Here is a 57,671-nt window from a genome sequence, read left to right as displayed (position 1 = left end):
TCACTTTCTCCTCATGTTTGAGCGGGTTCTCCTTCAGTTGGATCACTTTTCCTCATGTTTGAGCGGGTTCTCCTTCAGTTGGATCACTTTCGCCTCATGTTTGAGCGGGTTCTCCTTCTGATGGATCACTTTCTCCTCATGTTTGAGCGGGTTCTCCTTCTGATGGATCACTTTCTCCTCATATTTGAGCGGGCTCTCCACCAACTCCCATCACATCGAAAAAAATCACCAATAAATACTGTAATAATAAACAGTTTCATCAACCGTCATGCCCATTTTTTCATAGAGCTTCTGTGCTTGGACATTATCTCTGGCGGTTTCAAGCATCATGTAACGAGCACCTTCCTGCTGACAATAGGCATAGCATTGCTCCATCAACGACTGTGCTATACCTTGTTTTCTGGCTTGTTCCGCCACAAATAAATCATTTAAGAGAAACGCTCGTTTCATAGCTACAGATGAAAAGACTGGAAACAATTGTGCAAATCCAACTGGCTTCTCCTCCAAATATGCCAGAAAAATAATAGACTCTCCTCCCATCACTCGCTCCTGTATAAACTGCTCGGCTTGCTGTAAATCAGATGATTGTCCATAAAATTCACGATAGGCATTAAATAATGGGGCTACTTCTCCTATCGTTTCCTGTGTCACCTTACAAATTTTCATGTTATGCTCTCCATTTCCTTTTGATTGTCCTTCTAGTATGATGGTAGTAAATAATCTGACATTTCAAAAGAAACAGTTCCAAACATTTTAACATGTCAAGGTGGTGCCTTATGGACGATTTTATCTTTCTATTAACAGAAAAGGAGGCAAAATATAAGCAAGTGTATCAGCAAATTAAAGTACTTATTACGCAAGGTACACTTCAAACAGATGATTCCCTGCCCTCCATACGAAAACTTGCAGAAACTTTACAGGTCAGTCGTAATACTACATTAACCGCTTATGAACAGCTTGTCGCAGAAGGATACATACGTGGGGAGGGACGAAAAGGCTATTTCGTCAATGCACTAGAGCAGGTTTTTCTAAAGGAGCAGGAACAGCCCCCTATGACACAGCCAAAAAAGAAGGTTGCATCCTATCTTGTAGATTTTCGCGCAGGGGCTGTCGATCAGCAACATTTTCCCATGAAAACATGGCGCCAAATTGCCAATCAAGTATTACAGGAATCAACCTGTTACGAATATGGAGAACTGTTTGGAGAATCAGTGCTAAAGGAGCAGCTTGTGCCGTATTTACTACAAGCAAGAGGGGTTTATACAACGAGCGACAATATCATTATCGGTAGTAGCACACAGCAAATGCTCTTGTATCTTGGCTTTTTACTAAAAGATTCTTTTCCAAGCATTCTTTTGGAAGACCCTGGCTATGACGGTGCACGTGAAGCCTTCCAGTTACATCACTTCGAAATAGAGTCACTACCTGTAATGGAAACAGGAGCTCAACTTGATATACTCCAAAGCTGTCAATCACGCTTAATGTATGTCACCCCGTCACATCATTTCCCATACGGAGTGTCCATGTCTATTCAGCAGCGACAGACCTTAATACAATGGGCTCAACAAGTCGATGGTTATATTCTAGAGGATGATTATGATGGAGAGTTTCGCTATACGCAACAGCCATTTCCTGCCCTGGCCTCCATCGACTCATCAAGGGTAATCTATCTCGGCACCTTCTCAAAATCGTTTTTACCAGGTGTGCGTTTAAGCTATATGGTGCTACCAAATGCACTTGTTCAGCCATATAAAGAGCGTTTTGCTCACTTTGAACAAAATGCTTCGTCCCTCCATCAACGCACAATGGCCCAATTTATGGCGCAGGGAGAATGGACACGCCATATTAAACGAATGCGTTTGACCTATAAACAAAAAATGCAGCACCTTGTACAGGAGCTACAACGACATTTTGGGCAGCAAATATCCGTGTTAGGCGAGCAATCAGGCCTCTATGTATTAGTGAAAATAAAGTCTCCACTTTCCGAGCAGCAGCTAATCCAACGAGCGGCGACTTACGGTGTGAAGGTTTATCCGACAAGCCCCTTTTTTATCCATCAAACAAATAAGGAACCAATGCTGCAATTAGGCTTTAGTAAATTAGCGTTGGAAGAAATCAAGCTGGGGATTGAGCTGTTAAAAGAGGCGTGGCAGCCATAACCGTCAACGTTATGGCTTTAACCCCCATACCTCTTAAAAATAATCAATAAATGTTGGGATACCCACTGGTAAAACCGCCTCAAGCAATGCAATTTCCTCTGCACGTCCCTGTAATCGTTCAATTTTTTCTAAATAGGTTGGACGTTTGTAGCCTAACAGCATGGTAGCCAGTGTTTGCACTGTTAAATGCACAGCATTCGCGTTCAACGTCTCACTTACCTTCTGCACAGCAAGGTTTCCATCTTTCATTTTGATGATGTAGGTACCATTATTCCATGCCACAGTGCGATCACTGACAGCTAGCTGAAGCTCGAAATCCTGACCGATAAATGGATAGCGCAGTAAAAATTCTTTGACATCGACGATTCTTGCCATGAAATAAGGCGATACCTTTTGAATGATCTCGCTGTCCTCTAATAGAAAGGCTACCGCTTCATTTCCGGTTGTTTTCCCGTAGACATTGTAGACCATCGAGCTGTGAGCCGAGACGAAATTCCATAAACCTTTACGAGCCTCTTCCTGCAAATAGACGATTTCATCAATGTAATAATTTTCCTCCATAATACGATAGAACATGTAGCCCTGCGCCACATCTTCTTCATCATAGTAGACCGCTGCCTGAAGGTTCACATCACTATCTATAAATTTCTCCTCCCAGAAATCCTCCTGAAATTTCTCGTTCCAGGCAATACTATTGCGCACCATTACGCCATGCGTTTTCTGTGCATAGCGTGCGTAGATATCCACCACATCCTCATGCTTCGGATCAACTCGGCGAATTTTCCCATTAAGACCAGCATAATGAGGAAGCTGTGTATCCTTCACTTGAAATTCCACAATATCACTCATAATTTCCCATCCCTTTTTGCGGTAATAAGGAATAGAATATGGAAATAAATAGGATATATACTGTCCTTCATTTCGCATACTTTGCAGACTTTCAATTATCAAGCTCTCCATTAAGCCATGTCCTGAATATTCAGGGTATGTCCCAACTGCTGTGATGCCACCCATTTCATAAATCTTACCATGCACATTCACCTCAAAAGGCAAACTTAATATTTGCGATACAAGCTGTGAACCATCAAACCACCCGATGGCATGCCCTTCATTAAATTGCCTACTCTTCGCATTCACAAAGCGACGATCCTTGTGAATGGACATTGACATTTGAAAGACATAATTCAGTAAATCAATGGACTGTGCCATTTCATCTAATCGGATTTCTCGCATGATTAAGCCTTTTCGTTGATTCATGATTCTCTCTCCTCATCAAATAACTCTCTTAATATAGACTGTGGCGCATCTAAAAAACGTTTGGTCACGATGTAATGTATGGTATCCTCATAGCGAATGGATTCAATTTCTCCTTGATCAAAACTATAAATCGTTGCATTGGGATAGCCAAGCAAAATGGGTGAGTGTGTAGCAATAATAAATTGTGCCTCATGCTCAAGGTCCTTCATTATTTTCAGCAAGCTCAGCTGCCTCGTTGGAGACAATGCCGCCTCAGGCTCATCCAATAAATAAATGGCTTTACCCTTAAAGCGATTCATAAATAACGCAAGAAAGGATTCACCATGAGATTGATGGTGTAGAGATTTCCCACCAAAAGCAGCATATTTGTTTGGATGGCGCTCTAACAAATCAATATGACTGGCAAATTGATAAAATGTTTCTGATCGAAGAAAAAACCCATTCGATATTTTCGGCAACCACGACAAACGGATATATTCCCCCAATGAAGATTCCGCCTTATGTACTTCATATAAATTTTGACGACCGCCACCAGCCGTATTGAAATCGCAGCGATCAGCAATCGCCTCCAGTAATGTTGATTTCCCCGAACCATTTTCCCCAACAAAGAACGTCACATTCGTCGGGAACTCCAGCTCATGCAAATCCTGCAAGCTTGGAATATTAAAAGGATACTCCTGTTTATTGGGAATCGTATCCTGTAACACCTTACATGATTTTAAATACATTTCATTTCCTCCTTACTCTTATTATAGCGAACATCCCCCAAGCTGAAACGTAATCCACCCACCTGTTTGATTGAAATGTAACTTTTTTATGTAGCCACCCGAGCCAGCCAAACATAAATAGCCTAAAACAGCTGACGAAGTCCCTACCATTTTCACAACTCGCTATGAGATATTTCCCGAGAAATAAATAAAAAACATGTCGAAAGTTGTAATTCTTACCTGTAGTATCATGTCATATTTTTGATTTTTTTATAAAATAACTGGACATTGACCTCCTCTCTAACTGACTGAGTGAATGATTTCCCCGCAACATGCAGTAGTGCTTCCATAGCAATTTTATTTCGCTGTGGCTTGCTAAATGATTGTTTCTAATAAGTGGGGTGCCTCTCTTTAAGATCACCTAGACTTCCTTTCTGAGGGGATATTTTGGATCACTTTCATTACCTAAATTGATCCGATTCAAAAAAAGGCTCAATACCCATTTCTTTTAGCAATAATTCCCAATTACTTCTTTTATCTGCCAAATGTTGTTTAGGTATTAAAATTTCTTCTCTTAATCGCTGAAACAAATTCGGGTTATGCTCTGGAAACCATTCTTCATAACTGATCCCTTGATTTAATTCTATTTTTATTAAAAACAAAACAATCTCTTCAAACATATAAGGAAATTCTTTCTCTATCTGCTCATGATGTGCTAACAGTGCATAAAGATAATCTTTAAAACGATAAAATCGCTTCTGGTCTAATGGATTTGAGCTCCATTTCTTATTTTCCTCCCACTCTTGAATTGGCTGAAATATCTGAAGAGAACCTGTTTCCCAAGTACCCAGCATACAAGTAAATGCAGCTATAGCGTACTTTCTCGTTTCATAATCTGGATCTCCAAAATATTTATAGTATTCCTCCCGATACTTACCAAAATTTCCGCTAGTATGATAACCTCCAATAGCAAAACCCTCCAACCCTCGTTTTGCTTGTTCGATGATATTATTTGTCATTCTTCTTTCTCGCCCCTTTTTCTAAATTTTTTTGTCATGGTAGTCTAATAACAATAACCTATCATAAAATTTCCATAGTTATTTTAACATAAATATCCAACAAAAAAATCAACTCACCTCTTAATCAATCTATCGAGGTAAGTTGATCTAAAATTAAACTTCATCAAAATAAATCAGCCTTCTTCACAATGATCAATTTATTTAACTATATTTTTTAGAAACTACAAACTCAGTAATTGGCATAGTAATCCAAGCAAGTCCTATGACAATAACAAGTGGAATATTCTTAATATCATTTAAAGCGGTTACTCTTTCTGAGATCACTAAAACAATAACCATAAATAACAGTAAAAGATAGTAACTAATTTTTGAACTAACAAGTGTTATATGTTTTTCTAACTCATCTTTTTTTCCTTCATTTACTCCGTTCATTTCTCCCCAAGTAATGGACTGAAATAAAAGACCTATTCCTAAGAATACAAAGAAAATTGTCGCTGCACCAATCATTTCTTTCGTGATCCATTCATATACACCGTAACTACCAATAGAAACAATAATAACTAAAGAACCGATTAAACTTACCTTTTTTGTAATCGTCACTTTTTCTCATTCCTTCCATATGTAAAAATAAATAATTCTTCTATAGGAGCACTTAAAATATAGGACAAAGTAAAAGCCAATTCCAAACTTGGATCATATTTATTATTTTCAATGGCATTAATGGTCTGCCTTGTCACATTGCATAACTCCGCTAATTTACCTTGTGAGAGGTTATTTTTTTCTCGATATACCCTTATTTTATTTTTCATTTCTAACACCACTCCGCTCCTAGCTTGTAAAAGATCTTTTACACCATAATATTAAGGTAGGACAAATAAGGTGTCAAACATATTTTACACCCAATTATTTTATTAGCTCTTATCACATAGTTTTTTGTTATTTACTATGTCGTGAACCAAAATACTTCAGGTTTAAAAAACTGTACACCTAGAGACCCCTTTCAATTTTTAATTATCTTAAGCATCTATTCGTTGTTCTTCATTTTTTGATCACCACCTCCAAAGTTCTAACTATTATCCCTTGCTCATAAATTGAGTAACAATCAAAAGTCAGAAGGAGAATCGCGATGTTTGTGACGCATTACTACGAAAACAAGACGTCCGTTTTAAGTCAATTGCTCGTCAAGCTACCTACTGTGGAAGAAGATATTCGCATTAAAGGGCGTAAGGCAAAGGTGTTGGAGGTACTACAAGTTGATAACAACAATTTTCATGTGAAGATATTGTTCGAAAAAATCCCTAAAAAGCAGCCTCTTAAAGAGCTTGGAAAGAAAAAGAGATAATCGACTAAAACATGGTTTATTCCCTTAAATTTCGGGAATAAAATAAGTAATGAGTGCGAATCATTCACTTTAAATTTCTTCAAGCTAAACCGTTGACTTTTTAATTGATAACAATTATCATTATCAATAGATTATTTCTTTCTCCAAATTGCTTCATTCAGAATCCCCCTCTTTTTTGAATAAGCATGTATCAAACGGATATTCTTACATCAGACTAAGAGTATCCGTTTTTATCTGTACATGAGGAGAACTTTACATACTAAAGGAGCTGTTTTGACATGGATTATCGTATTGAAAAAGATACTATGGGTGAAATTAAAGTACCTGCTAATAAAATTTGGGGCGCGCAAACACAGCGCAGTAAAGAAAATTTCCAAATTGGTACGGAACAAATGCCAATCGAGCTTGTGCAAGCTATGACGATCCTAAAGAAAAGTGCGGCCATTGCGAATAATAAATTAGGCAAACTTTCTGATATTAAAACAAATGCCATCGTGCAGGCTGCAGATGAAATTTTAAATGGTCAATGGGACGATCAATTCCCTCTTGTGGTTTGGCAGACTGGTAGTGGTACACAATCCAATATGAATGTGAACGAAGTCATTGCTCACCGTGCGAATCAACTATTAAAGGATGCTGGTGAAGCGGACCGTATTCATCCTAATGATGATGTCAATAAATCACAAAGCTCTAATGATACATTCCCAACAGCATTGCATATTGCGGCTGTTTTAAAAGTGGAAGATTATTTATTACCAAGACTACGTTTACTAAAAGCAACTTTGGAAGATAAAGCCGCTCAATTTAAGGACATTATTAAAATTGGTCGTACGCATTTACAGGATGCGACACCTCTTACATTAGGTCAAGAGATTGGCGGTTGGGCAGCCATGCTCGCAAAATCAGAGCATATGATTATCCATAATATTGACTATATGAAGGAGCTTGCAATTGGTGGAACAGCGGTCGGTACAGGAATCAATGCTCACCCTGAATTTGGTGATCGTGTGGCTGAGGAAATTAGTGTGCTAACAGGCAAACAATTCACATCGGCTGCAAATAAATTCCATGCCTTAACAAGTCATGATGAAGCTGTTGTAGCACATGGTGCATTAAAGGCTTTAGCGGCTGATTTAATGAAAATTGCCAATGACGTTCGCTGGCTAGCAAGTGGCCCTCGTTCAGGTATTGGGGAAATTACGATCCCAGAAAACGAACCTGGCTCTTCCATTATGCCAGGTAAAGTTAACCCTACCCAAAGTGAAGCAATGACAATGGTTGTCACGCAAGTAGTTGGAAATGACGCAACGATTGCCTTTGCCGCTTCTCAAGGTAACTTTGAATTAAACGTCTTTAAACCAGTCATCATTTACAACTTCTTACAATCAACTCGCCTATTAGCAGACACAATGAAATCATTTAACGACCATTGTGCAGTAGGCATTGAGCCAAACAAAGAAGTACTTGATCATAATTTACAAAATTCATTAATGCTTGTAACAGCATTAAATCCATATATTGGCTATGAAAACGCAGCAAAAATCGCAAAACAGGCCCACAAAGAAGGCACGACCTTAAAGGCAGCAGCCATCGCAAGCGGATTACTTACAGAAGAACAGTTCGATGAATATGTAGACCCAGCAACAATGATTTATCCGAACGTAAAATAGAAGAATGCACGTTGACTATGCAATTGATATATCATCATCTCTGATAATATCCCCTATTTTGAGCAACAAGTGTATTTTACAACATGTTAGTGTGGCTAATAAAATCCAGCTAGCGTATGTATAGGAATGCGTGAGTAAAAAAGATTGAGGCTAATCGCTTCAATCTTTTTTTCTTTATAACCCAGAATCCCTTTGAAGCTTTTTAGTCTTTAGCGTTATTTGCCTTTTCCTATAAACAATCAGACCAATAATAAAAGAAGTAAAAGTACACTACTAGCAATTAAAAAGAATAAAGATAAACCTCTCTTTTCTCCCCAGTTGTTAAATGCTTGTGAGAAACCTATAAAAACCATTAAAAAAGATAGTACTAATTTAGGTTTTCAAACTTCTTTAAACAATAAGATACCTCCCTTTTTATTCACTTAATAATTTGAGGTGTTAAATGTAAATTAGGGCTGATTAAAACTGCAACGTGTGTAAAGTAACGCGTGAGTAAGGCTATTTAATTTATCTAGTTTCTATAAAAGTAAAAATGCTAGAATTTTGTTATAACCTTCTGGCGTATATGTATGATTTTTACGTTATGTCAATGTGAGCTTATTTTGAATAGCAACCTAAACGAACGTTTACACCTCAAAAAAAAAAAAGCATATCATAATTTGGAATATGCCTTCATATTTAAATTCAAACTCTTTTTAAGAAATTTATGATTGGATATGTGACTTTTAATAAATCAATCATACATAAACAAATTAAGACCACCCATCACGGATTGGCTTTTTTAAAAACGCCTCAGTTTACTATGAAAGATTATTTTTATTACTTATAAAGGAAATTTGTTCAGCTGATATAATAAAATCAATTAAATCCATCGTTTCATTTTGTAGCAAAACGTGAAATTCATATTTGTCATTCACTTTATATATTTCCTCATACAGCCACCATGCATCTTCTAACAAATTATCTTGTTTGATAATATTAAAATTTTCAAATATGACCTCATCTATATTTGTATAACTCCCGTTGTTATCAAGGAGTAAATTTAAGGATTTATCATTCTTGATTGATTTTATAATTTTGCAATCATGGAAGCTAAAATCCCCATCAATTTCTATATCCAGTAATGCTGAGTTTTCTTTTATATATCTTTTATAATCTTCAATTACTGTAGTTACAATTCTTTTATTTTCCTCGCAAAGTTGAGTTACAGCATTTATTACATTACGAGTTGCCTTATCTAAAGCAAACACCCTTATATCTGCAATCTGTTTTACTATTGTTTTTGGTAATTGCTTTTTTAAATACATAAGATTATGTATGAAAATATCATGGAATTGTTCTATTCCCTTCTCTTTATTAAAAGGTTCATAGTGATTATCTTCATCTCTGTTTGCTGTTTCATTAAATTTTAATATTAAATTAGCTTCTTCCTGTAAAGTAAGCCAACTATTTAATTCAAAGTCGTAAAGCTGTTGAAAATATTCTTCTGAGAATGTTTCAGCTTGCTTTTCTTCCTCTAAATGCAGATGGAGATTATTTTTTTGACACAGTTCATGCCATTCTTTAGTAAAATATTTCATTTTATTACCCTCGTCTCTCTAAGTAGATAAATTTTCCATTAACCTACCTCGCTAGCTTAATAATCTAATTAAACCCTAACTTGGCGATCCTGTAGTAAAAAACCACATGGTCAATAAAATCAACCAAATTATTACAATGCCAATAACTAAACGCTTCATACACAAGCCCCTCTCAGATCTTACTTCCACTAATCTGCTTTGTAATGTAATAATACCTCTTAACTCTTTCATTTGGATAACTATTTCCATTTATCACTCCAACCAATTAGCATGGATGAAAGCAAAATTAAAAGACATGAATCCCGATAGGATATCGAATCTATGCCAAACAGCTTCCTAATGAAAATAATTGTATCTATCCTATGCAGTCACTTCATCGGAGAGTGGTTTATTCTTCCACCTATGTAATCCATCCTCCATTACAGATGCTTATAACAAATTAAAATTCTCTCAGCTTATCTCGTCCAGCTTTACATTAAACGACAATTCATCGTCAATTAGATTAAACGTATTAGCATTATCCTGTTTAGATAATATAGAGATATAATCATAGTAGTTTGGTAATATTTCAAAATCAGCATTTAAATACTCTCGTATTAATTGATCATCTTGAAACTTTGAAATATCCCCTATTAACAAATCATGTTTTATTAATTCTTTAGTATTGTTAGTAAAATCAGATACTACGTATGATAGAATATTGTTCTCATATTGCAATTTTTCAGAAGCACCTGAATAATTTAATAAAGATATCAGTGTTGCATTATTAAAATTTTGTTGATCAATTAAAGATGAAACCTTCATTAAATAAATAGATTCAAGGTGGTCATGATAAGGATTTTCAATATCTACATTTTTATACATTGATTGTTTTTCAAAGGGTCTAATTCTCCCGGTTTTTAACAGCAAAAAGTGATTATGATTGCTTAGATAGATGTTTTTGGAAGTATCTAATCTTAGTAAATTATCTCCGTTTGGAAGTAAAGGATTTAATTGTTTTATCTCTCCTGTTGAAGTGTCTACTAAAAAAATACATTGATAAAAAGGATGTCCATAGTTCATTTCTCTTTTCGTAATAAAATACAACAAATATTGATGATTAAGGTAAATTAACTTGGAATAATAGCTTTCATCCTTAAGTTCTTCAGAAGAAAAATAATTGTATAAATTTAATGTTACCGCATTTATTTGACTGAATGTTTGAAGATTAATTCTATGAAAATTTATGCTATTTTTATCTTTTAGACTAAAACAAAATTCATTATTCACAGTATCCAAAGCAAACTCGTCATAGCGGGTGTCTAAGCGTTGTTTGTTTTTGATCGTGCCGTTTTTTAAATGAATTACACATTGCGCAATACTATCATTTTCTACTAAAATGGCCTCAAACTCTTCTTTAATTTCATTTGTAGGAATTAGTTGTTTATTATTCAAAAATATTCCTCCTGATATTTTTCTTTATAGTAAATAAATCTATTTTACTTTTACTCCTTACCAGCCTCTGAATAAAGAAGTTTTTCGAGTTCGTCCACCTTGCTCCCGTCTAATTGGTGTGTGAGCCCATATGTTTCACCCTTGCCATCGTTATTGATGATTACGTTGAGATCGTGAAGTAATTCAGTGAAATACGTAAAACACTTAGTTAATTTTCCATAGAACTCAGCTGTATCAAGACCTTGCTGTTTCTCTACCGATATCACATAATCCAGATGTCCCATCAAAATCTGCAGTACATTTAAATTTTCAAAATCCTTTTGAAGGTCTTCCCCTTGAACCCTAAAATAAATCATTTCCTTCGTGAGACGATCTGCCCTTAGATAATATTCGTCTACGTCTGTTGTTTTGTTAATATCTTGGGCATGATAGGCAATCCATGCTTCCAACGTTGGTTCAATTCCATAGTTATTGAAGCCTTCTGGGGTTGAAACATCCTTCCAGATTTTCGAAGGGTTTACTGTTGTTACTTGTTTGATTTTTGTTACTTCTGTTTTTACCTTTTCGCCTTTCGTTTCTTCTTCCTCGATACAACCTGTTAACAATCCACTAATCAATAGTCCTGTCAATACAACTTTTATGAGCTTCATCTCTCTCACTCCTTAGAAGGTTATCCATTACTTATAACAATACCTTACATTAGTTAATTTTATAATATTTTCCATTTAATAAATACGTGAAATATGGCTGATTTTCTATGTATCTCGCAGTAAAAAAAGCCACCCCTCATAATGAGTGCGACTTTTCTAACCACCTAAAATTCACTTTTCAATAGGGAAAAGATAGCGAGATCCACATACTTCCCTTTTTCAAATTCATGTTGCCTCAAAAGGCCCTCTTGAGAAAAGTTTAATTTTTCCAATAGTTTGATAGATGCTATGTTTTCTGGTTCTATTTTTGCTTCGATTTTATTGATTCCCATGGATGTAAAGGCAAAGTGGATGATCATGCTTAAAGCCTCTTGCATCACACCCTTCCCCCAATAGTCAGGGTTTAAATCATAGCCAATTTCTATACGATTATGCTCTTTTTCATAATTCAAATAGCCACATGTGCCAATCACCTTGTTGGTCTGAATTTCCTCGATTACCCATCTTAACCCTTTTTGTTCTTTAAAAATTTTCTCATACCAATTGATTTCATCAATAGCATCTTCAACTGAAGCAAACAATGGTAATGGCAGGTACTTCACTACATTTTCATTAGAATAAAGACTTAAAATATCTTGGGCATCATCCATTATCCCTTTTCGTAAAATAAAACGTTTTGTTTCCAATTGAGGAAAAACCGTAAATTCGAATTGTGTATGCATACTACTCCCCTTTTTCACCATTTATTAGCATTTTACTATTGAATAATAACACAAAAACCTCTCATACTCTCTTTCTATTGCTATTACAAATCCTTCGTTATTATAGTAAATTGATTACAACCAAATAGCACCAACTCCGTCTAATAATTGAAAGGGTGTGGAAGATGCTTGAACATGTGAGAACATCAATAGAAGTTAGCAGTGAATGTAGTAAGGAGGAGAGGCTTGAATGGTTGATGAAGGCATACGGAGATGACATAGCACGTCTTGCCTTTACGTATATAAAGCACAAGCAGCTTTCGGAAGATATTGCGCAAGAAGTGTTTATAAAGTGCTATGAGCATTTAGATAATTTCAGGAATGAATCTTCCTATAAAACATGGTTATATCGAATTACTGTCAATCTATGTAAAGATAAATTAAAAAGCTGGTCTTATAGAAATATTGTTCTGACAGAATTTTTCTCAAAAATTAAGAGTACTAGTAAATCTCCTGAGCTGGAATTAGTCGGACAGGAGGATAAACGATTACTTTCTGAAAAGATTCTTGCTCTACCAATACGGTACAGAGAACTTATTATTTTATATTAATATGAAGAGCTGTCCTATAACCAAATAGCTGATTTGTTAGATTTGCGTTTACAAACCATTAAGTCTCGACTTCATAGGGCTCGCCTTTTGCTCAAAAAATCAATGGAGGGGTGCAAGATAAATGAATGATATGTTTAAAAATATAGGCAAGGCATTGGATGACACGGCATTCAAGGACATTCATTTTAATGAGAAACGTAAAGAAAAAGTAAGGCAGAGGCTTCGAAAAGGTCACAAGAAACAACCCCAATTTCAATCCATTTTCAATCATTTGTTACCTATAGCTGTCATTGGTTTTTTTCTTATAGGGGCTAGCTATTTTATGGTCATGGAGCTGACAGAACAACCAGTTGCTAAGGGAGACCGTTCACACGAACCTACAATGGAAGCTACTCTTTATCATCCCCCGATCCAAGAAGAATTTTATGGGGATATGACGAAAGAGGAAGTCGTGAGTAAATTATTAAATTCGATCGATTATTTTCACTCTGCAGCTGGAAAATTTGAAGAATATAAAATTTCTCAAGACGATTCCACTAGAACATTAGGTGTTACTTATAAAGTAAGTACCAAAAAAGAAATTGGAGGCTATGAAAAAATAATCGCTTTAGATGATAACACGACGGGAATCAAGAACGATACACAGGAGTATTATTATAACAACAGAAAGAGCTGGTTAAAATATACAGCACTTAATGGACAAAAAGTTTCTACAGTTAGTGAAACGAAACAGAAGTCAAAACGAGACATAGTTACTCCTGAGCAAGCTTTTAGTATTGACTTGAAATATCCGCCTATTTCATCTAATAAATTGAGAGAAAGACCTTCATTTGGAAGTTCAAGTATGTCGTTGTTCGCTTATGAGAAAGCAGCTAGTTATTTAAGAAATATGGAACATTGGGAGATTGAAAAACAAAATGAAGCGTTGTTAGGTCATAATACAATCGTATTAGCTGGGAAAATGGATGAAACGGTGACAAATAGTGAAAATTTAAAAGGCACGACAGAAGCGTTTCGTTTTTGGGTGGATAAAGATACTGGCATTCTCGTTAAAAGTGAAACATATGACCAAAATGGTGAGCTGACAAGCTATGTTCATCCAGAAAGGCTTGAAGTGAATGTGCCGATTGATCCACAAGAATTTATTCCAGACTTAGAGGGCTATCAGCTTCCTAGCAAACAGAAAAAAGATTGAGGCTTATTGCTTCAATCTTTTTTCTGTTTGAAGGTTTTAGTTTCTCAACATCATCAAACATTTCTCATCGATTTCTACCTCATCTACTGGCAGTTGGTATAACGAAAGTTCGAATTTTTTCTCATGGTCCTCCCCTTCTTCTCCTATCCAGCAAATATAGATTTCGCAATAATCTCCTTTGGAAAGGAAATTCTTTAGAAAGTCACAAACATGAAGAAAAGTTTTTTTGGCTTTTTCATAGTTATGTGGGGAAGACACTTTATTCTCGTTATGCATTTGCCAAATGGGCTCTCCCTTTGTTTCGATTTCATATACATAGGGTGTTGTAAAATGCTTTGCCTGTACAATTTGGCGATTCTCTTCTACTGAGAAAAAATAAATTATGTCAATTTCATTTTCTGTATAGTCATCCTGTATTTCAACTGGAAAATTGAAGCCTATATAGGTTGCCATACTCATATTTTGCTCCTCCTATTAAAAAAACCCTGTAAATGTACAGGGTGTCAGCAACGTAGCTGTTGATAGTGTAAATAGACACGCTTTTGAGTTCGTGCTTCGACGAAATTTCCTTGCATCACCATTTCTTGGGCCACGCTTTGAAGAAATTGCTTGAAGGAAAAAGGCTTCGAGCGACGGGCTGTTCGCCTCTTTTTGTGAGGCTTGCTACCGTAGTTGGTCTACCGTGATGGCTGTTGCTTTGATGGTTTGGTGTTGCGGCGGTGTTTTTGGTTCAATATAGAGCGTTGTGTAATACGCATCCGCAATGACAATCACGTAAATAATGAATAGTAATCGTTTTGTTCAATGGTTCAAAAAAATCATTTCTCCCTTTTTTATAGCTGATAATGAAAACTTGTCTACTTATCATACGAGCAATTGATCAAAAGGTTTCAAAAATATTTAAAGGGAGACAAATTTCTGTCTCCCTCACGCCTCTAAGCTTCTGCCACCATCATTTTCCCAGCGATCAATGTCCCAGTGATCCTCATCTTTTTCTCTCCTGATACCCATTGCATTCAATGGAACGAATGACATTTTGTCCCTCACCCTTTTCAAGCGTTCTTCTCTAGTTTATGAAGGGAAAGGGGTTTTCGTTCATCGTAAAATAGGCTTAATTTTAAAGCCTAAGGCAATCGCAGCCCCAATACAGCTAAAAAGACAGCCTAGAATTAAATAAATACTAAGTGTTGATTCGCCAATGACAACTGAAGCAAAACCGCCAATTACGGGGAATAACGCAACCATATAGCCACTTTTTGCCCCGCCTATTCGTTCGACTAGTTTTAAGTAAAATAACCATGCGAGGAAGGATGCGATAAGCGTTAAGTACAAGAGAGCCGATAAGTAGGTAAAAGATTTAGGTATCACGACTGTTTGTCCCTGTAGCCAAACAATGGCACACATGACTGCACTGCCCAATGCAAAACCAATGGCATTGGCATAAACGGGGTTTATTTGATGCTTGGCATTTCGGGCAGAGCTTGCATCTCCGATGGCTGTCAGGACAGTCCCTACGAAGGCAATCAAAACTCCTTTTAACTCGATATTATGTAAAGCTGGATAAATCAGCACCCCCACGCCGATGACACCTAAAATGCCGCCAATTAAAACACGACGATGCAATGGCTCCTTGAGAAATATCCGTAGAGCGATGGGTGTTAGTATGACTTTTAATGAAAAAATTAATGTGACAATCGCAGCCGAGCTCCATATCGTCGCATAATACAGTGCTAAATAGCTGAATGCAAAATTACAAACGCCAAAAACGATGATAAACGGTACATCGCGCTGTTGTGGTTTACCCTGTGGTTTCAAGAACCAAGCAAGGATGAAAAATAAAAGGGCTGTCATGACTAAACGATAGGTTAAAGATAATTCTAAACTGACTGGCGTTCCTTGAATTTTGACTGCAATAAAATTAAGACCCCAGACAATTAAACAAAAGATATACATAAAATTTGTCATACTGTTTCAAATTCCTTCTACGTTGCTATTCCTGCCATCTTCCCATAATGATCGTATGATAGAACATACCATCTGCAAGGCATTTATCATTTTTCAGAATGCCTTCCACTAAAAAGCCCATTTTTTTATAGAGCTGTATCGCTTTTTCATTGGTTTCTAACACTTCTAGTGCTATTTTGCGAACACCATTGGCATCTGCCCAATCAATGGATTCTTGCAGCAAGGCTTTTCCGATGCCATAGCCCCAAAACTCTTTACTGACACCAACACCAAATGTTACTTTATGGGCAAGCCTTTTGAGTGGAGAGCCCTCACACCTTGAGAATCCAACGATCCGATCATCGACAACCGCTACTAAACATAGATTTTTGGGGCTTTCGCTATCCTGTTGAATAAGCCGCTCAAAGCCTGCTCGATCAATCAACGCCTCGCCCTGTTCACGATCGAAGTTTTCCGTTTCACCGTCTAATTGCAAGCGTAAATCTGATAAGGCTTGGGCATCTTCGCGTCGGGCACAGCGAATTGTATAGGATAGCTCTTTTATCTGGAGCTCTTTCTGATCAATCAGCATATTCGAATCCTCCAATTGACTGAATCCGCACAAAACGATTATGCCAAATGGATTCGTGATGTTGAATAATTTGTGGTGCTGCCAGTATATTACTATCTAAGGTGCTATGTGCATCTTCTATTAAAACATTATGCTGGTAGCCATGACTAAAAGCACTACGGATTGTTGTATCAAGACAAAACTCTGTTTGAGCACCCGCGAAAATCAATTGGTCGATGTGATGCGCTTGTAAATAAGCTGCAAGCTCCGTTTGATAGAAAGCGTCCCACGTTGTTTTTTGAATCACTTGATCCTCCGCCTGTCTAAGTAATCCATGATAGAGTTCCCAGCCTGGTTGACCTAATGCAAAATCCACATCATCTGCGTCTGTATGCTGAATAAAAATAACGGGTACTTCGTTGCGCCGTGCCCATGTAATGGAGGCATTAATATTTTTGATAATAGCTTCACTGTTCCAAAGATTTTGCTGGCTATCTAGAAAGAAAGCCTCTTGTATATCGATAATGATGAGTGCTTGTTTCATCGTGTCCTCCTTTGTGCATCAGTAGTAACATTTTTAATTGTACAGAAAACAATCTTCCATTAAAAGAAAATTTTGAACAACAAAAAGCACCTTTACAACATCGTAAGGTGCCTCAACTATGTACGGTACCATCTAATACATGTCACTATTAGATGGTGTCATGCGCTTGCATCATTTGATATAGGCTAATGTTTGATAAACTTGGTGAACCGAATGATTAAATGCTTGCTGTTCCTCTTCGTTTAAATGCAATTCAATTACACTTTCAATACCAGCTCCCCCTAAAACAACGGGGACACCGATGCAGGCATTGTTTACTTGATATTCGCCCTGTAAATACGTAATGATGGGCAATACTTTCCGTTGATCCTTCACAATCGCTTCAATCATTTGGACAATGGCGGCGGCTGGGGCATAGTAAGCACTGCCATTGCCAAGTAGGGCGACAATTTCGCCTCCACCTTTTCGCGTTCGCTCCACTAATTGCTCAATCTGTGCTTGTGGCATTAATTTTTCTAGTGGTATTCCTCCGACATACGTATAGCGAACGAGTGGCACCATTTCATCGCCATGCCCACCCAAGACGAAGCTCGATATATCCTCGACAGCGAGCTGAAGAGCCTGTGCGATAAAGGTATTAAAGCGCGCTGTATCTAAAACACCTGATTGTCCCATGACACGATTTTTTGGAAAACCTGTAGTTTTCAGACAAACATAGGTCATGGCATCAACAGGGTTACTTAAGACGATAATATAGCTAGTTGGCGCATAACGTTTGATCTGTTCGCTTACCGTGCGGATGATTGCCGCATTTGTATGAATTAAATCCTGTCGTGTCATGCCAGGCTTTCTTGCAATACCTGCCGTGATAACCACAATATCAGCATGAGCTATTTCCTCATACTTTGAAGTAGCCGTCACCTGTACGTTAAATCTTTCTATGGGTCCAGTTTGGAGAATATCTAGTGCCTTCCCTTTCGCAGCATTTTCGAAATCTGGTAAATCGATAAGCACAATATCCCCGATCTGTTTCTGTGCGACCATTAACGCTACGGTTGCACCTGTATGTCCAGCGCCAATGATGGCGATTTTGGGTCGCCTAAAGCTCATCTGCCTCTCCCTCCTAACGACATAGATTCATTGCTAAAGATCGCCGATTACTTATCTGCCTGCTCATCCTCGACAAGTTTTGTTTGCTGAGGCTTCTGGCGAGCGCTTGTTTTTTTGGCTGCTGTCTCCGTCGCTTTTGTCGCTTGTTTTTCATCAATAATCGCTGTGAATACTTCATTGGCTGCTCGTGGAATTACATGTGCGCTTAGTAGCTTGCTCGTTCGCGTTGTTGCCGCTTTGCCAGCCTCAACCGCAGCCTGTACTGCACCCACATCTCCCTCGACAATAATGGTTACGATACCACCGTCTACTAGCTCCTGTTTCACTAATTGGACATTGGCTGCTTTTAGCATAGCGTCCGCAGCCTCAATGGAGCCAATCAAGCCATACGTTTCGATCATTCCTATCGCTTCTGTCACTGTGTTCACCTCACGATTCATCTGTGCCATCTATAATGCCAACAACAATGGCATCAATTGGACAAATACTGGTCGTAGAAAAACTTCGTACGGCAGCACTTCCCATTGTTAAAATGACATTATCCCCAACACCTGCACCTATACGATCTGCAGCAACAATTTGTTCATCACTCAGTTGACCATCCAGCTTTATTGGCTGGATAATGAGTAATTTCAATCCCTGTAGCCCTTCCTCTTTACGTGTTGCCCAGATATTTCCGACCACTGTTCCTATCCGCATGCACCCTCATCCTTTTTCGTGAAACTGAAGTTCAATTTCTAATTTTTCCACGGCCTCCTTCGCCAGTGCCGTCAACCTTGCCTCTTTGGGGACTATCACTGTCTCACCTTGATAACGGCTTACATCATTTGCCGTTATAATCTTGTGTTTAATTTCAATTGGAGGACGGACGAAGTTATTGTAAGGCTCTCCTGCCATCTTACCTGTTATAATTGAACCTGTTTCGCCCTGTTGGATGAAGCCTGCGTTTGCTTCATCTGTATCTATATGCATTTCTAATTGATAGTGATCAGCCACACGAATTTTCACTTGCTCAAAGGTAATGGGACGTCGCCCTTGCACCTTAACGGAGACATATTGACCGTTTTGAACACCTAACTGCTGTGCATCAGCAGGTGCCATATGAATATGTGCTTGTGCGATAATGACCCCTTCTTGTAAAATCAAACTTCCCCTAGGTCCTACCAGGATACAGCTAGCTGAGCCAGCAATTTCACCCGATTCACGCAAAGGTGGTTGAATTCCTAGGGCAATCGCATCAGTATGACTAATTTCAATTTGTGTGAAGGTGCGAGCTGGACCTAATACACGTACATTTTGGATGCTTCCTTTTGGTCCCACCACCTGTAGCGTTTCATGTGCTGCAAACTGGCCGGGTTGAGCTAACATTTTTTTCACACTTAACGTAGCACCTTTCCCAAATAGCTGCTCGACATGCTCTTGTTGTAAATGAATATGCCTTGCAGAGATACCTATAGGAATTTCATATGATGTAGGAGCTGCTTCTTTTTTAGGTAGTAATTCGGCTATGACATCATTAACAATTTGCATTATTGCTTGTTCATTCATATAGCCACCTCACTCATTATTACACTTTTAAAATCGCTTCCAATTCTGCATGTGGTCGTGGAATCACATGTACAGATAATAGCTCTCCAACACGTTGTGCTGCTGCGGCTCCTGCATCTGTTGCGGCTTTCACAGCCCCTACATCCCCGCGAACAAGTACCGTGACAATACCGCCACCCACATGGACTTTACCAACAATATTCACATTGGCAGCCTTGACCATTGCATCGGCTGCTTCAATAGAGCCCACTAAGCCCTTTGTTTCAATCATTCCTAATGCGCCTAAATTCATCTCGTATCCCTCCTTCTCTTAAAATGCCTCTGCATCTTCAGGCAATGTTTGGCCACCATCAATAATGATCGATTGACCCGTAATAAAGCCTGCCTCCTTACTACTTAGGAACAATGCAGCATACGCTATATCCTCCACACGACCAAGGCTACCAAAAGGAATCGCCTTCGCCATCTTTTGTAGATAGGATTCACCAAGACCATCTAAGCCTTCTGTTGCAATATTTCCTGGCAACACGGCATTGACCGTAATATTATAAGGGGCTAATTCAAGAGCCGCAGTCCGCATAAAACCTAATTGAGCTGCCTTACTTGCGGCATAATGTGTCCATCCAGCATAGCCAGTCACCGGACCCGTTATCGATGAGGTAATAATGACCCTGCCAGCATTCGCTTTCTTTAAATGGGGCACGCAAGCTTTGACAGCAAACATCGTTCCTCTGGCATTGACATTTAATACCTGATCCCAATGGTCAGTGGTCATGTCCTCTAGTTTCATGGAGGGAAAAATACCAGCATTGGCACATAAAATATCGATGGAACCAAAGGAGCTAGCAACCTCCGTAGCCATGCTTTCAACAGATTCATAGTTTTCAACATCAACAGTGGCAGCAGAAGCTGAGAATCCTTGCGCTTGTAATTGATTTGCTACTTCTGTGGCAGCTTCAATACCTCTTGCTGCAATCACCACATGAGCACCCTGTTCCGCAAATACGGTAGCAATCCCCTTCCCAATTCCTTTACTACCACCAGTAACTATGACAACCTTCCCCGTTAAATCGACCTTCAACTCGTTCCTCCACCTTTCCTTTTCTTCATTTTAAGTACTTGGCTTTTTCGCAATTTCTGTTACTAATCCATTCACCGCAATATCTGGCCTTAAAATAGTCGAAGAGGCAATCCATTGGTTGGCTGCTTTAGCTAGTTGTGTACCAATGGCTATCGCTTCCTGAATGGCCGCTGTGTCCCCTTCAATGGCAATGGTTACTAGAGCCAAATCGATGGTTTCTTGTCGAAGTATTCGAATATCCGCTGCTTTGAGCATAGCATCTGCGATTCGTATGGAAATCGCAAGTCCTCTTGTCTCCACAATACCAATCGATTTCATCATGTAACAACACTCCTGCTAATATCTTTGTATCGTCATCCCTTTTTCCTGGATCATTTCTTGTGCTAGTGCTGTAAGTTTTGTGTGGGCAGGCAGTGTCAGCTGTTGCCCCTTGTACGATTGAAGCATCTCTGCTGTCAAATAGTTTGCCACTATAGTCGAACGAATCGGTTCCTCTTGCTGCTTTAAAAATCGAATAAGCTGTGCAAATAACTGAATGTCACAGCCAAACTCCTTTAGGCGCTCTATATGATGCAACAACATTTTCATGTAAGGATTCGGTTCCTTTGCTGTGACAACAGCAGATAATTTTTCATTAGGAATTAAAATTGCTGTTCGATTGTTCACCAGCAACTCAGACAGATACAAGGCTGCCGGTGTAGTAGGCAAGCCTTGGGCACTGCTGACGATAAATGTTTGATCCACTTCGAGAAAAACAATAGCATCGTAGAATAGCTGAGTGGGACTAATGGTATCATTTGCCTGCCACTCCTCAACATGGCAATAGCTTTGTAATACGCCCACCTGTTTCTCAGAAATGGTCGTATGAGAATGGACAAGCAAAAGTCTTTTATGCTTTTTTTCCATCATCGATGTGACTACTTCTTCGATGATTCTCTGTAATTCTTTTATATCCATACCTGTCACTCCATTTTGATAAGCTTGCCAATTGAATACTGTTGAAGAGCGGCTGCATTCGCCTCATCTGTATCTACATGCATCTCAAGAACGAATGCTGGTGAAACGCGTATGACCACATTCATTAATCGTAGTTGACGTACATCCCCACAGATTTCCACCGTCACGATTTCCTTATCTTGGACATTGAAGGCAATAGCATCGGATATATCCATGTGTATATGTGCTTGTGCAATAATCAATCCTTGCTTTTTATGGAGAGTTCCATGAGGCCCAATCAATGTAATCGATTCAGATTTTTCTAAGTCGCCTGACATACGAATCGGTGGTGTTACGCCAAGCTTGATGGCATCCGTTTGACTGATTTCGATTTGGGTTGCAGTGCGAAATGGGCCTAAAACCCGAACCTTGTCAATTTGACCTTTGGGTCCCTTTAGCGTTAGGACATGCTGTGATGCAAATTGACCTGGCTGGGAAAGATCCTTCCAGCTCTGTAACGCTGCCTCTCTACCAAATAAATAATAGAAATCCTCCTCATTAACATGACAATGACGGGCAGAAATCGCAATCGGGATACTTTGATTCGTAACAACAGCAGCATGTACTTGCTTGTTTTTCATCACACTCCCTCACTTTTCACTTAGGTAAAATTGCGTATAATTCCGAATGAGGGCGTGGAATAACATGTACCGATAATAGCTCACCTACTCGACGTGCGGCCTCAGAGCCTGCATCCGTCGCTGCCTTGACTGCCCCGACATCACCTGTCACCAGCACCGTCACAATACCGCCACCAACATGTACTTTCCCTACAATATTGACGTTTGCTGCCTTTACCATGGCATCTGCCGCCTCAATTGATCCGATTAAGCCTCTTGTTTCAATCATGCCTAAAGCTCCATTTATCTCTACGCTCATTTCCTTTTCCTCCTCTAATTACTTAGCTTTGTGAGTACTTCCTCTACAATCTTTTCAATGGTTAGCCTGTCAATAGATACCCCTTCAATTGCTTGCATCGGTAGAGGCTGTATATTTTGTGGATGCCGTGGGGGAGGAATCGTTAGTGCCTTCACACCATAGGCCACTCTTTTTTTATTTAATAAATGATGTGCAGAAATATTATCACTCGTAATATTTCCCCCGTAGGCCCCACAGCCCAATGTAAAGGAAGGCGTTAAACTTGTCGTACCGCCTGCTGCCCCAACAGATGCTAAAGTATTGACTACTATTCTGGACACGGGCATTTGAGCGGCAAACTGCTTAACAAAATGTTCGTCCTGTGCATGAATAGCCAAGCTATGTCCTCTTCCTCCAACGTCAAGCAAGCGACGGCAAATCTTTACGGCTTCTTCCTGCGAGCGAGCCGTATAAAGACCTAAGATAGGAGAAAGCTTTTCCATGGAAAATGGATACTCCTTCCCAATCTCCTGTTCCTCCGCCACTAATACACGTGTATGTCGAGGGACATCAATATTGGCCATTTGGGCAATTACGGTTGCTGGCTTCCCAACAATTTGGCTATTTAATGTACGAGCTACTGGTGAAATTACCTTTGCTAATTTTTCCTTGTCCTGCCCGCTAAGAAGGATGGCCCCATTTTCTGCTAAAGCAGCCATCACCTGCGCTTTTACCTCCTGATGCACGACAATAGCTTGCTCTGTGGCACAGATAGTACTATTATCAAAAGATTTACTATCGATAATTTGTTTCATTGCCTCGTTCACATTTGCTGTGCGATCAATATAGACAGGAACATTCCCAGGGCCAACACCATAGGCTGGTTTCCCTGAGCTGTAGGCAGCTTTGACAAGCCCTGCTCCACCAGTTGCTAAAATGAGCTGTACATCACGATGATGCATAAGTTCCTCTGTTCCTTTTAATGTTGGATGGCTAATCCATTGAATAAGTCCCTCTGGTGCTCCTGCCTGAACGGCTGCCTGCTGACAAATTTTCAATGCCTCAATGGTGCAGTTGACTGCTGTTGGATGAGGACTAAAGACAATGGCATTTTGCGCCTTTAAGGCAATTAGCGTTTTAAAAATGGCTGTAGCAGTCGGGTTTGTGACAGGTGTAACTGCCGCAATAACACCGAATGGATAAGCAATTTCCACCTGCCTTGCTACCCTATCCTCGTGTATAATGCCTATTGTCTTTTCATGCCGAATGGCTTCATAGACACCTTGAGAAGCCAGTTCATTTTTTATTTTTTTATGTTCAATAATGCCCATCTTTGTTTCCGTAACAGCTAATACGGCTAGATTTTCTGCCTGTTTATACGCAGCTTGGGCAATGACCTCGACAATTCGATCGACCTGCTCTTGCGTAAAGCTGGCATACATTTTTTGCGCAATCGAAGCGGCTGCTATACCGTCTCTTGCCTCTTGTATCGAAACCAAATCTTGATCGCTCACCATATGACGAACCTCCCGTCATGTAAATTTTTTTAGGGCAATTAAGTCGCTCGAATTAGCTACAGAGACAGTGCCTGATGATTGCTGGTGCAGACTTTGCCAATGCTGTAATTCATGCGTAGATAATGCTTCATAGGAAGGGACAGTTGATTGCTGCATCTGATGGTGATTTTCTTTTATTAATCGAAATGATTGCCATTCCTGTAATTCTTCATTTGTTAATATTTTAGAAGCTAGTTCAGGCTGAGAGCCTTGCGATAGTTTTTCCAATACCAATTCAGTAATCTTGGCAATTAGCTGATTGTCCATATGCTCACTCCTTTTCGATTAGCATGGTGAGAACAGATTCGTCATACGCTTCAATGATTGTGGTTGCATCAGGTAAATAATCCTTTGGGTATGTGGCTACAGGAATAATGCCAATTGAAAAACACATGCCAGCATTTTTAGCAAAGAGCATATCTGCATTCGAATCGCCAATCATCACAGCTTTCTCAAGTGGTACTTGAAATTGTTCCTTTGCCACATATGCTAAGTCTGGGAAGGGCTTACTGGATGTAGCTTGGTCACTGCCTAGAACGAATTCAAACAAAGCTAATAACTCTAGCTGTTGTAAATGTGATTTGGCTCGTGCCGTTTGATCAGCTGTAATCACTCCTAATTTCATCCCTTGATTTTTTAAGGTTATTAAAAGATTACGAATACCAGGTAATGCCTGTACCTCGCTATTTTCCTGCTGTGATGTGGCTAAGTTGGAAGCTGCTCTCGCCAGTGTTACCCCTTTGCTCCATGGGATTCCCTGCTGATAGAGTAAAAATGCCACGATCGTCTCAGCTTCTTGTATACTTCCAATGGCTAGAGGACTCGTTGGGTCAATCGTTGCTCCATTGTCGTTAACCCCTATGTTTCTTAAAAAGGTTTGTAAGGAAAAACAGATTTTTAAGTCTGAATTTTCAGTTAAATTGACATATAAATTTTTTGCCCAGGCAATCCATAAAGAATCCATTTCAATGATTGTTCCATCCTTATCAAAAATGACCCATTCCACTTTTGTCATAGGAAAACCCATCCCTTTATTTATTCTCGTATAGCCTCTATTGGCGATACTGGTGCTTGCACCTCTACCTGCACCTTAGCGTCCTTCGCAAAGCGTTCCTCTGGTGCATCCTCATTAATATGGTGTCTTGCCCACACCCAATAATAGACCGTTGCCACAGCAAAAACAGCCAAACAAACGATGAAAAAAGTCAAATTCGCAAAGAAGCTCGCAAAGATAGCAATGACGGCTAGCACAAGTGAGACAATAGGCGTAAAGGGATACAGTGGTGTCTTAAAGGTACGCACTAAATGAGGTTCTTTTTTACGCAAAATCAGCACCGATAAATTCATCGTAATATACGATACTAATGCCCCAAATGTAGAAATTAAAATTAAATCATCTGGATTAAATAAAATGACTAACACTAACCCGATAAAGCCTGGCAAAATAATGGCCATATATGGTGTCTGACGCTTTTTATGCATCTTCGATAACATGCTTGGCAAATAGCCTGCACGTGATAAAGCATAGACCTGACGAGAGTAGGCCAAAATCACACCTGAAAAGCTTGCAATTAGTCCTACTAAGCCTACAGATGCTAAAATCTGCGCCAACCAATACGTATTTCCAAACACAGCGGCAATCGCTGCTGGCAATGGATCTTCAGCAACCGTCATAACATCGATGCCAGCTAGCCCAATGGCAACAGTTGTTGTCAAAATGGATAAAATCAGCAAGGTCACCATACCTGAAATTAACCCCTTTGGCATGTCCTTCTGTACATCTCTCGTCTCCTCCGATAACATAGGCAACATCTCGATTGCTAGGAATAGCCACATCGCATAGGGCAATGCTGACCAGATACCTTTAAATCCACCTGGTATAAGATCACCACTCTCAGGGAATAAATGCCCTACATTAATTTGCGGCAATCCAACGAAATACATTAATACTAATAACCCTAACGCGATAAAGACAAGCACCATTTCAATTGTGGCATATTCCTTAATGCCAATAATGTGAACACCCATGAACAGAGCATACATAAAGGCAGCTGCCACAACTGTCGGTACGGCTGGAAATAAAAAGCTAATATAACCCCCAATACCAATCGCAATAATTGGTGCGGCAATGACATATTGCAGCACGACACCAACCCCTGTAATAAAACCGATATAACGACCCATCGCCCGTCGAGCAAAGGAGTAAGGGCCTCCTGCATAAGGTAACATCGTCGATAATTCAGAAATACCTAAGGTCATCGTTAAATACATAATCGCCATAAATAATGTGGCAATGAGCATTCCTAAAAAACCAGATTGACTTAAACCAAAATTCCAGCCAAAGTAGTTACCAGAAATCACAATGCCGACGCCAATTGTCCATAAATGGATGGGTGTAAGGGCTTTCTTTAATACGATGATTTCATCCTTTTTCGAAGACATGTTATTCGCCACCTTTTATCGTTATTTAGTTGTTACAGTCTTGATACTTTTCTACATAGGCTTTCACTAAATCATCACTCTGAAGCGTGTAATTTTCACCAAGTAAGCGCGTTGTCTCATTATCTCGACTTCCAATCCACGAAATAAGCTGTAGTCTTCTCATTAATATAAAAGTTGGGATCATCTCTTTTTCTTCGTCTGTTAATAATCGAATTTTGCAGTAGCCCTTAACCCATGAAGCGATCAACTCATCAAGATACGGCATATGCTCAATAAAGCTCACCGATGTGGCTAAATCATATAAAAACCACCCAAAACCACAATCATCAAAATCAATCACTTTAATTTCATCCCCATAGATGAGTAAATTAGCTAAGCGTAGATCCGCATGGATAAGGCCAAATCTTGTTTTATCTTTCCCAAATGCCTCAAGCTTCTTTTGAATGATATGTGATGCTTCCTCATATAAAGCGATTCGTGCAGGGGTCATTCCAAGTCCATCCTGCCATCTCGCCCATTTCGGAGATTGACCTAGAATCGTATCATAATCCCATGTCATGCGCTGAAAGGCTTGGTAATAATCATGCTGCTCGATTGTATGTTTATGGAACATGGCTGTTATTTCGCCTAATGTTTCAAATTGCTGAATTAAATCATCTTCATTATTCTCATCAGGAGCAGTGCCCTCCAAAAATGTAAATAATGTGCTATAATATATCGTGTCATTATACGAATGAGCATGTACGTAGTCACCGTCATCTGCTCGCATCGGTAATGATACATCAATAGGAGATTGCTCATGGAGCGAGTTTAACCAGGCAATCTCCGCTTCGATTTCCTCTTTTCTATGGTAATTTGGTCGGCTGATCCTCAGAATATATTTTTTGCCCTGCCCATCTTCTACGAGATACGTTGCATTTTCGGAATAATCAATCATTTTACAAGATGCTTCTAGTAAACAACTAAACTCCTTTAATGCATCATTTGCTGCTTGATGAAAGTTGGAAAGGACCAATTCTAAATCTATGAAATCCATTTGACCCATCTAGAAAACCCCCTGTTTACTAAATTGACAAGCTTTCTTTCCTTTAATAGCGTGCAAATTTTACAAGCTGCGCTGCTTCTTTAATGCCCGCCTCACATTTTTCAAGCAATTCATCACAGTACGCTTTATCACATAATAGCCCTGGCTTAAATTGCAACACACGTGTATCCAGCATTGAATAAATAGCCCATACCCCATGTTTGTACAAGGAGCTCATCACATATTTAGCCCCTTCAGGATGATTAAACTCTAGGCCCATAACAACGCCAAGCTGACGAATGCCCACAAAGAAATCTGGATATTGTTGTTGAATACGCTCTAAGCCACTTCGTAGATAACGAGCAACATATTCTACATTCTTTACTACTTCAGGACGTTGGGAGATTTCTAATACTTTCATCGCCACTACACAACCTAGTTCTGCTCCACCAAATGTAGAAATATGGGCTAGTCCATCTTCTTCCATCCAGCCGCCTGCTCGTTCATTGACCACTGTAGCTGCAATTGGATAAATACCGCCACTTAGACCCTTTGCTGTCACCAGAATATCTGGTTTCACACCATAGTGCTCAATACCCCACAGTTTACCTGTTCTCATTAAGCCTGTTTGCACCTCATCTGCAATATATAATGTCCCGTATCGTTCACAAAGTGATTTGACATCAGCCAAGTAATTAGCAGTGGGCAAGGGGAACCCATATGTCGCAGGGATGGTCTCGATAATTACGCTAGCTACATCCCCTCTAGCAAGCTCACGTTCCATTGCCGCAAGATCATTGAATGGCACGTGCACAAATTCATGTGGACTGCCCTCACTTAAAAACGGTTTTGAATAGCGTTCATTGCCAAGCGAAACTGCAAGACCTGTGTGCCCATGATATCCATTTTTAATGGAAATCGTTTTCTTACGTTTTGTAGCATAACGCGCACACTTTAGGGCAACATCAATTGCTTCACTTCCACCACTAGAGAAAATAGAATATGTTAAGCCTTCTGGTGTGCAGGCTGCTAATTTTTCAGCTAACTGTGCACGTGCAGTAGATGGAAAATGATGATTGCCAATATCAAAATAATTGGTTCCTTCCACTAATGCAGCAATGACTTCTGGATTACGATGGCCAAGGTTATACGTTCCGCCATTGAGATGCGCATTCATTAATTTTTTGCCATCCACATCGTAAAAATAATAGCCCTCTCGTTTCCCGATAACGACATCGACACCATCGATTTGCCACTGTTTCGTTTTTCCTGGATTCCACCAGTCAATTGATTTTTGTAAGGTTGCCTGTTTATTTGCAAAATAGTCCATAGTTTCCACCTTCCTATACATTGACGTCATCCAACATTTCACCTGCAATGAATAACTCCACTTTTTTCTGCTGTAATCGTTCCTGCCATTGTGTGGAGCTCTTTTGATCTGTAATCACCATCGAAACGTCCTCTAAATGACAAATATGCGCAAATGTAGAGACACCAAATTTCGTATGGTCCGCTAAAATAATCGTATTTTCTGCCCGCTCTATTAATTTCTTTGAAATCGCTGCGCCCGTAATATCATAGTCGGTAATACCATCAGCTAACGAAATCCCACCTGCAGCAACAAAAGCTTTATTTGCCTTTAGTTGATTAAAAAATAAATCAGCTAATGGACCTCCCATAAATTTTTGTCGATGTTCATATTCTCCTCCCGCAAAGAGCACCTTCCCTTGAAAGCATTCTGCGGCTAATGATAAAACTGGGAGTGAATTGGTGACGACAATGACGTTGGGCTTATCACCTAAATAACGAACGATTTCATAGGCTGTTGTACCATGACCGATAAAAATAACATCACCGTCTTCCACAATACTTGCAGCAGCCTTACAAATCCTTCTCTTCTCTATATTGTTAAGTGACGTTTTCTGTTCAAAGGTCCTCTCATACTTTTCCTTTGCCTTCACAGCCCCCCCATAGACTTTGTGTAGAAGCCCTTCTTTCTCCAATCGATCCATATCTCTACGTATAGTCTCGCCTGAAACATTTAATAGCTGCTCTGCATCACTTACCTTTACTTTTCCTTCTAAATCTAAAATATCTAAAATCACTTTTTTACGTTCCTCAAACGAAAGAGACATACATCATCACTCCAAACACAAAGTTAAATCCAACAAAATCCACAAATCCAACACTTTATTTCTGTATTTATGTGGATTTGTTTTGAATTTTAAATAATAGTTCGATAATTGTCAATACTCAGGATTTTATTTTACGTATGATTTTTTCTCTCTAAAGCCACTTATTTCTCATAAGTGTAAAATGAATACTCCACAAAAAACCAATTTCAGTTGTCTCATAATGCTCTCTAAACCTTTTTCAAAATATTTTTCTACAACTATTTTTTCTCATAAAAAATCCCCCTTCATGGTAGAAACCATAAAGGGGGATGACGAGATTATTTTGTTAATTCTTCAACAAATTCAACAGGTACATATGTTTTGCCGGATTCTAATAAAGCAGGGGCTACTTTAAATTGGCGAAGCGCTTTATTATAACCATATTCTTTTTGACCTCGCGTAATTGTATACGAAAGGGCTCCTTTTGAAACAATGGCACCTTTTGGCGTTACTTCCACCTTAAAGCCTAGCTTTTCAGCGATTAAGCGTAGCGGCACCATTTTAGTCCCATCTACTTCGTAAAAGTCTTTATTGATAATTTCTTGAACCGCTGAATCAACTGGAGCTGGTTCTGGTGTTGGAACTGGATCCACTTCAACAGGTTCTTCCTTCTCAATCGTATCTAATACGATCACTTTTGATGGCGGTGTTTGAGCAGGGATGCTCATTGTTGCGATTGTGTAGAACACCACTAAATGCTGCTCTTTTAAATCGTCCACTTTCACATCTTTACCAGTAGCACTTGCTAGCTTCGTGTCTTCCCCAACATTTAACTTAAGGTTATTTTCAGTATCCACTAAATCTTTATTGAAGAAATCCACTTCCACGCTACCCATTTCTTCTGTTTCTACAATGATTACTTCTGGGTTGTATTGTGGTGGATAAATCGCAAGCATCGGCTTCTTGGCATAAGAGTAAGCTGAGACCTTATTTCCTTTTTGAAGCTTGGCTTCTTTTCCCATATTGTCGAAAACTAATGAGTCTTTATTGGCAATCACAATATTTGTATTGTCACCATCCACCACTGTATAGTATGTGGCATTTTCACGTACTTCTACGTTTTCAACAGTACCTGTCACTTTAATAAAAATAGGCTGCACTTGTTGCACTGAAGTTTCTGCGTTAATCACAGTAGGTTCCCCTTCGTTCGCTGATGCAGTTGGAGCTCCAATCGCGCCCCCTAATAATAATGCTGACATAGCAAATGGTACGACCTTCGTCATTTTCATACAAAAAGCATCTCCTTCATTTTCCCGAATTCAATAAAGTAGTCGTATACACAAGAAAAAGGTTACAAACTGTCTCCATTTTTATGGCTAGAGCTTTGCTTTCGCGGGTATCTACCTTCTCTCCGCGGATATTCGCTTCTTCGCGATTTTATTCTACCCCCATCAAAAGATAAATCTCAGCCGATTCAGGATGCGTTGTAAGAAATATTGGTTTTCGCTTTGCTGAGTTCTTAGCTCGCGGGCGACGTCAGGATGGTCGGTGATGACGCCGCTGACATTTTTTTCGATGAAGGTTTGCAGGGAGCGATCGTCATTGAGTGTCCAAACAAATAAATCGGTCGGATGTTGCTTCAATTCTTCGATAAGCTGCTCCGTTACCCAGGATTCCTCCAGTGCGATAAAATCAACATTTTCCTCCATTGGTCCAATATTGAGTGCATAAACAATACCGACACGCAAATTCGGCACCAATTTTTTTAATTGCGTCATTTTTTGTCCATCGGCGGATTGCACATAGTAGGAATCTAGCACCTTGTATTTTCGTAGCTTCTCTACTAATTTAGGTAAAACATCTTCCGTTTCCTGACCATGCACCTTTAATTCGATTAGTAGCGCCACATCTAACGCTTTGGCAATTTCAATACAATCATCTAATGAAGCAATTTTATCGCTAAAGCCATTTTGATGAATGGTTAACGTTTTTAGTTCGCTCAGGGTCATATTCGCAATGACACCATTTTTACCTGCTAACCTTCGTAATGTTCGATCATGGAAGACAACGAATTCCCCATCCACAGTTTGTTGAATGTCGATTTCAATTAAATCTGCCCCCGCATTGGCTGCACTCACCAATCCACTAATTGTATTTTCTACATTACCTGCTACATAGCCGCGGTGGGCAATAATTTTGGTATCTGGTGCATAGACACTTTTCTCTAAGGAATTGATATTCATCATACTTAATACGAGAAACACAATGCCACTGATCAACAGCAATGGCTTATAGCGCCGCTTCCGATGTGTAGTAGCGCTGATTTTACCCATCACTGGCGTATTATACGTGATGGCGACCATAACTTGTGAAAACATCGCCTGTAATAAACTAAATAGCACCACAAAGACCATTTCTAAAAAGGCTAGTGTCAGCCCAGCCGTAATCAAGGCTGCACTTGGCATTAAACGTTCAATTAAATAGAGTGGAAACGTAGCGACCACTGTTATACCAAGCATCATCAACAGATGACCTGTTAAAAGCATAGCTAGTAGCACGACTAGTTCAAATAATCCACGCTTGGAAAATCGCCAGCTTTGCTTAAAAGAACGCAAAATTGAGATGTTCGGCTGGATTGTAAAGATAGGTAACGTTAAGATACTTCGAATGCCTATCATCACAATGATGCTTGCCACCACAGCATATGCTAGCCTACCCGCTCGACTACTCATGATTTCTTCAGTTAGAAAAGGTGGTAGGGAGATGGATTGAGTCAATGTAAGGGGTAGCATAAAGGAAGCTAGTGGCATTAATAGCGCTAGATAGACGATGAGAAATAAAACTTGCACACTAAAAAAATAAACAACCTTGCGATTTAATTGTTGCCATAAAGGAAGAAATCGGTAGCGAAGTCCTCGTTGCTGATGAAAGGCCATGAGAAATAGAAAGCCCATCTCATAATATACAAATAATAAAAACAGCAAAATTAATAGACAAATCATTATCATCACAAAGGGATGCGTCACAAAGCTTTGCCAATTTTGCTCAGTAATATGTGTAAACCCAGTTACTCGTAGCATGAGCTTCAAGACGATAGAGGTTACAGGGATCATTAATAAAAACTGAAAGATTCTAATTAATGCGAAAACCTGTACATAATCGAATCGATAAACATAAATATTATGGACAGCCTGTCGCATTACTTGTCCTGCCTTGTGCACATACTCACCCCTATCATGCTGTTAAAATCGCTCACTACTAACGTATGTTTTGACTGCTATGGCCCATTCCTCAAAGCCAATAAAATAGCACTCCTCTACACCAAAGTAGGCGTCAATTTTTGTATTAATCGTGACATTCACCATTTTTTTGAAACTTTTTAGCATGTCACCCTGTATATAACTAGATACCCACTACAGAAAGGAGCGCAAACATGAAATTCAACCTTGGTGATATCATTAGTACAACCGTTCTTTTATGTATGTTTCTAGCAATCTTTTTCGTGATGATCCATATGATCAAAAAAATGAAATCCACTGCCCCTGTGTCTCCTCCACCAACCATGCAACAGCAAGTAGAGGACTTATCAAAACGTGTGTCGACCTTAGAACAACAAGTAAAACAACTAGCTGACAAACAATAGTCCCATAAAAAAATCGCTGTGAAGGATAACCTTCTCAGCGATTTTCATATACTATCTGACCATTCACAACCGTGCATGCGACTTGAATGTGTGGAAGCTGCTCCATCTCTACTGTAAAAACGTCCTCTTGTAAAATCGTAAAGTCTGCTGCAAAGCCTTCTGCAATTTTGCCACGCATAAATTGCTGTCCAATTATTTCAGCCGCCCCTACTGTGTACAAACGGACTGCCTCAAATCGGGAAATTTTCTCATGAGGGTTATAGCCATCATGTGTCTCCCCAAAATTTCTTCTAGTGACAGCCGCATATATACCATACAACGGGTTTGGCACTTCAATCGGAGCATCACTGCCGCCTGCGACAATCAGCCCTGTGTCAAGAAGCGACTTTAAAGGATGTAAGCCCTGTGCGCGCTCCTCCCCAAGTCTCGATAGCTCTGCTTGGTATTCTCCCTGTACAAACTGCGGCTGCATATCCACTGCCACTGGTAATGCAGCTAGCTTGGCTAATAGTTCCTCATCGACTAAGCTACAGTGAATCACGCGATCAAGCTGACCTTCCTGAGGAGGATATGCCGCAAAAACGTCTAAAATCGTGTCTATTGCTAAATCGCCAATGGCATGCACGGCAACGGTTTGTCCATATTGACGTGCCAGCTGAACATAGCTTGTTAATTGCTCAGTTGTATGAATAAGCATCCCTGCATTGTACGAATCATCACAGTAAGGCTGACGTAGTGCAGCCGTACGACCTCCAAAGGCTCCATCAATAAAAATTTTCATCGCACCAAACTCCAAAAATGGTGAGGAAGCTAAATCCATCTTCGCAACCTCTTCAAAGACTGTATGATGCTGTAATAAATGCACCTTAAAGGATTGCTGTGCCTCTACTATTTTGCGATAAGCCTGAATCGGCTGGCCTGGCGGTCCATAATAGCTTAAATCCTCTGAATGTCCCCCTACTAAACCATAGGATTGCAATGAGGTCACCGCCTTTATCAGTGCATCCTCAATATACGCAGGTGTAATATGTGGCATCTGGTTAACAATTAAATACAATGCTGCATCCTTTAGTATCCCTGTGAGCTGACCATCTACTTTGTCAATGACACCCCCCTCTGGCGAAGGAGTCTTATTTGTAATTCCTGCAAAAGCGAGTGCCTTGGAATTGGCTAGGATCAAATGATGACAGCTCCGTTTAATGATTAAATGAGCATCTCCAAGGGCATCTAGCTCCGCTAAGGTCGGGAAAATGGGCTCTTCAAATTGGTTTTCGTTTAGTCCAATCGCAATGACCCATTCATGTGCTGACGCCTCAGCCATTTGCTCCTGAAGTTTCACAAGCAACGCCTCTTTACTCGTAACTGCCGATACATCAAGATGCTTGAGTTTTTCTCCGTAGCCAATAATATGTAAATGGCTGTCGACAAAGCCTGGATACATGATATTGCCCTCTAAATGTTGGATAGAAGCAGCTAGTGGCGACAAGCTCTCCACTGAGCCTGTCGCCACAATTTTTCCATCTTCAACAAGGACTGCATCCACTGTTTCACCAACCTGAGCCATCGTGTAAATCTTACCACCTGTCCATAATGTTGCCAAAACAATTCCTCCCATGTCCTATGCTATTGCTTCAATTAAGTGCGCTCTTTCTAAGCGACGACGAACAATTACACCAATCCATGCTGCAAGTACCGCTTTGACAATACCTACCACGATAAATGGTGCAACACCACCCATAAAGGCAGCTGTCCATGTATAATCTGCTACAATTTTTAACCACACTGTCCCAAACGCTAATGTAACAATCATCCCAATGATATTCGCAATAATAGCTTGAGTAAATGTAATACCAAATTTATCTAAGTATAAGCCCATAATAATAGCTGTGGCAAGGAAGCCTACAATATATCCACCTGTTGGACCAACTAAAATCCCAAGTCCACCTGACATACCGCTAAATACAGGTAAACCTGCTGCCCCTAGTAAAATATATAATAGAACAGATAACGTGCCTAATCTTGTCCCTAAAATCGTCACGATGATGCCAACTGCTAACGTTTGACCTGTAATCGGGATAAGTGGTAGTGGGATTGTTACCTGTGCTAAAACTGCGATTATTGCTGCCCCAAATGCTGCTAACACATATTGATATGTACTTCCTTTTTTCAATGTAAAAAGCCTCCCCTTGTGCGTTAACTAATAATAAAAATAAGTTAACACAAAGATAAAGCAAATGAAAACCATTGTCAATCTATTTTAGAATAAAAAAAGAAATTGCTAGATTAGCCTAGCAATTTCCTGCCGAAATCATTACCATAAAGGTTCATTCATCGGATCTTTCTCTTGTAGCTTAAACACATATGGCGCAATTTGATAATGGTAAAAGAACATGCCCACTAAAAAGAAAATGAGACCAATAACAAAATGATGGAAAACATGCTGCAACATAATCAGCAACGGCACTGGCATCGTCATTACACCACTGATTTGCATGGATTTTTTTGTGCGGTATTGTTTTTGTCCACAATGAGGGCACACAATTTCACTATTTTTGCGATATAATTTACGTGCATCCTTCTCAGACCAACTCTCCCCACATTCAATACAAACAGGTAAACCATATCCCTTTTTCAATAGATAGCGTTTGACAATAATGGTCGCCCCTATAAAAATGCTCAATAAAATAAAGCCTCTTACATAATCCGAAGCAAAAAGTGACCACCAATGCCAAGTATCCGACTGTAGGCTAGCCGCCTGATGGCTTGAACTCTGTTGCCCCTTCTGCTGTGTCAAGATATAGCTAAAACCGATAACAAAAATAGTAAAGGTTGCGAATACGATACGATACGTCCATTGATTACCTGCTTTGCGTTGAACTTTTCGTTGTGCTTTCTCCGCGATTACTTGTTTGCGCTGCTGTGAAAGCTTGACATCTTGTAGCTCCTTTAATAGTTCCTCTTTAAATTGATTCATGGCGTAGCACCTCCCAATCAAAGTCACCCATTGCTGTTGCTAATTGTTTACGAGCTCGCTGTAATCTTGTGCGAATCGTTGCTTCTGGACAGTGTACAAGCTGTGCAATTTCCACTGTCGACATCTCCTCAAAATAATACAAAATCAAGACCTCTCGATAGGCAACTGATAATGTAAACAATGCCTCCACCAGCTCTTTTTTTACAGTTTTCTCTAGTATCTCCTTTTCAGGTGTCATAGCCGTTGTGCGTCCCGTGATCTTTTCAAACAATGTCAGTCGTTTACTTTTCCAACTTCGTAAATAATCGTGACTTCGATTAACCGTCATTTTCACTAGATATGTACGTAAGGATGCTTCCTGACGAAACTGTCCCTGCTTTTGATAAAAGGCGATGAACACATCCTGCACGATGTCCTCCGCCGTTGCCTTATTTTTCACATAGAGATAGGCGACCTTAAGTAAGTAATCACCGTGCTCCTCGATTATCTGTTCAATAGCCATCATTGCCCTCACCTACTTCCTACACTACTGACGGATGCCATAACGAATGCGATTCATTTTATCAAAAAAAAATCCGTAATTTTTAAATCATTACGGATTTCTTCAAGCTAAATACCTATTTTTTGCATAGAAGAGACAACTTTGACCATTCGATCGTCTAAATCGGCGCCTGTGAATCGAGGCAATCTCAGTTCATTCACGATAGCGCCATCAGACATAAAAAGGATACGCTCTGTTCTTGCGGCAATTTTTGGGTCATGGGTCACAAGCATCACCGTTGTACCTTCACTATTGATGGAGGCTAATAAATCCATGATTTCCTGAGCAGACGTTGAATTCAATGCGCCTGTGGGTTCATCTCCAAAGATCACTTGCGGGTTGCTAATCAAGGCGCGGCAAATGCCTGCCCGTTGAAGCTGCCCACCAGAAACCTGTGTAATATCTCGCTTTGCCAAGTCTGCAATCCCCATTTTGTTCATAATCTGTAGTGCCCTTTCTGTTAAGGCCCTCACATTTTTTCGCTCATCACGCATCGCAGGTAACAGGATATTATCAAGGATATTTAAGCTTTTTAGAAAGGTCGGCTGCTGAAAGACAAAGCCCATTTTCGTTCTACGCAAATCAGCCAGTTCTTTGTCACTTAATGTCGTTAAATCCATTCCATCAAAGATGACCTGACCTTGATCAATACTGTCCATCCCGCTAAGGGCATACAACAATGTCGATTTACCACAGCCTGATGGGCCCATAATGGAGATAAACTCTCCTTGATTGATTGCAACTGATACATCCAGTAAAACGGGATGCTGTTCTTTGCCTACCTGAAACGTCTTTGCTATTTGCTCACCACTTACTATATTCATAGGTTCTACTCCTTTATATGCTCAATAATTTTTACCTGCCCTGCCCTTGACGTACCAATTAGCGTAGCTAGCAGTACAACGCTTGTAAGCGCTAGTGGGCAAAAAACATAAGCTGCTAGTGGATTAATCATAAAATCAAATGATGCCGCCCCGAATGAGGCAATGACCGTACTAGTTAAATATTCACCTAACGTGTTTGCGAGCAACGTCCCCATCGAGATGGCAAGCAGTAATACAAAAATCGAACGTGCTGCATATTGTGTAGCTATATCGACATTCGTGAATCCTAATGCCTTCATAATAGCGATGGGTGCTTGATCCTTCGCAATCAGCATATTTATAAATAATAATGTCACGAGCACACACAGCAATAAGGCAATGACGAGTGCTGCACGAGCTGCCTTTTCGATGGCATGAATCGTCGTGCCAAAAGTTTGATGAATATAATCATCAATACCTGACACCTTGGCAAACGAGAAGGTTTTTGCATATTCCGCCCGTTTATCTGCAACAAGCGATGGATTAGCCATCGTACTATAGATGACACTCCACATGCTATCCGTAGACTGGTCAGAGAAAGCTGCCTTAGCAGTCTTGCCGCCATTGGTAATATCTGAATAAATACCGCTGACCCTCAAATTTTTCTTCTCTCCATTAATGACCACTGCTAAACTATCACCAACCTTTTTTTGAAGCTCCTCTGCATTGAGCACCGAAAGTGCCACTTCATTAGGAGCGACTGGAGCCTCTCCGTGTGCATATTCTAAGGGGAATATCGTATGGTCACCCAGCTCTATTTTTAGGTTTTGCGCTGTTCCATCCTCGGCAATCGTTGTGAATTTTTTTGTTGTCAAAACAGTATAATTCTTAATGGCTGTGTCATGCTCAAGCATATCCTTCACCGCTGCCACCTGTTGTTCATTTTGCTTGCCTTGTGGGATATCAATTCGGATGTCACTGTTCCCAATACCCATATACGTAATAAAGCTTTTAGCTGCAATTGTGTTGTGTAAGTTTTGAGGCACGATAATAATAAATGTTGCCAATACTAATACTGCGAGCATTGTCGCATAAAGTGTTTTTCGTGATAATACATCCTTCATGCCAAGAAAAAGATTGATCGGTAGTCTTTTATTGGCGCTAAGGTTCAATAATTTTGTATGCTGCACTTTTCCTTGTGTTGTGCCAAAACGCATAGCCTGCGTGGCTGATAGCTTGCGAAACTGTTTGAGTACCGATCGTACATAGCCCATAATCACGAAAAATACGAGCAACAATCCCAGACCCGTGAACAACCAAATGAGTGAAACTTTGTCCGTTTCTCCCATGAACAGACGAATATTTTCTAATAGAATATCTCGAAGGAAAAAGGAACAGGCAAAACCGAGCATACAACCAATCACAGCTATAACGCCATATTTGGCTAGATACATTTTCTGTATATCTGCCACTCGTAGGCCAATTGCTTTCATCACACCGATTTCTCTATAATCCTCTTCTATTTTAGTGAGCAATGTAAATCGAATACACATAAAAGCAATAGCGACTACAAGGACACTGATGAGTAAGATAACAGCAATCATAAGTCCATCTGATATGGCATTCAGCATTTGAAAAAGCTTATAAGTAATGGTTGGTCCGTTTGCTTCTAGCCCTGCACTTGTATAGGCCTCTTCAAACTTCTTTAAATCCGCCAAATTTTTCAAACGAAACTCAATTAAATATTCAACTGTTCCCGCTTCCTGGATTGCTGCATAATCTTGTTCACTGACAAGAAAGCGTTTGGAGGAAGCCAGCATAGAGTTCATCTGTGAATCCCTTAGAAATCCAGCTATTGTAAAGGTTTGATCATGAACGATGACAGTATCCCCCAAGTCAGCGATGCCGTCCTTCCAATAGCTTACAGGTACATAAATATCACCATTTGCCACTTCAATCACATGACCATCAAGATCAAGTAAATAATCAAATTTCTCACTTTGTGTGCTGAAACCATTGTCCTGCACACTATGTGCCAAGGTGGTACCCGCAATATTGATCTTCGTGCCCTCCACATTTAGAAATTCATTCATTTGATATTCATCTACATATTTATTTTGCTCTGCAAATTCAGTCAGCCGCACTTGATCGATTTCCCCTGCATGCATCTGAAGAAAATGAGACGTTTCTGCTTGTTTCATCAGCGTGTCAATTGCACTTGTCAAATGGACAATAAGTATTGCTGATAGTGTGACAAGTAAAGCTGCTACCGCCACAAATAGCATGGTCATACCTGTAATTAGCTTGCTATTTGCCATATCATTTCGAACAATTTTCCAATACATAAGTCACCTCTTTGTATATTGTTAACCGCCATCAAACCTAACAAGACCTAAAAAACTTAGTTCGTACTGCCTTCTTCCTTATTTCCAAACATTTGCATCATATACAATAAGCTACCATTCTCCACCCCTAGCATTCTTTCAATATTAAAAATCAATGCCGGAATACGGGCAGCTCTTTCCTCATCTGTCATCAAGACGAGATCATCATCGAATACCGTATTGGTATAAGCAATAATCATTTCCATACACTCATAGGGATAAGGCGTTTGGTAAATACCTTGCTCAATGCCCTCACGAATAATGGCAGTGAGGATTGGTGGTACTTGATTGATGACCACTTGCTGTATTTTACGGTGCATCAAAGCATTTTGCGGCCTATGAACATGCTCCATCATTTCCTGTCCACCCTGTTCATTTTGCATATTCAATGCCATGACAACGCGCAATATCCGCTCATTTACAGCTATAGTCTTGTCTGCTGCAACGTTTTTCGCCTTTGCTAGCATCGTGCTTGTATAACGCTCAATGAGCGCATCCATAATATCTTCCTTAGATTTAAAATGATAATAGAGAGTGCCTCGAGCAATGCCTACTTTTTCCAAAATATTACTCGTACTAGTGCCATCAAATCCCTTCTGTGCAAATAATTCATCCGCAGCATCTAATATTTCATTTCTGCGTTCTTCCGCTTTTTTTATTTCCCTCATAAGACACCTCCTTATAATTGACCGACTGCCTGTCGATATATCTATTCTTTATCCTAGCATAGGATGACTTCATTTGGCAATAATTTCTACAAAAAAAAGAATCTGCTTTACGCAGATCCTTATTTTTGTAGTTCCTCGTTCTTCCGATATTCCAAAATATCGCCAGGCTGGCAATCCAATGCCTCACAAATAGCCTCTAATGTTGAAAAGCGGATGGCTTTGGCCTTGCCGTTTTTTAAAATCGAAAGGTTCGCCATCGTGATGCCAACTTTTTCTGAAAGCTCTGTAACACTCATTTTTCGTTTCGCCAGCATTACATCAATGTTAATGATCATTGCCATAGTATTCACCTCAAACCGTTAGATCATTTTCTGATTTGATATCGATGGCATTTTTTAGAAGCTTTTGCAGCACAGCAGCAAAGACTGCCACGACAAAGGAAGCAAAAATAATGACCATTCCAATAAGTATAAGACCTGGGGCATCGTCTACTTCCGCAGCATAGTATATCAGTGGCATGCCAACCACGTAAACACTACTAATAAGAATTGCACAATATTTGATCTTAATTAAAGCTTTCACTGACAGCTCTGAAAATGCGATGTTTTGGTCAATATAGCTTAATAGCTTGATCGTTGTAAATAGCGCAACAAAATAAGCAATAGCCGTTGCATAGACGCCAATTAAAGCAACAATGGTTAGAATGGGAGAATGCTCCACTGTATTTAAAGCAACATGAGGCACCACCCATACACATAAGGCAAGAACGGGTATACCTATTAGAAAAACAGCTATCTTTAAAAAGAGCGTTTCTCGTTTCATCTTACGCACCTCTTTTATTTATTATCCTGTTTAATTTACCACATAATTTATCGTTTTTCAATAAATTTTTATTCCAATTCAAGATTTAATAAGATATCCATTATTTGGTTTACTTTGCTTTTTATTGTGCTATAATCAATCCAACCATTGAAAAGGGGGTATTCGATGATTTATTCGCCAACCGAAAAGACGATAGAAACGACACGTTTAATACTTCGACTCTTTACACAAGCAGATGCACAAGAAGTAAGTGTTTTATGTAACAATTATGCGATCTATAAAAGCACATTGAGTTTACCCTATCCTTATACATTAGAATGTGCATTATCATGGATTTCCACACATCAACAAAACTTTGAGGAAAATAGAAGTTACGAATTTGCGATAACAGACAAACAAAGTGGACAATTATATGGAGCGATAGGACTGTCAAATCAATCCCAACATCAAAGAGGAGAAATCGCTTATTGGATTGGAGAGCCCTATTGGGGTAATGGCTACGGAACAGAAGCTGCTCAAGCGATTATTGAATTTGCCTTTCAGGAGAAACAGTATCATCGTATTTATGCCCGGTATTTCCAAACTAATCCTGCCTCAGGGAAAATTATGGAGAAATGTGGCATGCACTATGAGGGAACATTAAAGGATCATATTTATAAAAACGGTACTTTTGAAGATATTGTGTTTTATGGCTTGCTTAATCCATCACACTAGCAACACTTTTACGAAAGAGGCACTTTCCGAGTAGATATGCCTCTCTCTCTTTTAAATACCATTTCCCACATCGCAATAATGATTATAGTGCGTAATTTGGTTGCGGCCGTTACGCTTTGACTTATAGAGCGCTTCATCCGCATGCTTGATAAGCTCCTCTACTTTCTGAATTTTGCCATGATCATTCGTACTGACACCAATACTAAATTCCAACTGAACAGTTTGATTATTCACTGTTAGTGATAGTGCCGTTAAGGTTTGATACAGGTTGTCAGCCAATGTTTGTACTGATTCACCTTCCTTTACTTGACTCAACACAATGAATTCATCCCCTCCAAAGCGAGCAACAATAGACTCAAAGGGCTGAAAATAGTCCTGTAAAGTTTTGGCTGTATTCGTCAAAGCATCATCGCCAAATAAATGGCCATTCATGTCATTGATTTCTTTAAAATGGTCTAAATCCACCATCATCAAGGCCAATTGCTGATGATTTTCAGCCGCCTTTTCGACCATCTTTTTGGCCTGTTCATCAAAATAGCGACGATTGTAAATATTCGTCAGAGGATCAATATAGGCATTTTTTTCAAACTGCTTCTTATGATCGTTATATTCCATTTCAAACAATACATGTGAATAGTTTTCACGCTGGATTTCTAACAAAATATTAATATATTCCTTTTGTATCGCACATAATACAATTTTATTGCCTTGCTCCTCAATGAGCTTCACTAAAGAATTATAAATTAGTTGAAGTAGAGAGAGGTCATTGTTTTGTAAAGCATAATGCTTTGTCTTTTGATATAAATCGATGGCCTCACTTATACGTCCCTGTCTTTCACACAGAAAGGCATAGGCATTGAGGACCTCAAGTTGTACTTTCGAATAGGGTGGATGATGAATCGTTGCCATTAATTCTTGTAATATCGTATTAGCTTCTTCAAATTCTTCAAGCCAAATAAGTGCCACAGCTAGATTTGTCTTTGGATGGATAATCCCTGTATAAGGCTCTTTATGCTTCATTTCAAACGCATTCGCATAATATAAACTCTTTAAGGCAAATTCCTTAGCTGTCCGATAGCTTCCCATGGATATTTCAAGGTCGCTTAGGTTATTATAGATTTTCCCCATGCTCTCCACGTGCTGGATTGCTTCAGCAATTTTTAAGCCTTTCAACATCAACTCTTCTGATTTCTTTAAATGACCAAATGTTCCCCAATAAATGGCTGCTAAATTGTAATATTGAATTAAATCAATATCGTTGCCATGTTGAAAAGTTAACTCACGATATTGTTCAAGGACACTTATAGAAAGCTGTAAATCACCCGTTTGAAAATAACTGGCACAGCTATAACGTAATAGAAGGATAGCCTTATCATACATTTCAAGCTTTATGGCACTTTCAATTGCGGCACTACTTATTTCTATATATTCTAAAAAACGATCCGCGTTATATAACTCATTAAGCGTAATCCATAGTTCTTCAAATTCTTGTGCGTTCATTCCGCCCCTCCTTTTCTTCATCCTTACTTCTTTAATACTACCTTCGCCCTTAAAATATTACAATTCTTTGGACTCATTTATTTTTTTAACATTAAGTAATTCAGCCTAATAATAAAAATCACTGTGTATTTTATCCTACATTCAATTAAAGGTTATTTTAACATGGTACTTTCACTATAATTTTCCCCTAAATAAAAAACAAGCCTCTTTCAAGAGACTTGTTAAGATTCTTCTATGCCTAGGATGGCTATTAATTCCTTCGCTCTATTGGCACTAAGGTGAATTTCTCCGCTACCAGCCTTTTGGAGATAAATTGAACCACCATAGCCCTTCCACATTTCAATACGGACGCCTTCTACTTCAAATGAATATTCGGGTGGTCTTTTCATATAATTTGCGGGCTGCCAAGGGATATCCTGTAAAAACTGAGCAACCTCTTTATTATTTTCTAGCTCAAGCCTTTTTATATTGATTGGCTCTAGTTTTTCCAGTTTAGATAATAAACCATATTTTCTGACGACCCCGTTTTCCTCTATACTGCCTGTTCCCATAGAAGTTAAAGTAATATAATCCCCCTGCTTGACAGGAAAATCATCCAGCACAGGATACCAATTGGCCTGCTCATATTTTTCAGCAAGCTGTTCTTCCGTCATATGATCAAGGTCCTCAGGAATCACTCCTTCAATAAATAAAAAAACATTCGATTCAACCTTTGCAACTGTTCCGACCATTGAAGAGCCATGTGAACTAGCCCGTAATATGATGTTATGCTCATTTTGAAAGGCTGTTGCCTGCTCAGTATAATGCGCTTGGAAATATCGATTGGCATCAATATTGGCTACTTCTTGGTAAGCATAAAAAGTTGGATATTTTTCTTTATAGAGGGCATATAGCTTTGTTCTTGTTGTATACATTGGCAAAAGGGGCTCAAGATATGTTTCAACATACTGTTTCGGTGCTAATCCTTGAAATAGTGCTTCGTATTCAGATGCTTGATAAAGCATTTCCAACTGTTCTACCTGCTTCTTGCTCTCCACATCTAGCTCTGCCTTTGAATAATCAATCCCTAATGATTTCGCAAAATAGTAGGCAGCAACGAGCTTCTCATACGCTAGATAGGCTTCCTCTTTATAAAATTCCTGCTCTTTTCCTGGCCACATTAGCCGATTAATACGTTCGAAATGCTCAAGCTGTCTTTCATGAAATAATGAGGATGTTTGCTCTGTTTCGTTTGTAAGAAGCTGCACCATCATAAACCCAACCATACAAAGTGTCAGTACAATGGTTAATAGGGTGAAACGAAAAGGCTTCCTTCTATTGATAGACTGTTGTAGTACATGTTTTTTGACTCGTTCTTTGCTTGCTGTCATATCACCAGCGACTTTGAGTAATTCCTTCTGTATCTCATTCATGTCTAAGCACCTCCCATTCCTCCTGCTTCAGATGAGGCTTTAATGCTTCTCTTGCCCGCTTCAGTCTTGTTTTCACCGTATTCTCTGCAATGCCAAGTAGCTGGGCAATATCACGAATCTTCATTTCTTCAAAATAATAAAGGATAATGGGCTCCCGATAGGTAAGTGAAAGCTTTAAAATAGCTGCCCCAATGTGAGACCGTTCCTCTGCTGCCACGAGCGCATCTCGTTGTCTATTCCCCTGAACAGGAAATATTTTTTCTTGTAATAGTAATTTCTTATAATGCCAGCTTTTTAAATAATCCTTGCTTTGATTAATCGTTAGAGTGGATAAATACGCACGCAACTGCCCACGTTCTTCATAGCCACGCTGAGAAAATTTAATAAAGACCTCTTGCACAATATCCTCTGCGGTTTGTCGGTTCTTCACATAAAAATAGGCGAGACGTAATAAATGTGCTGCATGTTCTTCGATCATTTCCTCAAGTATGCCGTCCACCTCCCCTTCTTACACTATAAACGACTGCCACTGAATGACCGTTTCATTTTTTTAACTTTTTTCCTCAAGCATCTTGACCTTGGAGCATACTCCAATGTTAGGATGAATTTAGGAGGTACTTACATGAAAATTAAACAATTCGCTGAGAAATTTCAATTAACAACGGATACCGTTCGCTATTATGAAAAAGAAGGACTCATACAACCGCAAAAACAAGACAATGGCTACCGTGTGTATGATGCCATGTGTGAACATACAATGAAATTTATTATCGTTTTACGTCAGCTAGGCTTTACGCTCCAAGAAATTAAACATTTACTGACTCTAGAACAAAAGCCTATTTCAACAGCATGTAATGAGGAAACGGTACAGCTATTTTCAACAAAGATTGCCCAGATTGAGCAGCAACTACAATTCTACCAGCATGCGCTTCATTCGTTACAACTGACAAAAACGTTAATGGCTGACGGACAATACGAAGAAAACCAAGAAAAAATTTCCTTACTCATAGAGGATATGTATCAAAATTTACTGGAAGGTCGTGGTTAAATGTCACTACGTAAAATCATCTCAATAGAATATATCCTTGCTTTCTTCATCACTGTTTCTTTCTATGGTCATCTAAATTTTCCATGGCTTTATTTTATTGTGTATTTATTGCTACCAGACATTACAATGGTTGGCTATCTCCTCAATACAAAAATAGGCGCTCTTTTCTATAATATGGGACATAGCTTTGTGCTACCTGCCATGTTGATGGTGATTGGTTTACTAACGACTACACCAGTACTCCTGATGGCTGCCCTGATTTGGCTCGCACATATTTTCTTAGATCGTGCACTTGGCTATGGTTTAAAATATGAGGATGCTTTTAAGAAGACACATTTACAGCAAATTGCGTAATGAGGAGGAAAGTATGGCTATCCATTTAACACTACGATTTTTAGTAGAAATGGGTGTTCTACTCACTATTGGAAACGGGGGTGCCTATATTGGAACAAATCTCCTAATGAAATGCTCTCTTGGGTTGGGAATACCATTATTCATCATTGGAATATGGAGTATCTTTGGCTCTCCAAAAGCAAGGGTGCCCTTGAATCCCTTTACGCATGGACTAGTAGAAGCTGCTCTCTTTACGCTAGCTGTTCTTGCTTTATATGAAACAGGCAGAACACTCATTGCTAGTGTGTTTGCAAGCATGGTCATTTTCAGTCAACTAGTCTCCTTTCACTTGCATCAAAAAACCATCTAAAAAAAACAGCCGCCCTGCACAAACAGGCGGCCGATTTTAGCGAATTAAACTAATGATAGTATGCAGTTCATGTTTTATATCGTCATATTTATTGACCATATCCAACACGATAGCTCCATCCTGTGTTATAGCATACACCCAGACGGCATGAGGATTTTGTTCTACATAATCCTTCCATGTAAATACTTCTGTAATTTTCGTTTGACGAAGTTGTGCCCCTTGCTCTATCAGTTCATTGAGCTGATGAATATCATGTTGTGCATCGACAAGAAGCTGTCCCCCGTACTTCCGTGAGTAATTTTTTGGGTCTGTAGTATGTAAAGCCGTTTGAAAAATATTGAGACGCCCTAATTCTGGAACAAAGTCTGCACAAACAAGGACATTATAGGCGTCCTGCTTTGTCGCTACAATTAGTTGATCATAGGGAGTTAAATCAACATAAAATTCTGTATGCTCGCTTAGAATATCACCTGTTTCTGTCTTAATACCATTTTGTCGAGCAGCAGATAAATCTTCCCATGCACGATCCATCATCAACACATCAATCCCGTTATTTTGCAGGGACGTTGCGAGCTGTGTTGTAAATGGAGAAGCGCCTACAATCACAATACCTTTCCCTGTGGAAGCTTGTAGATCTAATTTTTTAGCAAGCCAGCCAATGCTAAAGCCATGAGCAACCACTGTCGCAAAAACAAGTGCTAATGTGAGCGCTGTTAATAATTGTGCACTTTGAAAACCTAAGTCTTGTAGTGCCGTTGTAAAGTAACCTGAAACGGTTAATGCCACAATCCCTCTCGGTGCAATCCACCCAATTAAGGCCCGTTCTTCCAATGTTAAGCCCGTATTAATGGTCGCAATCCAAATCGATAACGGTCGAACAATAAACATCATCGCTAGTACGAATAGTAGCATACGCCAATCAATGATTTGCCATAACGTATCGATGGTTAAGGACGACGTCAGCATGATAAAGACACTTGAAATTAAAATAACCGAAATATTTTCTTTAAAATGCAACAGCTCATGATGACTTGTTAAATGCATATTGGCCATCACAAGCCCCATCACTGTCACAGCCAATAAGCCCGTTTCGTGCATGATGGCATCGCTTAGGGCAAAAACAAGTAAAATAGTAGCGAGTAACAAAGGTGATTTCAAAAACTCTGGAATCAAACCACGCTCCAAGCATTGTCCCATTCCATAACCGACGCCCCCTCCTAACAGGGCGGCTAAAAAGGCGGAAACAAAGAAAACGGTAAGAGATGTCCCACCTTCTAAATGATATATGCCCAAAACGACCTGATACGCAAATAGCGCTAACAACGCGCCAAATGGATCTACAACGATGCCTTCCCATTTTAAGATAGCTGCTGGTCGCTCCTTCAATTTTGCCTGTCTCAATAAAGGCAAAATAACGGTTGGACCTGTCACAATAAATAATCCACCAATGACAAAAGAGACTGGCCATGATAGCCCAGCAACAAAATGCGCGGCAGTAGAGCCTGCAATCCAAGCGATGGCTGCCCCTACTGTGGAAATACGCAATATAGACTTCTTAAAGCCACGTATTTCTCGAAAATCAAGGCTTAAACTTCCTTCAAATAATATTACGGCAACGGCCAGAGAAATAATGGTATGAAAAATAGGGCCAAATGTCTCTTTTGGCGACACTAACCCTGTAAACGGACCAATAATGAGCCCAGCGATACTCATAATGACAATGGCAGGCATGCGAAATCGCCATGCTAACCACTGTGAAAACAAACCGATAAAAATAATAAAAGGTAACTGAAATAGTAAATTGTCAAACATATGTACCACCTACAATATCCTAGGATGAATGTATATTCCCTAATTTTAGAATGACTAAACCTGTTACCTTACATTATGTACGTATTGTGCCAAAATTATCACTTTACCTCATCATGATCATGAACGTAATCACATTATAAAGAGCTGGTGCAACCAAAGCAAAAGCTAAACACACCACTGCTGCCCATTTTGTATTCTTAATATCACGGTCATCGCCTGTCTTGAGATGATGAAAATAAGTTAATGTGAAATAAAAGCATAAAATCATAAACAAGGGGAAAATGAGTTGTTGAGCAAAGCCATGTAGAAATGTAGCCATTGACGAAACCTCCTATTAGTATCCTCTTTATATAAATATTGTAATCTATGACCTATATTTCTACCATAAAAAAAGCAGGATCACCACTCGGATCCTGCTCCTAATTATTTAGATGAATCTTTTTAACAATGATTCATATAGACCCACCATTAATAATCCAATTACTATTGGAATGAGGGATGTAAAACTGAAATAAAAGCCTACGTCCTGATATTGTCCCGTAAAATGAAATTGTAGCCAAGACACCTCATATGTTTCCCCTACCCCATAAAGGAAAATAGTGGTAAATAAAAATAGTGCCAGACATTTTAGTCCTTGCGCTTTTTTCATAGTATCACCTCATTGTATAACGGTCATTTGTTGCGCATAGCTTAAAAGATCCTCAACTGTTAATGCTGGATTTTGCCCAACCATACTATATTGGTAGCCGTTTTCTTGCCAAGCAAGGGAACGGAAATTTTCACCATCCATAACTGTGCCTTTTTGTCCACGAATATCGATTTCTTTTTCATTTAGAATGGGACCAATATCTGCAACGCTAGCATCTGCTTTAAAAATCGTAACAAAAAAAGCTAACTCTCCGTCTATGCTATAATCAAAAGAGTATTCTGGTCGATCCTCTATCCCTTTAACCATGGATATGTTGTCTAAGGTAAGACCATTTACTTCTGGCACTAATAAAAACTTTTCAAGCTGCTGCTTTACGTCGTCCAAAGAAATGGATGCTGAAGTGTCCTGTCCGCTAATTTCCTGAATCGTTACATCCTTTGGTAGATCTAGTGTAAATTGTTGAGCATCTATTTTTTCACCAAAATTAAGCTTAGAATACTCAGTGATCATATGAGTCCCTGCACTATCTGTCTTCATTTTTAAAGTCAGCCAAGTTTTTTTGTCAATCCATGCTTCGATATCTCCAAATAACGATTCCGTTTTCTTCGTTTTTGCGACGATTTTATACGTATCTCTACCTGCAACCTTCTCTTCCCCTGCTATCTTGATATCATGTGTATCTTTAACCATATTAAAAATAAGCTGTACCTGATCTTTAGGTGATTGCAAGCCGTCTAATTCGTGTTGTGAATAATCCATTGTGTAAGCCGTCTTTTCAGTGACATCATAGCTAATGACTTTAGCGTCATTTTTGACTGTGATAACATGTTCTCCATTATCACCTGTCATTTCTATCCGTCTATTGCTATCCTTTACCCATTCCTTCACTTGAGCTTTACCACCTAGCTCTCCCATATCTAACGTATATTCGCCATAATAAGTGAGTGGCTCTTTCGATTCTTGAAGGGCTTGGTCGATAATTTCCTGAGGTGTATAAGATGCCTCTGAATTACAGCCCACTAAACTAAATGTCATCACAGCAATTAAGCCTGCTGCTTGGCAAGATTTTTTCCAATTCATCATTCTTTTACTCCTTTATAAGGTGGTAGCCAGCAAATTACCGCTGTTCCAATGTTCTCTCTAGAAAGCAATTCGATAGTGCCACCATGTTTTTCAATAATTTGTTTTGTAATATTTAAGCCTAGTCCTGTTCCTCGTTCACCAGCCTTTGATCTCGCATAATCTGCTTGATACATAGGCTCGAATAATTTTACAATGTCCTGCTGTGGTATACCTCTTCCGTGATTTTGTACAATTATATACATACCCTCTTGTTTGTTTAAAGCCGACTTCAAGAAGTCAAAGCCCCATTTGGGATCATTTCCAGCATTGACTGCCGCTAAGCAGATTGTTGTCCCCTTTTCCCCATAACGCCATGCATTGCTTAATAAATTATCAATAACACGCTGAAGTTGTTTAGGATGCACAGCATAGAGCCCATCTACGGCACAGAAGACTTTTAATGTAAATCCTTCTTCCTCACATAAAGGTTCATAGTCAGACAGGGCCATGTCAAAAAATTCTTCTCCATCCACAGCAATGAGCTCTAATGTATAGTTCGTTGATTGAAGTAATGTAAACATCATTAAATCCTCTAGCATATGCTTCATCCGATCTGCCTTCGTAACGATGACCTGCTGATATTCTGCCTCCTGCTGTTCTGACAAGCCTTTATTTTGTAAAGATTCTGCATAGGCTTGGATGGCTGTAAGGGGTGTTTTCAAATCATGGGAAATACTTGCAATCATCATTTCTTTTTGCTGTTGTTCCGCTTTTAAAGAAGCCCGAGTCTTTTCAATTTCATCCTGCATCGCCTCAAATGTTTTGGCGAGTGCCCCAATCTCATCTTTTCTTACGCTTAGATTTGATTTAACTTGCTGACCTTTCGCAAAATTACGCATTTGCTGCATCAGTTCACGTAATGGCCGATTCAGTTTCCGATGAAGCAACAAGATGACAGTTAAATAAATGATAAAAAATAACAGGATCGTGCTTGCGATGACGAGCCACGAACGCTTTTCTACACCCTTTACCCAATCTGTTCGTAGTAATTGAATTTCATAGATGCCAAGCAAATCACCTTTTAGATATACAGGCTCCTTGTATGTAAAGGCGTTATATGCTTGCTGTAAATCATATAAACCATTTAACATGCGCTCTTTCCCTACATAGCCCGTTAGCAAGGGGTTGGAGGAATATAAAACATAGCCAGATTTCGTATAGAGGGTAATCGCCAGCTGCTCATTGGTAAGTTCCTCTATTTCCTCAAAATCGGCATTTTTTTGATAAAGCACTGGATTGTCAAGGACGTCTTTTACCTGATTTAGCTCTGTCCACTTGTCAAAATACTCCGCCACATTTTTATCTTGGTAATAAGCATTAATCCACACATAAAGGCTATAAGCCCCTACTATGGGTAATACCATTACAATAAAAAACATAATTAGTAACCACGCTTTTATTTTCATAATGGTTCACCAATAAAACGGTAGCCCTTACCCCACACAGTTTGAATGAAATTTGGGTTTTTCACAGAATCCTTGAGCTTTTCGCGCAATGCCTTGATATGCACTGTGACAGTATGAGTGTCCTCTAACGTTGCTTGCTGCCAAATATGCTGATACAGTTCTTCTTTTGTAAAGGTTTGACTCGGATTTTTAACTAGCAGCCTAACAAGGGCAAACTCCTTTTGAGTTAATGCAATTTCTTGCTGATAAACACATACTATTTGTCGTTGCCAATCTATTGTTAAACCATTCGCATAGGCAGTATGCTCTTCTATCACGTCTTGCTTGTGGTAGCGTCGCCAGCGTCTAAGATGAGAGGCAACTCGTGCCTTTAATTCTTCTAAGCTAAATGGTTTAGCGATATAATCGTCTGCCCCCTGCAAGCCCTCCACCTTATCCGCATCTTCCTTGCGGGCACTCATCATTAGGATCGGCACATCACTCTCCCAACGGATATTTTGAGAAACCGTTAACCCATCCATTTCTGGCAGCATCCAATCCACTAGCACTAAATCGAAAGGTTGCGTTTGAAAATCTGCCAGTCCCTCAAGGCCCGTAGTAGCCCATGTCACATAATAGCCCTCCTGCTCCAGCGTATCCTTCACAATGCGTCCAATCGCTGTATCATCCTCAATCAGTAGTAACTTTTCCTTCATCATTTTCCTCCTGTATTCACCTTACTACGGAAAAAACGATTTTCTCCGAACTTTACACTTTCTTTATAATTACCTTAGAGCGTATCCGCACTTTACACAAGGGGAGGAGGCTACTGATTTCATCGAAGCAGTTTTTCTTCCTGCCCGGGCTATCCGCCACTTTTGTGGGGCTATCCTTCACTTTGCCGCTCCTATCCACTACTTTAACCGGGCTATCCTTCACTTTGCCGGTTCTATCCAAAAAAAAGAATGCACTATGATTGTGCATTCCTTAGCGAACTAGAAAAATAAACTTAAAATATAGTAAATCAATGCTGCCATGACAGCAGAGATTGGCATCGTGATGACCCATGTTGTAACGATTTTTCGTGCCATCCCCCATTTTACTCCTTTAACACGGTGTGCTGTTCCGACACCCATGATGGATGAAGAAATAACATGTGTTGTAGAAACTGGTAAATGGATTAAAGTGGCTCCAAAGATAATCGATGCAGAAGCTAAGTCTGCCGCTACCCCATTTACTGGGCGGATTTTCATGATTTTACCGCCAACGGTTTTGATAATTTTATAACCTCCGACAGATGTACCAAGACCCATCGCAGTTGCTGCAGCAAAACGTACCCAGAAAGGAATATCATCTCCTTGGTGTAGGCCGCCCGCGATTAGCGCAAGGGTAATAATCCCCATCGCCTTCTGCGCATCATTTGTCCCGTGTGTAAAGGATTGTAAGGCTGCTGTCCCAATTTGCATTGTGCGGAAGCCTTTATTCGTGCGATATAAATTCATATCTTTAAAGATGACCTTTAATAATGTCATCATCAGGAAACCAGCTGCGAATGCTAGTAATGGTGAAAAAATAAGTGCTTGAAGAATTTTAATAAACCCAGCATAGTTCAAAATATCAAATCCTGCTGCGGCAATAGCTGCCCCTGCAACAGAACCAATCAATGTATGAGAAGAACTTGATGGAATCCCAAAATACCATGTTAATAAATTCCATGTAATGGCAGATAATAAGGCTGCTAAAATCACAACAGAACCTGTAATATCGCCATCATAGGCATTTAAAGAAAATGGGTCCACAATATCTTTTGTTAAGGCTTTGGCTACCCCAACGAATGTAATCGCTCCGACGAAGTTCATTACCGCTGCCATATAAACCGCAGTACGTGGCTTTAAGGCACGGGTAGATACAGAAGTAGCAATCGCATTTGCTGTATCATGGAAGCCGTTAATAAAGTCGAACACAAGTGCGAAAATAACGACTAATATGGTGATTAATAAGATCGTATCCATTTCGTACACTCCATCTTATGCATTACGCATAATTATTGTTTCAATTGTGTTTGCTACTGTTTGACAGCTGTCCGCAATGTCTTCAAATTGCTCATAAATATCCTTGAAAACAATCAAACGCATTGGGTCTTTTTCTTGGATGAATAATTGCTTCATTGAAGAACGGAAAATTTCATCACATTCACGTTCATTGTCCTTAATTTGAATAGCATGTTTACGCATTTCCACAAGCTTTTTACTATTTAACAGTTCCATGGCTTGTACCATTTCATCTGTACTCTTCGCAATGTATGTGAGGAATTGGCGCATTGGCTCTGTTACTTCTGTTAGGTTGTACATATTGAAGTGCGCAATACAGCCTTCCATTCCATCAATTACATCATCTAATTTATTGGCTAAGGCTAAAATATCTTCACGCTCAATTGGCGTCATAAAAGATTTATTCAGCATAACAATTAGCTCATGGATTAATTTATCGCCACTTGTTTCGTATTGCTTCATTGTATCTGCGATTTCTTTTAGTGCATCTATATCTTGAATACGTGCATTATGAGCATAGTAAATACCCTCATTCACGTTTTTCGCGATTTTTAATAGTGATTGAAAAAATGGATCTTGCTTGTTTGAGTTGAACATCCTGTTCCTCCTGTTGAAAAAATATTGTCGATTTCTGAACCATCATAACAAAACATTTACACAATTCAACAAAATTTTAAACACTTAGCTGTTGATTTTACAAAACTGTAATATAAAATTTGCCACATTTATTTTCAAGCTATTTTCCAAGTTGCAAACGTTGGAAATCAAATATTAAAAATCACGATTTTTTCTTTAAAAACGCCCATTTTTTCTTTTATTTTTATAAAAATACTTGAAATAAACTTTTTCCTGCTTATTTGTTTACCTTGTGAAATGTTAAGGAATTGTAAACAAAATTTACATGAAAATGTTGGAATTTCATTGTGATTTTTTGACTTTCGCAGTACGCTATGTTAAAACGCGATGAAGAAAGATGGGAGCATATTTATGGATATTGATTTACTTTCACTCACAATATTATTACTACTTGCTTTTATCGCCTCTTTTTTAAATGCGATTGTTGGAGGTGGTGGGCTCATCTCCTTACCTGCATTAATGGCTGTTGGTTTACCTCCAAGTACAGCTATTGCCACAAATAAACTAGCCAATACCATTAGTAATGGTACAAGTATGCTAACTTTTTTACGTGCAGGTAAAGTAGACTTCAAGAAAATTGGAAAAATCCTCCCCTTTATCTTTGTAGGATCTTTACTCGGTGCCTTTACTGTCCATCTTGTATCCCCTGCTATTTTAAAACCACTTATGCTTGTTATGCTCGTCCTTGTAGCTGCTTATACAATGTTTAAAAAAGATTGGGGACAGCAATATCAAGAGCGTGTACTTAGCACAGCTAAAAATTTAGCCTTTATAGGTGCATTTGCGGCTATTGGCTTTTACGATGGCTTTTTTGGACCAGGTACGGGTTCATTTTTTATTTTTATTCTATTAATGATGGGCTATGATTTCCTCCAAGCTGCTGGTAATGCAAAAGCTTTTAATTTTACCTCAAATTTAGCGGCATTAATCATGTTTTTAGTTTTAGGAGAAGTTCATTTTCTATATGGTTTTTCGATGGGCTTTGTCATGATCTTTGGGGCAATTCTTGGATCCAAATTTGCGCTGAAGCGTGGAACGAACATGATGCGTGTCATTTTTATTGTCATGACATGTTTATTGATTTTGAAAAATGCCTGGGATTATCTCTTCTGAGACCACCAATTTTCAGTCAATTGACAAAAAATATTAGCGTGCTATAATACTTTTGGGCTTCACCGCATTGAAGCGCAGAAGTATGTATTAGGAGGATTCACATGTTTCGAATAGAAGCAAAGAGTAACCCTCGATTTCTTGAGGCAAGCTTTATCACTATTTTAATTATTGCCATAATGGCTTATAGTATTGGCTATTTAAAGGCTACGCCACATATCCCGATTTTTCTTGTGATTGCCATTTTACTCGCTTATGGACTACTGAAAAAAGTACCCTTTCGCGATCTTGAAGGTGGTATGATTGCGGGTGCTAGCGCTGGACTTGGTGCCGTTTTTATTTTCTTTTTTATCGGCATTTTAATTTCAAGCTGGATTATGGGCGGAACGATCCCAACCCTTATCTATTATGGCTTTTTAACTGTTTCGCCAAATTTTTTCTTTGCCATCGTGTTTTTAATTTGTAGTATCGTTGGTATTTCTATTGGAAGCTCCCTGACAACTGTCGCGACGGTTGGTGTGGCATTTATGGGCATTGCCGGTGCCATGGATATCTCGCTAACCATTACTGCTGGAGCGATTGTTTCTGGGGCCTTCTTTGGTGATAAAATGTCACCCTTATCCGATACAACCAATCTTGCTTCTGGTACAGTTGGTGTAGACCTTTTTGAGCATATTAAAAATATGGGCTGGACAACCATTCCTGCTTTTCTTATCTCCTTTGTAATCTATGCTATTATTTCGCCAACAGGAGCTGCTACATCCTTTGAGACTGTGGAACAATTTAAAGAAGGTTTATTGTCTACAGGACTTATTCATTGGTATACATTATTGCCAATTGTTGTTCTCGTTATCATGACTTTTTATAAGGCACCAGCAGTCATTACATTGGCTGTTGTATCCATTATTGGAGTAGGTCTTGGCTCTCTACTTGACCCAGTTCCCGCTTCAGATATCTTCAAGATTCTGTTTGATGGCTATGTCTCTCAAACTGGTAATAAAGATGTAGACGCCTTGCTCACTCGTGGTGGGATGAATAGTATGCTATTTACAATCGCGCTTGTTCTACTTGCTTTAACAATGGGTGGCCTTTTATTCACATTAGGCATTATTCAAAGCATTTTAGCGAAGGTACAAAGTTTATTTAAAAGTGCTGGATCGGTTATTACCGGTGCTGCGATCACTGGCATCGGTGTCAATACATTGATCGGTGAACAGTACTTATCCATTCTATTAACTGGTGAGGCCTTTAAGGCTCAATTTGCAAAGGTTGGTCTTGCACCAAAAAACCTTTCACGCGTCATGGAGGATGCAGGTACGGTCGTCAACCCACTTGTGCCTTGGAGTGTTTGTGGTATTTTTATCGCAAGTGTCCTCGGTATTTCCACATTTGATTACCTACCGTTCACCTTCTTCTGTTTACTTGGACCAATTCTTACGATCTTGTTTGGCTGGAGTGGCAAAACATTAACAAAGCTTTAACCATAACAAAAGGTAGCTGAAAAAATAAAGTGTACCCTTTGTAAAGGACATTTTGAAAAAGGTTAGGCAACTTCTTGAAGCTGCAGTCTGTATTTTACAG

General features: G+C 39.2%; 64 protein-coding genes and 1 pseudogene. 12 read left to right on the top strand and 53 right to left on the bottom strand.

Annotated features, from left to right (window positions below; translation table 11 throughout):
* Positions 1-225: 225 nt before the first annotated feature.
* Positions 226-666: a GNAT family N-acetyltransferase gene (locus HCH28_RS22540; protein ID WP_221683184.1), complete on the bottom strand. Its 441-nt coding sequence runs from the start codon at positions 664-666 to the stop codon at positions 226-228.
* Between the two features lie 110 nt (positions 667-776).
* Between HCH28_RS22540 and pdxR the strand changes: the two genes are divergently transcribed.
* On the top strand, positions 777-2,159 hold the full coding sequence (gene pdxR / locus HCH28_RS22535) for a MocR-like pyridoxine biosynthesis transcription factor PdxR (RefSeq protein ID WP_221683183.1): 1,383 nt from the start codon (positions 777-779) through the stop codon (positions 2,157-2,159).
* Between the two features lie 33 nt (positions 2,160-2,192).
* On the opposite strand, the gene HCH28_RS22530 is transcribed toward pdxR, so the two are convergent.
* The 5 genes from HCH28_RS22530 to HCH28_RS22510 all read right to left on the bottom strand — a co-directional run bounded on the left by HCH28_RS22530 (position 2,193) and on the right by HCH28_RS22510 (position 5,951).
* The gene (locus HCH28_RS22530) at positions 2,193-3,416 is read right to left on the bottom strand and encodes a GNAT family N-acetyltransferase (RefSeq protein ID WP_221683182.1); all 1,224 of its coding nucleotides are present in this window, start codon (positions 3,414-3,416) and stop codon (positions 2,193-2,195) included.
* Complete coding sequence (locus tag HCH28_RS22525) at positions 3,413-4,144, bottom strand: AAA family ATPase (protein WP_115674008.1); 732 nt, start codon at positions 4,142-4,144, stop codon at positions 3,413-3,415. Before HCH28_RS22525 ends, HCH28_RS22530 begins: the two co-directional genes overlap by 4 nt.
* 440 nt (positions 4,145-4,584) lie before the next feature.
* Positions 4,585-5,142 (bottom strand): hypothetical protein, encoded by a 558-nt coding sequence (locus HCH28_RS22520; RefSeq protein ID WP_221683181.1) that lies wholly within the window; start codon positions 5,140-5,142, stop codon positions 4,585-4,587.
* A 201-nt stretch (positions 5,143-5,343) separates the two neighbouring features.
* Positions 5,344-5,742 carry a hypothetical protein gene (locus HCH28_RS22515; protein ID WP_221683180.1) on the bottom strand — a complete coding sequence of 133 codons (399 nt, stop codon included), beginning with the start codon at positions 5,740-5,742 and terminating at the stop codon, positions 5,344-5,346.
* Positions 5,739-5,951, bottom strand: coding sequence for a helix-turn-helix transcriptional regulator (locus HCH28_RS22510; RefSeq protein ID WP_221683212.1), 213 nt, complete (start codon positions 5,949-5,951; stop codon positions 5,739-5,741). Before HCH28_RS22510 ends, HCH28_RS22515 begins: the two co-directional genes overlap by 4 nt.
* Positions 5,952-6,268: 317 nt before the next feature.
* Between HCH28_RS22510 and HCH28_RS22505 the strand changes: the two genes are divergently transcribed.
* The gene (locus HCH28_RS22505; RefSeq protein ID WP_221683179.1) at positions 6,269-6,484 is read left to right on the top strand and encodes a hypothetical protein; all 216 of its coding nucleotides are present in this window, start codon (positions 6,269-6,271) and stop codon (positions 6,482-6,484) included.
* A 278-nt stretch (positions 6,485-6,762) separates the two neighbouring features.
* Positions 6,763-8,154: a class II fumarate hydratase gene (gene fumC / locus HCH28_RS22500; RefSeq protein WP_221683178.1), complete on the top strand. Its 1,392-nt coding sequence runs from the start codon at positions 6,763-6,765 to the stop codon at positions 8,152-8,154.
* 800 nt (positions 8,155-8,954) lie between these two features.
* Here the strand turns inward: fumC and HCH28_RS22495 are convergent.
* The 4 genes from HCH28_RS22495 to HCH28_RS22480 form a co-directional block, all read right to left on the bottom strand.
* On the bottom strand, positions 8,955-9,734 hold the full coding sequence (locus HCH28_RS22495) for a DUF4085 family protein (RefSeq protein WP_221683177.1): 780 nt from the start codon (positions 9,732-9,734) through the stop codon (positions 8,955-8,957).
* A 450-nt stretch (positions 9,735-10,184) separates the two neighbouring features.
* Entirely contained in the window at positions 10,185-11,168 is a 984-nt protein-coding gene (locus tag HCH28_RS22490; protein WP_221683176.1) for a hypothetical protein, read from the bottom strand.
* Between the two features lie 50 nt (positions 11,169-11,218).
* The gene (locus tag HCH28_RS22485; protein WP_221683175.1) at positions 11,219-11,818 is read right to left on the bottom strand and encodes a hypothetical protein; all 600 of its coding nucleotides are present in this window, start codon (positions 11,816-11,818) and stop codon (positions 11,219-11,221) included.
* A gap of 164 nt (positions 11,819-11,982) precedes the next feature.
* Complete coding sequence (locus tag HCH28_RS22480) at positions 11,983-12,540, bottom strand: GNAT family N-acetyltransferase (protein WP_221683174.1); 558 nt, start codon at positions 12,538-12,540, stop codon at positions 11,983-11,985.
* Positions 12,541-12,704: 164 nt separating this feature from the next.
* Between HCH28_RS22480 and HCH28_RS22475 the strand changes: the two are divergent.
* Positions 12,705-13,259, top strand: a pseudogene (locus HCH28_RS22475) (sigma-70 family RNA polymerase sigma factor).
* Positions 13,252-14,325, top strand: coding sequence for a hypothetical protein (locus HCH28_RS22470; RefSeq protein ID WP_221683173.1), 1,074 nt, complete (start codon positions 13,252-13,254; stop codon positions 14,323-14,325). The pseudogene HCH28_RS22475 and the gene HCH28_RS22470 overlap by 8 nt, the downstream one beginning before the upstream one ends.
* Positions 14,326-14,361: 36 nt before the next feature.
* Here HCH28_RS22470 and HCH28_RS22465 read toward each other — a convergent pair whose 3' ends face one another.
* The 23 genes from HCH28_RS22465 to HCH28_RS22355 form a co-directional block, all read right to left on the bottom strand.
* Positions 14,362-14,784 (bottom strand): hypothetical protein, encoded by a 423-nt coding sequence (locus HCH28_RS22465; protein WP_221683172.1) that lies wholly within the window; start codon positions 14,782-14,784, stop codon positions 14,362-14,364.
* Between the two features lie 636 nt (positions 14,785-15,420).
* Positions 15,421-16,290: a DMT family transporter gene (locus tag HCH28_RS22460; protein ID WP_221683171.1), complete on the bottom strand. Its 870-nt coding sequence runs from the start codon at positions 16,288-16,290 to the stop codon at positions 15,421-15,423.
* 25 nt (positions 16,291-16,315) lie between these two features.
* Positions 16,316-16,861, bottom strand: coding sequence for a GNAT family N-acetyltransferase (locus HCH28_RS22455; RefSeq protein ID WP_221683170.1), 546 nt, complete (start codon positions 16,859-16,861; stop codon positions 16,316-16,318).
* Positions 16,851-17,384, bottom strand: coding sequence for a cysteine hydrolase family protein (locus HCH28_RS22450; RefSeq protein WP_221683169.1), 534 nt, complete (start codon positions 17,382-17,384; stop codon positions 16,851-16,853). The genes HCH28_RS22455 and HCH28_RS22450 overlap by 11 nt, the downstream gene beginning before the upstream one ends.
* Positions 17,385-17,555: 171 nt before the next feature.
* Complete coding sequence (gene mdh / locus HCH28_RS22445) at positions 17,556-18,494, bottom strand: malate dehydrogenase (RefSeq protein WP_221683168.1); 939 nt, start codon at positions 18,492-18,494, stop codon at positions 17,556-17,558.
* Between the two features lie 47 nt (positions 18,495-18,541).
* Positions 18,542-18,934, bottom strand: coding sequence for a BMC domain-containing protein (locus HCH28_RS22440; protein ID WP_221683211.1), 393 nt, complete (start codon positions 18,932-18,934; stop codon positions 18,542-18,544).
* The gene (locus tag HCH28_RS22435) at positions 18,924-19,193 is read right to left on the bottom strand and encodes a EutN/CcmL family microcompartment protein (RefSeq protein WP_004228986.1); all 270 of its coding nucleotides are present in this window, start codon (positions 19,191-19,193) and stop codon (positions 18,924-18,926) included. The genes HCH28_RS22440 and HCH28_RS22435 overlap by 11 nt, the downstream gene beginning before the upstream one ends.
* 6 nt (positions 19,194-19,199) lie before the next feature.
* The gene (pduL, locus tag HCH28_RS22430) at positions 19,200-20,042 is read right to left on the bottom strand and encodes a phosphate propanoyltransferase (RefSeq protein ID WP_221683167.1); all 843 of its coding nucleotides are present in this window, start codon (positions 20,040-20,042) and stop codon (positions 19,200-19,202) included.
* Between the two features lie 19 nt (positions 20,043-20,061).
* Positions 20,062-20,334, bottom strand: a complete 273-nt coding sequence (locus tag HCH28_RS22425) for a BMC domain-containing protein (RefSeq protein ID WP_221683166.1) — start codon at positions 20,332-20,334, stop codon at positions 20,062-20,064.
* An 18-nt stretch (positions 20,335-20,352) separates the two neighbouring features.
* Entirely contained in the window at positions 20,353-21,123 is a 771-nt protein-coding gene (gene fabG / locus HCH28_RS22420; protein WP_221683165.1) for a 3-oxoacyl-ACP reductase FabG, read from the bottom strand.
* 30 nt (positions 21,124-21,153) lie between these two features.
* Entirely contained in the window at positions 21,154-21,444 is a 291-nt protein-coding gene (locus tag HCH28_RS22415; RefSeq protein WP_048390435.1) for a BMC domain-containing protein, read from the bottom strand.
* 15 nt (positions 21,445-21,459) lie between these two features.
* Positions 21,460-22,080, bottom strand: a complete 621-nt coding sequence (locus HCH28_RS22410) for a hypothetical protein (RefSeq protein WP_221683164.1) — start codon at positions 22,078-22,080, stop codon at positions 21,460-21,462.
* 5 nt (positions 22,081-22,085) lie between these two features.
* Entirely contained in the window at positions 22,086-22,700 is a 615-nt protein-coding gene (pduL, locus tag HCH28_RS22405; protein WP_221683163.1) for a phosphate propanoyltransferase, read from the bottom strand.
* A gap of 16 nt (positions 22,701-22,716) precedes the next feature.
* Complete coding sequence (locus HCH28_RS22400) at positions 22,717-22,998, bottom strand: BMC domain-containing protein (protein ID WP_004229005.1); 282 nt, start codon at positions 22,996-22,998, stop codon at positions 22,717-22,719.
* A 14-nt stretch (positions 22,999-23,012) separates the two neighbouring features.
* Entirely contained in the window at positions 23,013-24,494 is a 1,482-nt protein-coding gene (locus HCH28_RS22395; protein WP_221683162.1) for an aldehyde dehydrogenase family protein, read from the bottom strand.
* A 15-nt stretch (positions 24,495-24,509) separates the two neighbouring features.
* Positions 24,510-24,800 carry a hypothetical protein gene (locus tag HCH28_RS22390; RefSeq protein ID WP_221683161.1) on the bottom strand — a complete coding sequence of 97 codons (291 nt, stop codon included), beginning with the start codon at positions 24,798-24,800 and terminating at the stop codon, positions 24,510-24,512.
* Positions 24,801-24,804: 4 nt separating this feature from the next.
* Positions 24,805-25,548, bottom strand: a complete 744-nt coding sequence (locus HCH28_RS22385; RefSeq protein WP_221683160.1) for an HAD-IA family hydrolase — start codon at positions 25,546-25,548, stop codon at positions 24,805-24,807.
* 20 nt (positions 25,549-25,568) lie between these two features.
* Entirely contained in the window at positions 25,569-26,975 is a 1,407-nt protein-coding gene (eat, locus tag HCH28_RS22380) for an ethanolamine permease (RefSeq protein ID WP_221683159.1), read from the bottom strand.
* Positions 26,976-27,000: 25 nt separating this feature from the next.
* Complete coding sequence (locus tag HCH28_RS22375) at positions 27,001-28,020, bottom strand: phosphotransferase enzyme family protein (protein ID WP_221683158.1); 1,020 nt, start codon at positions 28,018-28,020, stop codon at positions 27,001-27,003.
* Between the two features lie 43 nt (positions 28,021-28,063).
* On the bottom strand, positions 28,064-29,329 hold the full coding sequence (locus HCH28_RS22370) for a class-III pyridoxal-phosphate-dependent aminotransferase (protein ID WP_202341857.1): 1,266 nt from the start codon (positions 29,327-29,329) through the stop codon (positions 28,064-28,066).
* A gap of 13 nt (positions 29,330-29,342) precedes the next feature.
* A complete protein-coding gene (locus HCH28_RS22365; protein WP_004229022.1) occupies positions 29,343-30,134 on the bottom strand; it encodes a DeoR/GlpR family DNA-binding transcription regulator in 792 nt (263 codons plus the stop codon).
* A 317-nt stretch (positions 30,135-30,451) separates the two neighbouring features.
* Positions 30,452-31,402 carry a stalk domain-containing protein gene (locus HCH28_RS22360; RefSeq protein WP_221683157.1) on the bottom strand — a complete coding sequence of 317 codons (951 nt, stop codon included), beginning with the start codon at positions 31,400-31,402 and terminating at the stop codon, positions 30,452-30,454.
* A 162-nt stretch (positions 31,403-31,564) separates the two neighbouring features.
* Positions 31,565-33,334, bottom strand: coding sequence for a glycerophosphoryl diester phosphodiesterase membrane domain-containing protein (locus HCH28_RS22355; protein WP_221683156.1), 1,770 nt, complete (start codon positions 33,332-33,334; stop codon positions 31,565-31,567).
* 212 nt (positions 33,335-33,546) lie between these two features.
* On the opposite strand from HCH28_RS22355, the gene HCH28_RS22350 reads away from it, so the two are divergent.
* A complete protein-coding gene (locus tag HCH28_RS22350) occupies positions 33,547-33,756 on the top strand; it encodes a hypothetical protein (RefSeq protein ID WP_004229027.1) in 210 nt (69 codons plus the stop codon).
* A 34-nt stretch (positions 33,757-33,790) separates the two neighbouring features.
* Here HCH28_RS22350 and HCH28_RS22345 read toward each other — a convergent pair whose 3' ends face one another.
* From HCH28_RS22345 to HCH28_RS22305, 9 genes are all read right to left on the bottom strand, one after another.
* Positions 33,791-35,356, bottom strand: a complete 1,566-nt coding sequence (locus HCH28_RS22345) for an amidohydrolase (protein WP_221683155.1) — start codon at positions 35,354-35,356, stop codon at positions 33,791-33,793.
* A gap of 18 nt (positions 35,357-35,374) precedes the next feature.
* Positions 35,375-35,926: a biotin transporter BioY gene (locus tag HCH28_RS22340; protein ID WP_004229030.1), complete on the bottom strand. Its 552-nt coding sequence runs from the start codon at positions 35,924-35,926 to the stop codon at positions 35,375-35,377.
* A 141-nt stretch (positions 35,927-36,067) separates the two neighbouring features.
* On the bottom strand, positions 36,068-36,730 hold the full coding sequence (locus HCH28_RS22335) for a TIGR04104 family putative zinc finger protein (protein WP_221683154.1): 663 nt from the start codon (positions 36,728-36,730) through the stop codon (positions 36,068-36,070).
* Positions 36,717-37,235 (bottom strand): sigma-70 family RNA polymerase sigma factor, encoded by a 519-nt coding sequence (locus tag HCH28_RS22330; RefSeq protein ID WP_221683153.1) that lies wholly within the window; start codon positions 37,233-37,235, stop codon positions 36,717-36,719. The genes HCH28_RS22335 and HCH28_RS22330 overlap by 14 nt, the downstream gene beginning before the upstream one ends.
* Positions 37,236-37,339: 104 nt before the next feature.
* The gene (locus HCH28_RS22325) at positions 37,340-38,095 is read right to left on the bottom strand and encodes an ABC transporter ATP-binding protein (protein ID WP_221683152.1); all 756 of its coding nucleotides are present in this window, start codon (positions 38,093-38,095) and stop codon (positions 37,340-37,342) included.
* 5 nt (positions 38,096-38,100) lie between these two features.
* A complete protein-coding gene (locus tag HCH28_RS22320; RefSeq protein ID WP_221683151.1) occupies positions 38,101-40,419 on the bottom strand; it encodes an ABC transporter permease in 2,319 nt (772 codons plus the stop codon).
* 56 nt (positions 40,420-40,475) lie between these two features.
* Positions 40,476-41,126, bottom strand: coding sequence for a TetR/AcrR family transcriptional regulator (locus HCH28_RS22315; protein ID WP_202341847.1), 651 nt, complete (start codon positions 41,124-41,126; stop codon positions 40,476-40,478).
* Between the two features lie 119 nt (positions 41,127-41,245).
* Positions 41,246-41,467 (bottom strand): helix-turn-helix domain-containing protein, encoded by a 222-nt coding sequence (locus tag HCH28_RS22310; RefSeq protein WP_004229042.1) that lies wholly within the window; start codon positions 41,465-41,467, stop codon positions 41,246-41,248.
* A 10-nt stretch (positions 41,468-41,477) separates the two neighbouring features.
* Positions 41,478-41,948 carry a DUF2975 domain-containing protein gene (locus tag HCH28_RS22305; protein WP_221683150.1) on the bottom strand — a complete coding sequence of 157 codons (471 nt, stop codon included), beginning with the start codon at positions 41,946-41,948 and terminating at the stop codon, positions 41,478-41,480.
* Positions 41,949-42,113: 165 nt separating this feature from the next.
* On the opposite strand from HCH28_RS22305, the gene HCH28_RS22300 reads away from it, so the two are divergent.
* The gene (locus HCH28_RS22300; protein WP_221683149.1) at positions 42,114-42,662 is read left to right on the top strand and encodes a GNAT family N-acetyltransferase; all 549 of its coding nucleotides are present in this window, start codon (positions 42,114-42,116) and stop codon (positions 42,660-42,662) included.
* A gap of 51 nt (positions 42,663-42,713) precedes the next feature.
* Here HCH28_RS22300 and HCH28_RS22295 read toward each other — a convergent pair whose 3' ends face one another.
* The 3 genes from HCH28_RS22295 to HCH28_RS22285 form a co-directional block, all read right to left on the bottom strand.
* On the bottom strand, positions 42,714-44,162 hold the full coding sequence (locus HCH28_RS22295) for a tetratricopeptide repeat-containing diguanylate cyclase (protein WP_221683148.1): 1,449 nt from the start codon (positions 44,160-44,162) through the stop codon (positions 42,714-42,716).
* A gap of 221 nt (positions 44,163-44,383) precedes the next feature.
* Positions 44,384-45,574 carry a hypothetical protein gene (locus HCH28_RS22290; protein ID WP_221683147.1) on the bottom strand — a complete coding sequence of 397 codons (1,191 nt, stop codon included), beginning with the start codon at positions 45,572-45,574 and terminating at the stop codon, positions 44,384-44,386.
* Entirely contained in the window at positions 45,567-46,073 is a 507-nt protein-coding gene (locus HCH28_RS22285; RefSeq protein WP_221683146.1) for a sigma-70 family RNA polymerase sigma factor, read from the bottom strand. Before HCH28_RS22285 ends, HCH28_RS22290 begins: the two co-directional genes overlap by 8 nt.
* A gap of 123 nt (positions 46,074-46,196) precedes the next feature.
* On the opposite strand from HCH28_RS22285, the gene HCH28_RS22280 reads away from it, so the two are divergent.
* From HCH28_RS22280 to HCH28_RS22270, 3 genes are read left to right on the top strand one after another with little or no spacing between them, the layout of a single operon-like run.
* Positions 46,197-46,622 (top strand): MerR family transcriptional regulator, encoded by a 426-nt coding sequence (locus HCH28_RS22280; protein WP_221683145.1) that lies wholly within the window; start codon positions 46,197-46,199, stop codon positions 46,620-46,622.
* Positions 46,623-46,976, top strand: coding sequence for a DUF4260 domain-containing protein (locus HCH28_RS22275; RefSeq protein ID WP_221683144.1), 354 nt, complete (start codon positions 46,623-46,625; stop codon positions 46,974-46,976).
* Positions 46,977-46,989: 13 nt separating this feature from the next.
* Complete coding sequence (locus tag HCH28_RS22270; protein WP_221683143.1) at positions 46,990-47,325, top strand: YrdB family protein; 336 nt, start codon at positions 46,990-46,992, stop codon at positions 47,323-47,325.
* Between the two features lie 36 nt (positions 47,326-47,361).
* Here the strand turns inward: HCH28_RS22270 and HCH28_RS22265 are convergent, their stop codons facing one another.
* The 8 genes from HCH28_RS22265 to HCH28_RS22230 all read right to left on the bottom strand — a co-directional run bounded on the left by HCH28_RS22265 (position 47,362) and on the right by HCH28_RS22230 (position 54,941).
* Positions 47,362-49,137 (bottom strand): cation:proton antiporter, encoded by a 1,776-nt coding sequence (locus tag HCH28_RS22265; protein WP_221683142.1) that lies wholly within the window; start codon positions 49,135-49,137, stop codon positions 47,362-47,364.
* A gap of 103 nt (positions 49,138-49,240) precedes the next feature.
* Positions 49,241-49,456 (bottom strand): hypothetical protein, encoded by a 216-nt coding sequence (locus HCH28_RS22260; protein ID WP_221683141.1) that lies wholly within the window; start codon positions 49,454-49,456, stop codon positions 49,241-49,243.
* Between the two features lie 108 nt (positions 49,457-49,564).
* Complete coding sequence (locus tag HCH28_RS22255) at positions 49,565-49,786, bottom strand: hypothetical protein (RefSeq protein WP_221683140.1); 222 nt, start codon at positions 49,784-49,786, stop codon at positions 49,565-49,567.
* 9 nt (positions 49,787-49,795) lie between these two features.
* Positions 49,796-50,866, bottom strand: coding sequence for a LolA family protein (locus HCH28_RS22250; protein WP_221683139.1), 1,071 nt, complete (start codon positions 50,864-50,866; stop codon positions 49,796-49,798).
* On the bottom strand, positions 50,866-52,314 hold the full coding sequence (locus HCH28_RS22245; protein WP_221683138.1) for a HAMP domain-containing sensor histidine kinase: 1,449 nt from the start codon (positions 52,312-52,314) through the stop codon (positions 50,866-50,868). Before HCH28_RS22245 ends, HCH28_RS22250 begins: the two co-directional genes overlap by 1 nt.
* Entirely contained in the window at positions 52,311-53,009 is a 699-nt protein-coding gene (locus HCH28_RS22240; protein WP_221683137.1) for a response regulator transcription factor, read from the bottom strand. The genes HCH28_RS22245 and HCH28_RS22240 overlap by 4 nt, the downstream gene beginning before the upstream one ends.
* Before the next feature lie 279 nt (positions 53,010-53,288).
* Positions 53,289-54,305 carry an inorganic phosphate transporter gene (locus HCH28_RS22235; protein ID WP_004229076.1) on the bottom strand — a complete coding sequence of 339 codons (1,017 nt, stop codon included), beginning with the start codon at positions 54,303-54,305 and terminating at the stop codon, positions 53,289-53,291.
* 15 nt (positions 54,306-54,320) lie between these two features.
* Positions 54,321-54,941 carry a DUF47 domain-containing protein gene (locus HCH28_RS22230; protein ID WP_004229078.1) on the bottom strand — a complete coding sequence of 207 codons (621 nt, stop codon included), beginning with the start codon at positions 54,939-54,941 and terminating at the stop codon, positions 54,321-54,323.
* A gap of 390 nt (positions 54,942-55,331) precedes the next feature.
* On the opposite strand from HCH28_RS22230, the gene HCH28_RS22225 reads away from it, so the two are divergent.
* Together HCH28_RS22225 and nhaC are read left to right on the top strand one after the other, a co-directional pair.
* Complete coding sequence (locus HCH28_RS22225) at positions 55,332-56,093, top strand: sulfite exporter TauE/SafE family protein (RefSeq protein ID WP_221683136.1); 762 nt, start codon at positions 55,332-55,334, stop codon at positions 56,091-56,093.
* 101 nt (positions 56,094-56,194) lie between these two features.
* Positions 56,195-57,571 carry a Na+/H+ antiporter NhaC gene (nhaC, locus tag HCH28_RS22220; protein WP_221683135.1) on the top strand — a complete coding sequence of 459 codons (1,377 nt, stop codon included), beginning with the start codon at positions 56,195-56,197 and terminating at the stop codon, positions 57,569-57,571.
* The last annotated feature ends 100 nt before the right edge of the window (positions 57,572-57,671 follow it).

This window comes from Lysinibacillus sp. K60, assembly GCF_019731275.1.
GTDB lineage: Bacteria > Bacillota > Bacilli > Bacillales_A > Planococcaceae > Lysinibacillus > Lysinibacillus capsici.
This window is presented reverse-complemented; position numbering and strand designations above follow the sequence as displayed.

Bases quoted from the DNA above. Each gene is read 5' to 3' on its own strand.
- HCH28_RS22540 (WP_221683184.1), bottom strand. From the start codon at position 666: ATGAAAATTTGTAAGGTGACACAGGAAACGATAGGAGAAGTAGCCCCA.
- pdxR (WP_221683183.1), top strand. From the start codon at position 777: ATGGACGATTTTATCTTTCTATTAACAGAAAAGGAGGCAAAATATAAG.
- HCH28_RS22530 (WP_221683182.1), bottom strand. From the start codon at position 3,416: ATGAATCAACGAAAAGGCTTAATCATGCGAGAAATCCGATTAGATGAA.
- HCH28_RS22525 (WP_115674008.1), bottom strand. From the start codon at position 4,144: ATGTATTTAAAATCATGTAAGGTGTTACAGGATACGATTCCCAATAAA.
- HCH28_RS22520 (WP_221683181.1), bottom strand. From the start codon at position 5,142: ATGACAAATAATATCATCGAACAAGCAAAACGAGGGTTGGAGGGTTTT.
- HCH28_RS22510 (WP_221683212.1), bottom strand. From the start codon at position 5,951: ATGAAAAATAAAATAAGGGTATATCGAGAAAAAAATAACCTCTCACAA.
- HCH28_RS22505 (WP_221683179.1), top strand. From the start codon at position 6,269: ATGTTTGTGACGCATTACTACGAAAACAAGACGTCCGTTTTAAGTCAA.
- fumC (WP_221683178.1), top strand. From the start codon at position 6,763: ATGGATTATCGTATTGAAAAAGATACTATGGGTGAAATTAAAGTACCT.
- HCH28_RS22495 (WP_221683177.1), bottom strand. From the start codon at position 9,734: ATGAAATATTTTACTAAAGAATGGCATGAACTGTGTCAAAAAAATAAT.
- HCH28_RS22485 (WP_221683175.1), bottom strand. From the start codon at position 11,818: ATGAAGCTCATAAAAGTTGTATTGACAGGACTATTGATTAGTGGATTG.
- HCH28_RS22480 (WP_221683174.1), bottom strand. From the start codon at position 12,540: ATGCATACACAATTCGAATTTACGGTTTTTCCTCAATTGGAAACAAAA.
- HCH28_RS22470 (WP_221683173.1), top strand. From the start codon at position 13,252: ATGAATGATATGTTTAAAAATATAGGCAAGGCATTGGATGACACGGCA.
- HCH28_RS22465 (WP_221683172.1), bottom strand. From the start codon at position 14,784: ATGAGTATGGCAACCTATATAGGCTTCAATTTTCCAGTTGAAATACAG.
- HCH28_RS22460 (WP_221683171.1), bottom strand. From the start codon at position 16,290: ATGACAAATTTTATGTATATCTTTTGTTTAATTGTCTGGGGTCTTAAT.
- HCH28_RS22455 (WP_221683170.1), bottom strand. From the start codon at position 16,861: ATGCTGATTGATCAGAAAGAGCTCCAGATAAAAGAGCTATCCTATACA.
- HCH28_RS22450 (WP_221683169.1), bottom strand. From the start codon at position 17,384: ATGAAACAAGCACTCATCATTATCGATATACAAGAGGCTTTCTTTCTA.
- mdh (WP_221683168.1), bottom strand. From the start codon at position 18,494: ATGAGCTTTAGGCGACCCAAAATCGCCATCATTGGCGCTGGACATACA.
- HCH28_RS22440 (WP_221683211.1), bottom strand. From the start codon at position 18,934: ATGAATCGTGAGGTGAACACAGTGACAGAAGCGATAGGAATGATCGAA.
- HCH28_RS22435 (WP_004228986.1), bottom strand. From the start codon at position 19,193: ATGCGGATAGGAACAGTGGTCGGAAATATCTGGGCAACACGTAAAGAG.
- pduL (WP_221683167.1), bottom strand. From the start codon at position 20,042: ATGAATGAACAAGCAATAATGCAAATTGTTAATGATGTCATAGCCGAA.
- HCH28_RS22425 (WP_221683166.1), bottom strand. From the start codon at position 20,334: ATGAATTTAGGCGCATTAGGAATGATTGAAACAAAGGGCTTAGTGGGC.
- HCH28_RS22415 (WP_048390435.1), bottom strand. From the start codon at position 21,444: ATGATGAAATCGATTGGTATTGTGGAGACAAGAGGACTTGCGATTTCC.
- HCH28_RS22410 (WP_221683164.1), bottom strand. From the start codon at position 22,080: ATGGATATAAAAGAATTACAGAGAATCATCGAAGAAGTAGTCACATCG.
- pduL (WP_221683163.1), bottom strand. From the start codon at position 22,700: ATGAAAAACAAGCAAGTACATGCTGCTGTTGTTACGAATCAAAGTATC.
- HCH28_RS22400 (WP_004229005.1), bottom strand. From the start codon at position 22,998: ATGAGCGTAGAGATAAATGGAGCTTTAGGCATGATTGAAACAAGAGGC.
- HCH28_RS22395 (WP_221683162.1), bottom strand. From the start codon at position 24,494: ATGGTGAGCGATCAAGATTTGGTTTCGATACAAGAGGCAAGAGACGGT.
- HCH28_RS22390 (WP_221683161.1), bottom strand. From the start codon at position 24,800: ATGGACAATCAGCTAATTGCCAAGATTACTGAATTGGTATTGGAAAAA.
- HCH28_RS22385 (WP_221683160.1), bottom strand. From the start codon at position 25,548: ATGACAAAAGTGGAATGGGTCATTTTTGATAAGGATGGAACAATCATT.
- eat (WP_221683159.1), bottom strand. From the start codon at position 26,975: ATGTCTTCGAAAAAGGATGAAATCATCGTATTAAAGAAAGCCCTTACA.
- HCH28_RS22375 (WP_221683158.1), bottom strand. From the start codon at position 28,020: ATGGGTCAAATGGATTTCATAGATTTAGAATTGGTCCTTTCCAACTTT.
- HCH28_RS22370 (WP_202341857.1), bottom strand. From the start codon at position 29,329: ATGGACTATTTTGCAAATAAACAGGCAACCTTACAAAAATCAATTGAC.
- HCH28_RS22365 (WP_004229022.1), bottom strand. From the start codon at position 30,134: ATGTCTCTTTCGTTTGAGGAACGTAAAAAAGTGATTTTAGATATTTTA.
- HCH28_RS22360 (WP_221683157.1), bottom strand. From the start codon at position 31,402: ATGAAAATGACGAAGGTCGTACCATTTGCTATGTCAGCATTATTATTA.
- HCH28_RS22350 (WP_004229027.1), top strand. From the start codon at position 33,547: ATGAAATTCAACCTTGGTGATATCATTAGTACAACCGTTCTTTTATGT.
- HCH28_RS22335 (WP_221683154.1), bottom strand. From the start codon at position 36,730: ATGAATCAATTTAAAGAGGAACTATTAAAGGAGCTACAAGATGTCAAG.
- HCH28_RS22330 (WP_221683153.1), bottom strand. From the start codon at position 37,235: ATGATGGCTATTGAACAGATAATCGAGGAGCACGGTGATTACTTACTT.
- HCH28_RS22325 (WP_221683152.1), bottom strand. From the start codon at position 38,095: ATGAATATAGTAAGTGGTGAGCAAATAGCAAAGACGTTTCAGGTAGGC.
- HCH28_RS22320 (WP_221683151.1), bottom strand. From the start codon at position 40,419: ATGTATTGGAAAATTGTTCGAAATGATATGGCAAATAGCAAGCTAATT.
- HCH28_RS22315 (WP_202341847.1), bottom strand. From the start codon at position 41,126: ATGAGGGAAATAAAAAAAGCGGAAGAACGCAGAAATGAAATATTAGAT.
- HCH28_RS22310 (WP_004229042.1), bottom strand. From the start codon at position 41,467: ATGGCAATGATCATTAACATTGATGTAATGCTGGCGAAACGAAAAATG.
- HCH28_RS22305 (WP_221683150.1), bottom strand. From the start codon at position 41,948: ATGAAACGAGAAACGCTCTTTTTAAAGATAGCTGTTTTTCTAATAGGT.
- HCH28_RS22300 (WP_221683149.1), top strand. From the start codon at position 42,114: ATGATTTATTCGCCAACCGAAAAGACGATAGAAACGACACGTTTAATA.
- HCH28_RS22295 (WP_221683148.1), bottom strand. From the start codon at position 44,162: ATGAACGCACAAGAATTTGAAGAACTATGGATTACGCTTAATGAGTTA.
- HCH28_RS22290 (WP_221683147.1), bottom strand. From the start codon at position 45,574: ATGAATGAGATACAGAAGGAATTACTCAAAGTCGCTGGTGATATGACA.
- HCH28_RS22280 (WP_221683145.1), top strand. From the start codon at position 46,197: ATGAAAATTAAACAATTCGCTGAGAAATTTCAATTAACAACGGATACC.
- HCH28_RS22275 (WP_221683144.1), top strand. From the start codon at position 46,623: ATGTCACTACGTAAAATCATCTCAATAGAATATATCCTTGCTTTCTTC.
- HCH28_RS22270 (WP_221683143.1), top strand. From the start codon at position 46,990: ATGGCTATCCATTTAACACTACGATTTTTAGTAGAAATGGGTGTTCTA.
- HCH28_RS22265 (WP_221683142.1), bottom strand. From the start codon at position 49,137: ATGTTTGACAATTTACTATTTCAGTTACCTTTTATTATTTTTATCGGT.
- HCH28_RS22260 (WP_221683141.1), bottom strand. From the start codon at position 49,456: ATGGCTACATTTCTACATGGCTTTGCTCAACAACTCATTTTCCCCTTG.
- HCH28_RS22255 (WP_221683140.1), bottom strand. From the start codon at position 49,786: ATGAAAAAAGCGCAAGGACTAAAATGTCTGGCACTATTTTTATTTACC.
- HCH28_RS22250 (WP_221683139.1), bottom strand. From the start codon at position 50,866: ATGAATTGGAAAAAATCTTGCCAAGCAGCAGGCTTAATTGCTGTGATG.
- HCH28_RS22245 (WP_221683138.1), bottom strand. From the start codon at position 52,314: ATGAAAATAAAAGCGTGGTTACTAATTATGTTTTTTATTGTAATGGTA.
- HCH28_RS22240 (WP_221683137.1), bottom strand. From the start codon at position 53,009: ATGAAGGAAAAGTTACTACTGATTGAGGATGATACAGCGATTGGACGC.
- HCH28_RS22235 (WP_004229076.1), bottom strand. From the start codon at position 54,305: ATGGATACGATCTTATTAATCACCATATTAGTCGTTATTTTCGCACTT.
- HCH28_RS22230 (WP_004229078.1), bottom strand. From the start codon at position 54,941: ATGTTCAACTCAAACAAGCAAGATCCATTTTTTCAATCACTATTAAAA.
- HCH28_RS22225 (WP_221683136.1), top strand. From the start codon at position 55,332: ATGGATATTGATTTACTTTCACTCACAATATTATTACTACTTGCTTTT.
- nhaC (WP_221683135.1), top strand. From the start codon at position 56,195: ATGTTTCGAATAGAAGCAAAGAGTAACCCTCGATTTCTTGAGGCAAGC.